53 protein-coding genes, 3 tRNA genes and 3 pseudogenes (1 of these 59 running past the window's edge) are annotated in these 57,476 nt (G+C 54.8%); 25 read left to right on the top strand and 34 right to left on the bottom strand.

Translation table 11 applies throughout. The features are described from left to right. A partial coding sequence (locus tag VE934_RS16135; RefSeq protein ID WP_324888687.1) for an IS3 family transposase occupies positions 1-112 on the top strand: 112 nt, incomplete at its 5' end. A 20-nt stretch (positions 113-132) separates the two neighbouring features. On the opposite strand, the pseudogene VE934_RS16140 reads toward VE934_RS16135, so the two are convergent. The 5 genes and pseudogenes from VE934_RS16140 to VE934_RS16160 form a co-directional block, all read right to left on the bottom strand. Further along, positions 133-636, bottom strand: a pseudogene (locus tag VE934_RS16140) (hypothetical protein). Positions 637-675: 39 nt separating this feature from the next. After that, entirely contained in the window at positions 676-1,221 is a 546-nt protein-coding gene (gene rfbC / locus VE934_RS16145; protein ID WP_324889361.1) for a dTDP-4-dehydrorhamnose 3,5-epimerase, read from the bottom strand. Continuing rightward, positions 1,221-2,108, bottom strand: a complete 888-nt coding sequence (gene rfbA / locus VE934_RS16150; protein WP_324889363.1) for a glucose-1-phosphate thymidylyltransferase RfbA — start codon at positions 2,106-2,108, stop codon at positions 1,221-1,223. The genes rfbC and rfbA overlap by 1 nt, the downstream gene beginning before the upstream one ends. Before the next feature lie 53 nt (positions 2,109-2,161). Continuing rightward, positions 2,162-2,281, bottom strand: a pseudogene (locus VE934_RS16155) (dTDP-glucose 4,6-dehydratase); the annotation flags it as partial. A 612-nt stretch (positions 2,282-2,893) separates the two neighbouring features. Beyond that, on the bottom strand, positions 2,894-3,421 hold the full coding sequence (locus VE934_RS16160; protein ID WP_324889365.1) for a L,D-transpeptidase: 528 nt from the start codon (positions 3,419-3,421) through the stop codon (positions 2,894-2,896). Between VE934_RS16160 and VE934_RS16165 the strand changes: the two genes are divergently transcribed. Beyond that, a complete protein-coding gene (locus tag VE934_RS16165; RefSeq protein WP_324889367.1) occupies positions 3,420-3,800 on the top strand; it encodes a hypothetical protein in 381 nt (126 codons plus the stop codon). The genes VE934_RS16160 and VE934_RS16165 overlap by 2 nt on opposite strands. Before the next feature lie 146 nt (positions 3,801-3,946). On the opposite strand, the gene VE934_RS16170 is transcribed toward VE934_RS16165, so the two are convergent. Continuing rightward, complete coding sequence (locus tag VE934_RS16170) at positions 3,947-4,771, bottom strand: outer membrane beta-barrel protein (RefSeq protein ID WP_324889369.1); 825 nt, start codon at positions 4,769-4,771, stop codon at positions 3,947-3,949. A 452-nt stretch (positions 4,772-5,223) separates the two neighbouring features. On the opposite strand from VE934_RS16170, the gene VE934_RS16175 reads away from it, so the two are divergent. Then, complete coding sequence (locus tag VE934_RS16175) at positions 5,224-7,230, top strand: hypothetical protein (protein ID WP_324889371.1); 2,007 nt, start codon at positions 5,224-5,226, stop codon at positions 7,228-7,230. A gap of 24 nt (positions 7,231-7,254) precedes the next feature. Here the strand turns inward: VE934_RS16175 and hemW are convergent, their stop codons facing one another. From hemW to VE934_RS16200, 5 genes are all read right to left on the bottom strand, one after another. After that, positions 7,255-8,490, bottom strand: a complete 1,236-nt coding sequence (gene hemW / locus VE934_RS16180) for a radical SAM family heme chaperone HemW (protein ID WP_324889373.1) — start codon at positions 8,488-8,490, stop codon at positions 7,255-7,257. Between the two features lie 5 nt (positions 8,491-8,495). Continuing rightward, on the bottom strand, positions 8,496-9,095 hold the full coding sequence (gene rdgB, locus VE934_RS16185; RefSeq protein WP_324889375.1) for an RdgB/HAM1 family non-canonical purine NTP pyrophosphatase: 600 nt from the start codon (positions 9,093-9,095) through the stop codon (positions 8,496-8,498). 42 nt (positions 9,096-9,137) lie between these two features. After that, entirely contained in the window at positions 9,138-9,866 is a 729-nt protein-coding gene (gene rph, locus VE934_RS16190; RefSeq protein ID WP_324889377.1) for a ribonuclease PH, read from the bottom strand. A 99-nt stretch (positions 9,867-9,965) separates the two neighbouring features. Beyond that, positions 9,966-10,868, bottom strand: coding sequence for a PP2C family serine/threonine-protein phosphatase (locus VE934_RS16195; protein ID WP_324889379.1), 903 nt, complete (start codon positions 10,866-10,868; stop codon positions 9,966-9,968). Next, the gene (locus tag VE934_RS16200; protein ID WP_324889380.1) at positions 10,865-11,872 is read right to left on the bottom strand and encodes a serine/threonine-protein kinase; all 1,008 of its coding nucleotides are present in this window, start codon (positions 11,870-11,872) and stop codon (positions 10,865-10,867) included. Before VE934_RS16200 ends, VE934_RS16195 begins: the two co-directional genes overlap by 4 nt. Positions 11,873-11,940: 68 nt before the next feature. Here VE934_RS16200 and VE934_RS16205 point away from each other — a divergent pair, with 68 nt between their 5' ends. The 4 genes from VE934_RS16205 (at position 11,941) to VE934_RS16220 (ending at position 16,120) form a co-directional block, all read left to right on the top strand. After that, entirely contained in the window at positions 11,941-12,858 is a 918-nt protein-coding gene (locus VE934_RS16205) for a YicC/YloC family endoribonuclease (protein ID WP_324889382.1), read from the top strand. 43 nt (positions 12,859-12,901) lie between these two features. Beyond that, entirely contained in the window at positions 12,902-13,522 is a 621-nt protein-coding gene (gene gmk / locus VE934_RS16210) for a guanylate kinase (protein WP_324889384.1), read from the top strand. 44 nt (positions 13,523-13,566) lie between these two features. After that, positions 13,567-13,770, top strand: coding sequence for a DNA-directed RNA polymerase subunit omega (gene rpoZ / locus VE934_RS16215; RefSeq protein ID WP_135262476.1), 204 nt, complete (start codon positions 13,567-13,569; stop codon positions 13,768-13,770). 109 nt (positions 13,771-13,879) lie between these two features. Continuing rightward, positions 13,880-16,120, top strand: coding sequence for a bifunctional (p)ppGpp synthetase/guanosine-3',5'-bis(diphosphate) 3'-pyrophosphohydrolase (locus VE934_RS16220; protein WP_324889388.1), 2,241 nt, complete (start codon positions 13,880-13,882; stop codon positions 16,118-16,120). A 6-nt stretch (positions 16,121-16,126) separates the two neighbouring features. Here VE934_RS16220 and greB read toward each other — a convergent pair whose 3' ends face one another. After that, positions 16,127-16,690 carry a transcription elongation factor GreB gene (gene greB, locus VE934_RS16225; RefSeq protein WP_324889392.1) on the bottom strand — a complete coding sequence of 188 codons (564 nt, stop codon included), beginning with the start codon at positions 16,688-16,690 and terminating at the stop codon, positions 16,127-16,129. Between the two features lie 307 nt (positions 16,691-16,997). Here greB and VE934_RS16230 point away from each other — a divergent pair, with 307 nt between their 5' ends. From VE934_RS16230 to VE934_RS16240, 3 genes are all read left to right on the top strand, one after another. Continuing rightward, entirely contained in the window at positions 16,998-18,377 is a 1,380-nt protein-coding gene (locus tag VE934_RS16230; RefSeq protein WP_324889393.1) for a tyrosine-type recombinase/integrase, read from the top strand. 434 nt (positions 18,378-18,811) lie between these two features. Then, the gene (locus VE934_RS16235; protein WP_324889399.1) at positions 18,812-19,738 is read left to right on the top strand and encodes a hypothetical protein; all 927 of its coding nucleotides are present in this window, start codon (positions 18,812-18,814) and stop codon (positions 19,736-19,738) included. A gap of 431 nt (positions 19,739-20,169) precedes the next feature. Beyond that, complete coding sequence (locus VE934_RS16240) at positions 20,170-21,132, top strand: hypothetical protein (protein ID WP_324889403.1); 963 nt, start codon at positions 20,170-20,172, stop codon at positions 21,130-21,132. Between the two features lie 81 nt (positions 21,133-21,213). Here VE934_RS16240 and VE934_RS16245 read toward each other — a convergent pair whose 3' ends face one another. From VE934_RS16245 to VE934_RS16290, 11 genes and pseudogenes are all read right to left on the bottom strand, one after another. Then, positions 21,214-21,810 (bottom strand): recombinase family protein, encoded by a 597-nt coding sequence (locus VE934_RS16245; RefSeq protein ID WP_324889405.1) that lies wholly within the window; start codon positions 21,808-21,810, stop codon positions 21,214-21,216. 694 nt (positions 21,811-22,504) lie between these two features. After that, positions 22,505-22,684, bottom strand: coding sequence for a hypothetical protein (locus VE934_RS16250; protein WP_324889408.1), 180 nt, complete (start codon positions 22,682-22,684; stop codon positions 22,505-22,507). Between the two features lie 18 nt (positions 22,685-22,702). Next, a pseudogene (locus VE934_RS18195) lies at positions 22,703-22,957 on the bottom strand (DUF6527 family protein); the annotation flags it as partial. Next, complete coding sequence (locus VE934_RS16255) at positions 22,954-24,156, bottom strand: ThiF family adenylyltransferase (RefSeq protein ID WP_324889410.1); 1,203 nt, start codon at positions 24,154-24,156, stop codon at positions 22,954-22,956. The gene VE934_RS16255 and the pseudogene VE934_RS18195, both read right to left, overlap by 4 nt. After that, the gene (locus tag VE934_RS16260; RefSeq protein WP_324889412.1) at positions 24,131-24,424 is read right to left on the bottom strand and encodes a multiubiquitin domain-containing protein; all 294 of its coding nucleotides are present in this window, start codon (positions 24,422-24,424) and stop codon (positions 24,131-24,133) included. The genes VE934_RS16255 and VE934_RS16260 overlap by 26 nt, the downstream gene beginning before the upstream one ends. 122 nt (positions 24,425-24,546) lie before the next feature. After that, a complete protein-coding gene (locus VE934_RS16265; protein ID WP_324889414.1) occupies positions 24,547-25,098 on the bottom strand; it encodes a DNA-binding protein in 552 nt (183 codons plus the stop codon). Between the two features lie 13 nt (positions 25,099-25,111). Continuing rightward, a complete protein-coding gene (locus VE934_RS16270; protein ID WP_324889415.1) occupies positions 25,112-26,224 on the bottom strand; it encodes an ATP-binding protein in 1,113 nt (370 codons plus the stop codon). Continuing rightward, the gene (locus VE934_RS16275) at positions 26,225-27,469 is read right to left on the bottom strand and encodes a restriction endonuclease subunit S (protein ID WP_324889417.1); all 1,245 of its coding nucleotides are present in this window, start codon (positions 27,467-27,469) and stop codon (positions 26,225-26,227) included. Then, the gene (locus tag VE934_RS16280) at positions 27,462-29,099 is read right to left on the bottom strand and encodes a class I SAM-dependent DNA methyltransferase (RefSeq protein ID WP_324889423.1); all 1,638 of its coding nucleotides are present in this window, start codon (positions 29,097-29,099) and stop codon (positions 27,462-27,464) included. The genes VE934_RS16275 and VE934_RS16280 overlap by 8 nt, the downstream gene beginning before the upstream one ends. After that, complete coding sequence (locus VE934_RS16285; RefSeq protein ID WP_324889435.1) at positions 29,093-32,227, bottom strand: type I restriction endonuclease subunit R; 3,135 nt, start codon at positions 32,225-32,227, stop codon at positions 29,093-29,095. Before VE934_RS16285 ends, VE934_RS16280 begins: the two co-directional genes overlap by 7 nt. A 448-nt stretch (positions 32,228-32,675) precedes the next feature. Continuing rightward, positions 32,676-33,287, bottom strand: a complete 612-nt coding sequence (locus VE934_RS16290) for a hypothetical protein (RefSeq protein WP_324889437.1) — start codon at positions 33,285-33,287, stop codon at positions 32,676-32,678. A gap of 430 nt (positions 33,288-33,717) precedes the next feature. On the opposite strand from VE934_RS16290, the gene VE934_RS16295 reads away from it, so the two are divergent. The 4 genes from VE934_RS16295 (at position 33,718) to VE934_RS16310 (ending at position 36,624) form a co-directional block, all read left to right on the top strand. Then, positions 33,718-34,017 carry a hypothetical protein gene (locus VE934_RS16295; RefSeq protein WP_324889440.1) on the top strand — a complete coding sequence of 100 codons (300 nt, stop codon included), beginning with the start codon at positions 33,718-33,720 and terminating at the stop codon, positions 34,015-34,017. Positions 34,018-34,608: 591 nt separating this feature from the next. Continuing rightward, complete coding sequence (locus tag VE934_RS16300; RefSeq protein WP_324889443.1) at positions 34,609-34,983, top strand: hypothetical protein; 375 nt, start codon at positions 34,609-34,611, stop codon at positions 34,981-34,983. 1 nt (position 34,984) lies between these two features. After that, the gene (locus tag VE934_RS16305) at positions 34,985-35,671 is read left to right on the top strand and encodes a hypothetical protein (RefSeq protein WP_324889446.1); all 687 of its coding nucleotides are present in this window, start codon (positions 34,985-34,987) and stop codon (positions 35,669-35,671) included. Between the two features lie 41 nt (positions 35,672-35,712). Beyond that, on the top strand, positions 35,713-36,624 hold the full coding sequence (locus VE934_RS16310; RefSeq protein ID WP_324889448.1) for a hypothetical protein: 912 nt from the start codon (positions 35,713-35,715) through the stop codon (positions 36,622-36,624). A gap of 147 nt (positions 36,625-36,771) precedes the next feature. On the opposite strand, the gene VE934_RS16315 is transcribed toward VE934_RS16310, so the two are convergent. Continuing rightward, positions 36,772-37,149 carry a helix-turn-helix transcriptional regulator gene (locus tag VE934_RS16315; protein ID WP_324889450.1) on the bottom strand — a complete coding sequence of 126 codons (378 nt, stop codon included), beginning with the start codon at positions 37,147-37,149 and terminating at the stop codon, positions 36,772-36,774. A 207-nt stretch (positions 37,150-37,356) separates the two neighbouring features. On the opposite strand from VE934_RS16315, the gene VE934_RS16320 reads away from it, so the two are divergent. Further along, positions 37,357-38,031, top strand: a complete 675-nt coding sequence (locus VE934_RS16320) for a lysozyme inhibitor LprI family protein (protein ID WP_324889452.1) — start codon at positions 37,357-37,359, stop codon at positions 38,029-38,031. 762 nt (positions 38,032-38,793) lie between these two features. Here the strand turns inward: VE934_RS16320 and VE934_RS16325 are convergent. The 6 genes from VE934_RS16325 to hrcA all read right to left on the bottom strand — a co-directional run bounded on the left by VE934_RS16325 (position 38,794) and on the right by hrcA (position 44,118). After that, a complete protein-coding gene (locus tag VE934_RS16325) occupies positions 38,794-41,088 on the bottom strand; it encodes a phage/plasmid primase, P4 family (RefSeq protein ID WP_324889454.1) in 2,295 nt (764 codons plus the stop codon). A 303-nt stretch (positions 41,089-41,391) separates the two neighbouring features. Then, positions 41,392-41,610, bottom strand: coding sequence for a helix-turn-helix transcriptional regulator (locus VE934_RS16330; protein WP_324889456.1), 219 nt, complete (start codon positions 41,608-41,610; stop codon positions 41,392-41,394). Positions 41,611-41,768: 158 nt separating this feature from the next. Next, positions 41,769-42,545 (bottom strand): hypothetical protein, encoded by a 777-nt coding sequence (locus VE934_RS16335; RefSeq protein WP_324889458.1) that lies wholly within the window; start codon positions 42,543-42,545, stop codon positions 41,769-41,771. Between the two features lie 332 nt (positions 42,546-42,877). After that, positions 42,878-42,954, bottom strand: a tRNA-Arg gene (locus VE934_RS16340). Between the two features lie 44 nt (positions 42,955-42,998). Next, a tRNA-Ile gene (locus VE934_RS16345) sits at positions 42,999-43,075 on the bottom strand. Between the two features lie 23 nt (positions 43,076-43,098). Further along, complete coding sequence (gene hrcA / locus VE934_RS16350; RefSeq protein WP_324889460.1) at positions 43,099-44,118, bottom strand: heat-inducible transcriptional repressor HrcA; 1,020 nt, start codon at positions 44,116-44,118, stop codon at positions 43,099-43,101. 48 nt (positions 44,119-44,166) lie between these two features. Here hrcA and VE934_RS16355 point away from each other — a divergent pair, with 48 nt between their 5' ends. From VE934_RS16355 to rapZ, 3 genes are read left to right on the top strand one after another with little or no spacing between them, the layout of a single operon-like run. Then, positions 44,167-45,042: an NAD kinase gene (locus VE934_RS16355; protein WP_324889462.1), complete on the top strand. Its 876-nt coding sequence runs from the start codon at positions 44,167-44,169 to the stop codon at positions 45,040-45,042. 55 nt (positions 45,043-45,097) lie between these two features. Next, a complete protein-coding gene (gene recN / locus VE934_RS16360; protein WP_324889464.1) occupies positions 45,098-46,741 on the top strand; it encodes a DNA repair protein RecN in 1,644 nt (547 codons plus the stop codon). After that, a complete protein-coding gene (rapZ, locus tag VE934_RS16365; RefSeq protein ID WP_324889466.1) occupies positions 46,738-47,628 on the top strand; it encodes an RNase adapter RapZ in 891 nt (296 codons plus the stop codon). The genes recN and rapZ overlap by 4 nt, the downstream gene beginning before the upstream one ends. A gap of 137 nt (positions 47,629-47,765) precedes the next feature. On the opposite strand, the gene mutY is transcribed toward rapZ, so the two are convergent. The 4 genes from mutY to VE934_RS16385 form a co-directional block, all read right to left on the bottom strand. Next, positions 47,766-48,830, bottom strand: a complete 1,065-nt coding sequence (gene mutY / locus VE934_RS16370) for an A/G-specific adenine glycosylase (protein WP_324889468.1) — start codon at positions 48,828-48,830, stop codon at positions 47,766-47,768. Between the two features lie 18 nt (positions 48,831-48,848). After that, positions 48,849-50,831: a dynamin family protein gene (locus VE934_RS16375; protein WP_324889470.1), complete on the bottom strand. Its 1,983-nt coding sequence runs from the start codon at positions 50,829-50,831 to the stop codon at positions 48,849-48,851. Positions 50,832-50,907: 76 nt separating this feature from the next. Further along, complete coding sequence (gene mutM / locus VE934_RS16380; protein ID WP_324889472.1) at positions 50,908-51,723, bottom strand: bifunctional DNA-formamidopyrimidine glycosylase/DNA-(apurinic or apyrimidinic site) lyase; 816 nt, start codon at positions 51,721-51,723, stop codon at positions 50,908-50,910. Between the two features lie 8 nt (positions 51,724-51,731). After that, positions 51,732-51,920, bottom strand: coding sequence for a hypothetical protein (locus tag VE934_RS16385; protein ID WP_324889474.1), 189 nt, complete (start codon positions 51,918-51,920; stop codon positions 51,732-51,734). Between the two features lie 63 nt (positions 51,921-51,983). On the opposite strand from VE934_RS16385, the gene VE934_RS16390 reads away from it, so the two are divergent. From VE934_RS16390 to pth, 7 genes are all read left to right on the top strand, one after another. Next, a complete protein-coding gene (locus tag VE934_RS16390) occupies positions 51,984-53,759 on the top strand; it encodes a tetratricopeptide repeat protein (protein ID WP_324889476.1) in 1,776 nt (591 codons plus the stop codon). 18 nt (positions 53,760-53,777) lie between these two features. Further along, positions 53,778-54,284 carry an outer membrane lipoprotein LolB gene (locus VE934_RS16395; RefSeq protein WP_324889478.1) on the top strand — a complete coding sequence of 169 codons (507 nt, stop codon included), beginning with the start codon at positions 53,778-53,780 and terminating at the stop codon, positions 54,282-54,284. Between the two features lie 29 nt (positions 54,285-54,313). Continuing rightward, positions 54,314-55,168 (top strand): 4-(cytidine 5'-diphospho)-2-C-methyl-D-erythritol kinase, encoded by an 855-nt coding sequence (ispE, locus tag VE934_RS16400; RefSeq protein ID WP_324889665.1) that lies wholly within the window; start codon positions 54,314-54,316, stop codon positions 55,166-55,168. Positions 55,169-55,277: 109 nt separating this feature from the next. Then, a tRNA-Gln gene (locus VE934_RS16405) sits at positions 55,278-55,354 on the top strand. Positions 55,355-55,446: 92 nt separating this feature from the next. Then, positions 55,447-56,421, top strand: a complete 975-nt coding sequence (locus tag VE934_RS16410; protein ID WP_324889480.1) for a ribose-phosphate pyrophosphokinase — start codon at positions 55,447-55,449, stop codon at positions 56,419-56,421. Between the two features lie 126 nt (positions 56,422-56,547). Continuing rightward, entirely contained in the window at positions 56,548-57,246 is a 699-nt protein-coding gene (locus tag VE934_RS16415) for a 50S ribosomal protein L25/general stress protein Ctc (RefSeq protein ID WP_324889482.1), read from the top strand. Positions 57,247-57,390: 144 nt separating this feature from the next. Further along, a protein-coding gene (pth, locus tag VE934_RS16420) for an aminoacyl-tRNA hydrolase (RefSeq protein ID WP_324889484.1) crosses the window boundary here: on the top strand, positions 57,391-57,476 show its 5' end (the start). 529 nt of this gene lie beyond the right edge of the window; only the first 86 of its 615 coding nucleotides appear in the window; it begins with the start codon at positions 57,391-57,393; its stop codon lies off the right edge, out of view.

Genomic DNA, 57,476 nt, shown 5'->3' on the forward strand with positions numbered 1-57,476 from the left:
CAAGTCAGACGTGTTTGATTACATCGAGGGTTTCTACAATCGAGTTCGCAGGCACAGTCATCTTGACCTTCTGAGCCCGCTGGCATTCGAGCAGCTTCGCACTGGAAGCTGAAATGTGTCTACGGAAGCGGGTCAAGTCCAGCTGCTCCCGTAGCAGCGTTGCGCCGCAGGATGTCGCTCTTGATGTCGCCGTCGAAGTCGGATCTGGCAGACTTTAGAAGCACGCTGGTGTCGCTGAACGTAAGCTTCTCGATATTGCTCAGGGTGTCTGTCCACTGGCACGGTGCCTTTGATGACCCCCAGTTTCTCCTCCACCATGGGACGGCCAATGCTGCGGGCAGCTGCGAGCACATACTGCACGTCGGCGCTGCCGCCTTCCTCGGGCGGGGTGCCGACCGCGATGAACTGAATGTGGCCGAAAGCCACGGCCTCTAGCACACTGGTGGTGAAGCGCAGTCGCCCCGCCGCAACGTTGGTGCGCACCAGCTCTTGCAAGCCGGGCTCGAAAATGGGGATACCGTTTGTGTTTAAGGCTTCAACTTTGCCGTGTCCAAGTCAAGGCTTGTTGCCCAGCTCGGCCAGGCAAGAGCCTGTTACAAGGCCGACATACCCGGTACCTATCACTGCTATTTTCATAATCGGTTTGCAGCAAATTCAAAAAAACTACTCAAATCTTCAGAAAGTAACCGCTTCGCGCAAACTACAGCCCTGTTGGTCTTTAGCTGAAAGCAAAGGCTCTACCCCCATTTCAGGCCAAGTAATACCAATCCCGGGGTCGTTCCACGAGATGCAGCGCTCATGCTGAGGCGAGTAATAGTCTGTGGTTTTATACAAAAATTCGGCCGTCTCGCTCAACACCACAAAGCCGTGGGCAAAGCCTGAAGGAACCCAGAACTGCTTTTTGTTTTCAGCCGAAAGATGCAAACCCACCCATCGCCCGAAGGTAGACGAATACCGTCTCAAGTCCACAGCCACATCAAACACCTCGCCTTGCAACACCCGCACTAGCTTGCCCTGCGGCTGCTGAATTTGGTAATGCAGGCCACGCAATACATGCCGAGCCGACTTGGAATGGTTGTCTTGCACAAAATCAACATTTAAACCCGTGGCATCCCTGAACGCTTGCACATTGAAACTCTCAAGAAAGAAACCCCGCTCGTCTTCAAACACCATCGGTTCAAGAACCAAAACGTCTGCGATAGCGGTTTGCGTTACTTTCATCAAAATATCTTTTCCTTCAATAGACCCACCAAATAATGACCGTATCCGTTTTTGGCCATCGGTTGCGCTAGTTTCTCCAGTGCCCCAGCGTCAATCCAGCGATGTCGATAGGCAATCTCTTCAGGGCAAGCAACTTTGAGACCCTGGCGTTTTTCCAGCGTGGCAATAAACTGACTAGCGTCCATCAAGCTGTCATGGGTACCCGTGTCGAGCCAAGCAAAGCCCCTGCCCATAATTTCGACGTTCAATTGCTCTCGATCCAGATACAGGCGGTTGAGGTCAGTAATTTCCAACTCGCCGCGCGCCGATGGCTTGAGGTGGCGGGCCAAATTAACCACTTGGTTGTCATAAAAATACAAGCCTGTCACCGCGTAGTTGGACCGGGGCTGCATTGGCTTTTCTTCCAGTCTGAGCACACGGCCTGCGGCATCAAACTCCGCCACACCATAGCGCTCGGGGTCATGAACGTGGTAGGCAAACACACTGGCTCCCACATTTCGTGCCTCGGCGTTAGCCATAAGCTGCTGAAAGTTGTGTCCATAGAAAATGTTGTCGCCCAGTACCAGGGCAGACGGATCGCTGCCAATAAAGTCAGCACCAATGATGAAAGCCTGTGCCAGCCCGTCGGGACTCGGTTGAACGGCGTATTGCAGGTTAATGCCCCACTGGCCCCCATCGCCCAGCAGTTGCGCAAAGCGCGGTGTGTCTTGTGGCGTACCGATGATCAATATGTTGCGGATACCCGCCAGCATGAGCGTGCTAAGCGGGTAATAAATCATGGGCTTGTCGTACACGGGCAGCAGTTGTTTGCTTATTGCCAAGGTGGCAGGGTGGAGCCGGGTACCTGAGCCCCCCGCCAGGATGATGCCTTTGCGTGTTGAAGTCATCGTGATTACCGCCGTTTTAGTTTTGTTTAGTTGGTGACGTATTGCTTTTTCACTCAGTCTCGGTAGGAACCGCTTTGCACCTCCGCCACCCATTCGGGGTGGTTCAAGTACCACTGCACCGTCTTGCGAATGCCGGAATCAAACGTTTCAGCTGTTTTCCAGCCTAGCTCCCGTCAAGCTTTCGGGCATCATCCGTCAGCTTGGACACATAAAAGTGCGCTAGTGCGACATTGCGACATTACGATAACCCCGCACAGCTCATCAGGCTACTTGCGCTGTCCAACACACGGATGGCCACCTGCGCGGCTGTAACCGATAGCGTTGTTCCATCACGCGAGAAATATTTTCTTATACCTGCTTCTCAAACTGAGACCATCCCAAAGTAATTGCAATTTAAATGTACAGTACCGCACCGGCCAGTACCGTGAGCAAAGGCTGCCAACAATTTCAGAACCAATCTCCAAGGGTTTGACACACAAGAAGATCGCAGCGCAACTTAACAAATCACCGGCGACGGTCCGTAACCATTTCCGGGATCTACGGCAAGCTACAGGTCAATAACATTGCTGAATTGGTCTAGGCCATAAGCGCTACCTGCAATCGCTGCAACACCGAATATCAGGGCTAGTACCGCAAGCAACCGAAGAAGTGCCACCGGCGGCCTAATGCGGCTCTGGTGAAAGCATATGAAACGCCAATCAAGTAGTCTCCGCTCCGCCCACACCCCGGAGCATCAAAAGCGCGAAGGACCCAGCGTACAGTCCATGCGCTCAAGAGCGCCGGAATTATCTTGTTGCGGAAGCGTTTGCCGGCGCAACCCCTGCTGAGGCTTGCCGGCGAGAAGAATCCCGAACATCGTAAGAGCCGAAAACTTCCCGGGCCGAGCGAGTCTCCGGCAATATGTACACGATGCCGTTGGTGCCCGTAAACGCCGGGCTCACCACGTTTTCGTAAAACTTGACCGGCACATTGATGCAGCCATACGAAATACGGTTGTCCTGTGGCGTAGGCGAGGCAAGGCGTTCAGCGCGACGCTCTTTTGGGCTTCCTGTCACCACCCGATGGAGCGAAAGCGCGGAGTCATAGTCCACCCAGAGAATTTCTTTCCCATCAATGTCGCGGTCCAGATTTGCCACAAAACGGCCAGCGGCCGTGGTTCGTTCGTGGGGACGAATGCTGGACAGTTTGCGCTCGCCGATGCCGGGAGCGGAATCATCGCCGATCGCCATGCCCAGCAGCGCTGCGGCGGCGCCACGTAACTGCCCTTGAGCGTCAAAGACAAACACCCGGGCTTGCACTTTGTCGACAATCATGAAAGGCAATCTGGTGTTGTTGGCTGAATCCACCACCCAATCCGCCAGTTTCTGGGCTTCCAATGACGCCGTCTCTTGCCCAAAATTTGCCAACTTGATTGAACCCGGGGCCTGCTGCGACTCGGCAGGAGCGGCGGGCGTGGCAGGCATGGCGACGCGAGCATCCGGCGCACTCGGCGCGGGCAAGTTCTGCGCAGCTGCAACAGATTGCAGCAAAACCCCAGCGGGGATCAGAGTGAGCAACATGCATTGCCTCAGCATTAGGCCAAGCTTGCGGGCGCTGCTTGCCAACATGTCGACCGTATTCTGTTTTCGCGGGCTTCGCATCGTGATGTTCCTGTGTGCAAAAAAGTACGTGCAGGGCAAAGCAAATCGTTGAAAGGCCTAAACCACACCCGTGCCGGTCTAGTTTTTCAGTTTACGCCTATCCCTCGATCCGTGCCGCCCCGGGCTTACCCCAGACGTAAGTATGGCGCGGAAGTTTTCACCTCCGCGCCATTACACGAATCACTAAAACGTTAAGTTTTAGTTACGACCCTGCTTCGCTGGACGGGCAGGTTCGACATACACAGGTGCTGGTGCCACCACTGGAGCTGGAGCAGGTGGTGGGGCTACCACGACTGGAGCTGGCGGGGCTACATAGACGGGCGCAGGAGCGACATAAGCCACAGGCGTCTGGGCTTTGGGGCCAAAACGGTAGACCAGGCCAACGGACGCCATGTCGACATGGCCGCGGTTGCGAATCGGATCATTGATGCGATAGCGCTCAAGTTCGGCACGAAGAGCCAGAGCCTCGGTGATCGCGTATTGGACGCCAATACCCAACTTGAGGTTGGTGTCGTTGGTGCGGGTGCTACCAGTGTACGCAGGGACCAGTCCAGTGCTTGCGAAGTTCGCACGATTTTGGGCGTAGGCGGCACCGATACGACCGAACACGGAGAACTTGTCCGTCAAAGGCGCGGTACCTACCAAATCAAGATTCAGACCGCGGATGCGGTTGTTGACACCAAATGAACCGGCCGGAGTTGTATTGGCTCTGTAGTCAAATTTTCCCAAATCAAAATAACCACCTTCTACGGCAAAGTAAGGCGTAAATTGATAGCCGCCAAACAGCTTGCCGCCGGTGCTGCTGTTGTCTTCCGATGACGAGTTCACGGTGAAGCCACGGTTCAACAAGTAGCGATTAACGTCGCCGTTGTTGAAGTCGGAGCGAGTAGCACCCAGGTTGGCGCCAATATAGGGGCCGACAACTTGCTGTGCGGACACCGTGGTGCTGCCGAGGGTTGCCAAGCCAGCTAGCGCGAGCAGACTGAGCTGACGCTTAGCTGCGGTGAATTTCAAGGCGTTCATCATCTTCTCCTGAGGATTAAAAGTTGCGAAAAAAAACTAAATGGAGTGGACTCTTTGCTGGCGGCTCGGATGATCTGAAAAATCTATGTTGCACACCAGCGCTGACTCAGGTTTCAGTATGTTTCGCTGGTAACCAGCCGCCTGTAGGAAAAAATCCCGTGGTGAAATTTCATAGCCAAAAAACAACAGTGCACATAAGTTAACGCCGTCGGGGAAGACGGACCATGTCGGGACGCATCAATCATCTAGCGTCACCTGGGTCGTTTTGTCAGAGCCCGTCAACAGCGCTCCGGCGAGCTTTTTTGAAAGCAAGTGCGAGAAGACGTTCTGATTGAGCCTGGGCGTAATTTGAATCAAGGCCTCTCACGAAGTCGGGTAATTTACTGACGCAGGCGCATCTTCAACCCGCGGATACTCTCCGCTGTTTGATTTTCACCCGCACCTGTTCTGCTTTGCTTCTCTCCCTCGTCACCGTGAAACCCTCTGCCAAGGCTGGCCGATTCTTGCGCCACTTATGCCTGACAGCGGGCGTAGCTTTGGCACTGGGCGCATGTACCGCACAACAGCAGGAGCCCGATGCCGCCCCCCAGACAAACGCCCAGGACTATCCTCCAGTCATAACTGCGCCTGATCCGGGCGTGCTTTTAATGCTGGTGCCCGACGGGCAGTCCGTGAGCGATCCACGCGTGACAGCCTGGATCGATGCAGCCTCTGAAGAGGGCGTGCGCCTCAGGCCAGTCACCGATCGCAATTTCAAATCACTGGGAACCCAAGCGCTCGGTTTTGCAGGCCTTGTACTTCCGGACGGGATACACCGTGCCGCCAGTGACGATTTGATTCGTGCCATTCGCAGCTACACCCGGGACGGCGGTCAAACCATGTTGGTGTACGACTTTGGCGTGCTAAAGAGGGACAGCTTTGGTCGTCTTGTTTATCCGGATTCACACTCTCGTCTCAGCGATATCGCAGGCGTTGAATACGCCCTCTACGAAGAGCTGCGCGAGAAAACGACTGGCCTGGGGCCCATCGTCGCCAAGCGGGAGTCCTTGCGTGACTTGCTGGTGCCACCTGGAAAATCACTTCCCTACAACGGCGCATCTTCCTCCCCCGTCGCCAAGACGGATCAAGCGCAACCCGCGACAACGCCTGTGCCCACTGCCACCGCGACCAACCCCACAGAAACCTACTGGGACGAGGACGCCTACAGCGGATACATCCACGGAAATCTCACGTATCCCAGCTTCGCGACTCAAGGACAGTTTCCCGGAACTCTTCTCGCGAGGTCTCCCGAATTCGGCGTTGCCGCAGGAGTGCAAAAGTATGGACAAGGCACCGTACTCTTTGTCAACATGCCAGTCACCTACCTGAAGCTGCGTACGGACGGCTTGCCCATGCACGGTTTCCTGCGTTACTTTGTGGAGCACGTTGTCAAGATGGCGCGGCTTTCTCCCATGCCTGACGCCATACCAGGGCTGGTCCTTAATTGGCACTTTGATTCCATGGCAGCCCAGGTGCCAACCCTGGCACTGGAGAAGCTCGGGGTCTTTGATGGCGGCCCGTTCTCGATTGACATCACGGCCGGACCCGACACCATCGAATTTGGGGACCGCCTGGGCTGGAATCTGGATAACAACCCGGTAGCCCAAGGCATCCTTCAAAGACTCCACAGTCGCGGCCACTCGATTGGCAGTCACGGCGGCTGGATACATGACCATTACGGCGACGGGGCCGATGAAAACAACAAGGCTGAGTTTTTGCCTTTCCTTGAATTGAACAAGGCTTCCGTTGACCGTGTGATCGGCCAGCCCATGCGAAGTTATTCCGCGCCCCAGGGCAACAACGCGACCTGGGCGATGGACTGGCTGGAAGCTCAAGGGGTGGTCAGCGCCTATTTCACCGGACACACGGGGCTGGGGCCCACGCGACACTACCGCGATGGAAAGCTTCGCAATCCGAACATGTGGATCTTTCCGGTAACGCCGCAGGGCCGCTATGCGGTGTTTGACGAGTTTGAGTATTACAAAGTACCCAAGAAACAGATCGTTGACTGGTACCACAACATGGTCGACTTTGTCATCGAAAAAAATACAAGTCGCCTGATTTACATGCACCCACCTTGGGCCTACGAGTGGAAAGACGTGCTGCTTGATCTACTCGCGTACGCCAAAGCCAAGGGTCCCGACCACTTTCGCTGGTACACCCCAGAGCGTCTGGCCGATTTCATGAGTACCCGCATAAAAGTGAGTTGGATCGAAGTTCGTACCGAATCAGGTGCAACGCGTTTCCGGGCCAGCCATCCCGAAAACCTGAAAGAAATGGTGTGGCTCATCCCTAAATCACGCAGTCCGCTTCAACCCATCATCGAATCAGGAGCGGGCGCCGTTGTCGAAGACCGCGCGCATTGGCTCGTGAAGGCGGGTAGCGGTACTTCGCTCGCCTTTGTCGTTCAACCCCGATAAAGCGACTCGGCAGCCGCAGCGCGATCACTCGGGCAAAAAAAGCTGCTGTAAATCGTTCAGAAAATCGAACCCCCTGGCCGTTGGCCGGACGTGCGCGAAGTCCCTCTCGATCAACTCTTTTTGCTCAGCCTCTTTCAGGCCGGCCTCGATGGCAGTCAGGGGTAAACCGGTTCTTTCGGCGAAGTCGTGCAGCTTGAAACCCGCACGCAAACGCAAGGCGTTGAGCATGAACTCAAACGGAAGGTCAGCGCGGCTGACTTCGCTTTCCCGCGCGAGCGGTGTGCCAGCCAGCGCTTTTTCCATGTAGAGCCGGGGATCCCGAAAACGCACCTGGCGCACCACGCGGTGCGCAAAACTAAGTTTGCTGTGCGCGCCTGCGCCTATGCCCAGATAGTCACCAAACTTCCAGTAGTTCTGGTTGTGCAAACAAGCGTGACCGGGTTTGGCGTAGGCAGATACTTCATATCTGTCCATGCCAGCTGCGCCCGTCATCTCCGTGATGCGGTCCAGCATGGCGTACGCATCATCCTCTTCCGGAAGTGTCGGCGGATATTTGGCGAAGTAGGTGTTGGGCTCAACGGTCAGGTGATAGATGGAAATATGCGGCGGCTGCAGCGCCAGCGCCTGGCGCATGTCCTGCTCCAGGTTTTCAAGTGTCTGGCCCGGCAGCGCGTACATCATGTCGAGATTGAAGGTGTCAAACGATTGCGCCGCCTCCTCAACTGCGGCGATGGCCTGGGCCCGGTCGTGCACTCGGCCCAGCGCTTTGAGATGCTGGTCATCAAAGCTTTGCACGCCAATCGACAGCCGGGTCACCCCTGCATGGCGAAAGGCCTTGAACCGATCTCTCTCAAAAGTGCCGGGGTTGGCTTCGAGCGTGATTTCGCAATCCGCTTCGAGTCGAATCCGCGCGCGGATATCCCCCAACAGCCTGTCTATGGCCTGCGGTGAAAACAGGCTGGGCGTGCCTCCACCAATAAAAATGCTGTGCACCGTGCGCCCCCAGATCAGTGGCAGCGAAGCCTCGAGGTCGGCCATCAACGCATCAAGATAATGCCGCTCAGGAAGTTCCCCTTTTGCTTCATGCGAGTTGAAGTCGCAATAAGGGCATTTCTTGAGGCACCACGGCAGGTGTACATACAAGGACAGCGGAGGCAATGCGCTCAGCCTGAGAGTCCCTTCCCGCATGTAGTGCTGGATATCCTGCATCGCGCCGGAGGCCTCAGCAGGGGCGCTGACGACTGGTATCGGAAAACCCATGAGACTCAGAGCCAACGCTCACGCATCAGGTTCATCATCTGGCTGACGGCTTTTCCCCGGTGGCTGTTGGCGTTTTTTACTTCCACCGGAAGCTCTGCAAAGGTTTTGCCAAATTCCGGAATGAACATCACCGGATCGAATCCGAAACCGTTGGTGCCAGCGGGAACGCGGGCAATCTCGCCACTCACGCGGCCGACGGCGATCAGCGGCTCAGGGTCGTCAGCCGAACGCACAGCCACGAGGGTGCTGACCATCGCAGCGCGGCGCTGCTCAATATCCGCCATCTGCTCCAGCAAGGCACGCACATTGTTGTCATCGCCCTTTTCATAGCCAAACCGCGTGGCGTAAAAAGCAGTGTCCACGCCAGGCAGCCCGCCAAAGGCATCCACGCACAAGCCGGCATCATCGGCCAATGCGGGCAGGCCACTGGCCTGCGCGGCATGGCGTGCTTTAGCAAGTGCGTTTTCAACAAAAGTGCGAAAAGGTTCTTCAGCCTCGGTTACACCCAGATCAGACTGCCGGATCAAGGTGACACCCAGGGGAACCAGCATGGCCTGCAACTCGGCCAGCTTGCCCGGATTGTTTGACGCGAGGATGATCTTCATGAAAACGGCACTTTGCCCTTTATCGGTGGCAATAGTTTGCTATCAATTAAGTAGCGATTGTTTCTGCATCTGCACCAACTCACTGATTCCTTTTTCCGCCAGTAGCAGCAAGGCGTCCATCTCCTTGCGCGAAAAGGCCGCCCCTTCCGCTGTACCCTGCACCTCTACATAGTGCCCGGCACCCGTCATCACGACATTCATGTCGGTATCGCAGCCCGCATCTTCGATGTACTCCAGATCGAGCAAGGGCGCGCCCTGCACAATGCCGACCGATATCGCGGCCACGTGGCCAAGGATGGCGGTTTCCTTGAGCTTTCCTTCGGCGATCAACTTGTTAACTGCGTCTTGCGCTGCCACAAACGCGCCGGTGATGCTGGCGGTGCGTGTGCCCCCGTCGGCCTGAATCACGTCGCAGTCGAGGTGAATGGTTCTTTCGCCCAGCTTTTTCAGATCAAACACTGCGCGCATCGACCGGCCGATAAGGCGCTGAATCTCCTGCGTGCGGCCGCTTTGTTTGCCACGCGCGGCTTCGCGGTCGCTACGCGTATGCGTCGCGCGCGGAAGCATCCCGTACTCGGCAGTGACCCAACCTTCGCCGCTGCCCTTTTTGTGGCCAGGCACTTTTTCTTCAACCGAGGCCGTGCACAGCACCTTGGTGTTGCCAAACTCGATGAGCACCGAACCTTCGGCATAGGAGGTGTAAGCACGGGTGATACGCACAGGGCGCAACTGGTCTGCAGCACGTGCGCTGCTTCGTTGAAATGAACTCATATGCTGGGGCTTTCTGGCGTCATTACGCCGGACGGTAAAATCGGGGGAGGCTCTGGCCTGCAAACCGCCACTGCAGCAGCGGCAGCGGCAGCTGAAATGTTAGGCTTTTCTTTCGGCGGAGCGGCGAATCGCTTCGTTGATTTCGGCAATTGATCGCTCAATCGCCGCGTCGTCCAGGTCTTCGATGCTGCCATCAAGCACACCCGCCTGTATGGTGGATGCAAACACGCCGTCCATGATGCTGTCAGTCGATACACCGCGTGTGGACTCAAAAGCGTCTGGCGTTTCCCACTCCATCGCCAGCACGGTGACGTTGTCGCTGTGCTCGCCGCCATTGCGCAGGGCATGCTCGACCATATCCGGGACGGAATCCGAAACACTGTTGGATGACATGTGGCGCACAATTTCGGCGTCGGTGAGGCTACCCCAGAGGCCATCCGAACACAGCATTAATTTATCGCCCTGCTGCAAAACCACCGGGCCGGCGATGTCCAGCACTGGCTTGGACGGCGACCCCAGGCAGGTGAACAAAATGTTCCGGTTCACGCGGTCCAGTTTGATGATGCCGGCGTTTTGCTGCTCCAGGTATGAGTGGTCACGCGTACGGGTCAGCATCTCGCCATTGCGAATCACATACAGCCGCGAATCCCCGCAGTGAACCCAGGTCGCCCCGGTATCCTGAAGGATCGCCGCAACCAGCGTGGTGCGCGGGGTGTCGAGCATTCCTTTTTCACTCGCGTATCGAATGATCTGGTGGTGCGCCGCCATCAGGGCGGAAGACAAAAACTCGGTCGGGTCCTTGACCACCGGTTTCGCTTCCTTTTGGTAAAGCGCAGAAATGGTTTGCAGCGCCAACTGGGCAGCCACCTCCCCTTCCGGATGCCCACCCATGCCATCTGCCAGCACAAAAAGACCGGACTCCCGCGTGTAGCAGTAGCCCATGCGGTCTTCGTTTTTTTCGCGCCCGCCTTTTCGACTAACCTGAAAAACTGAGAATTTCATTTGAATTTGGTGGCGAAGCCGGTTGCCTTGCGCGCGGTTTTCTTGGTGTCTGACACCATGTTGTCAAACTGCAGACGCATTTTTTCGCCCACCGTGAGTTTGGTGTATCGCCGCTCGCCCTCGCGACTGAGCTCTTTTTGCAACGCAAATACTGATTGAGGCCGGGACAGCGGGTCCAGCGACATGCACCACTCCACAACCTCGATCAGGTTGTCAGAGTACACACCGCGAAGCCGTGACAGCGCCAGGGACAAACGGTCTTTTTCCAGGCGCTGAGGCGCGTCGTTGGGTGGATAGCCTTGCATGGTCGCGTAAATACAGGCGCCGATGGCGTAGATGTCGGTCCAGGGGCCCATGGACGAGTCACGGCGGTACATTTCTGGCGCGGCAAAACCGGGCGTGTACATGGGCCGGATGAAGTTGCCCTCTTTGCTCAAGACCTCGCGCGCCGCGCCAAAGTCGATCATCACGGCCTTGTTGTCGTCGGTGATGAAAATGTTGGCTGGTTTGATGTCCAGGTGCAGCATCTTGTGCTGATGCACGATGCGCAATCCTCGCAGGATTTCATCAAATAGTGAACGGATCGTGGACTCCCGAAACACCTTCTGCTTTTTCAGTTCGCGCGCAGTGATGATGAAATCCTGCAGGGTCCCGCCCTCCAGATAATTCATCACCATGTAAACGGTCTCGTTTTCGCGGAAGAAATTCAGCACGCTGACCACAGATGCGTGCGAGATTTGCGCCAGTGAGCGCCCTTCCTCGAAAAAACTCTTCAAACCCAAGCGGTACAGCGACAGCTTTTCGGGCTGCACCTGCGGCAACAAATCTCCGGCCGAGCGGCTGGCCAGCGATGAAGGAAGGTATTCCTTGATGGCAACCTGCTGGCCTTCGTTGTCAACAGCCAAGTAAACTACCCCGAAACCGCCCGCCGACAACTTGCGCACCACGCGATAGCCGCCGATGACGGTATCCGGTGGAAGTGGCGCGGGCTTGACCTTTGACATAATTCGGGATTGACGCCAGGTGATGAGATCACCCGGTCCTGTTTTTCTTAAGAAGAGCGTACTACTAAATGTCAGTTTACAGCATGACGGGCTATGCAACCGTCCAGTCCAGCCCCGCGCGGACGGCTACAGAAACCGACGCCAGCCCGGATGCCAATGCCCGCCTGGGAGTAGAAATACGCTCCGTCAACAGCCGGTTCCTGGACCTAGCCTTCAGGCTCCCGGACGAGTTGCGGCATACGGAGCCCGCCTTGCGTGAGGCGCTGATCGGCAAGCTCAAACGCGGCAAAGTCGAACTGCGCGTTTCACTCGAAAGCAATCAGGGCAATGGCCTTCGCGCCCCCGCAAGCGCAACCTTGCAGCGCTTGGGCTCGATGGAAGACACCGTCAGATCATGGCTTCCGGGTGCAGCGGCGCTGAGTGTGGCCGACATCCTGCGAATGGCGGCAGGTGAAGACAAAAGCGCACACGACTACAGCGACGAGCTGCTCAAGCTGGCCAAAAAGGCGCTAAAAGAGCTTCTGGCCGCTCGAGAGCGCGAGGGCGCACGGCTTGCGGAAATGTTGCGGGATCGGACTGCACAATTGCGGGCACTCGCCGCACAGGCCGTTCCCATGGTGCCCAAGCTGGTAGAGCAGCAGAAGGCCCGATTCATGGAGCGCTGGAAGGAGGCCATGGCCTTGACCGACGGCAGTACCTTGCCAGAAGCCGCCCAAGACCGCGCCCTGCTGGAGGCGACCTCCTTTGCGATACGCATTGATGTGGCTGAAGAGATCACCCGTCTTTCATCCCATCTTGACGAAATTGACCGACTGCTGGCCAATGGCGGGGAAGTGGGCAAACGGCTGGATTTCCTGATCCAGGAGCTGCACCGGGAAGCCAACACACTGGGCTCAAAATCAACCTCCCTGGAGCTCACCCATGTCTCGGTGGATATGAAAGTGCTCATCGAGCAGATTCGCGAGCAGGTTCAGAACATTGAGTAGCCCCGCCGCGCACTGAGCCCATAACCATTAAAAAAACCAGCCTATGGATTACCCAGGAAACCTGTTTGTCGTCGCCGCGCCCAGTGGTGCTGGGAAATCCAGTCTGGTCAAAGCCCTGATGGAGCTGGACTCGCGCGTGCAACCGGCGGTGTCACACACCACGCGGCCACCCCGAGGCCAGGAAAAGCATGGCCGCGAGTACTTTTTTATCTCGCCGGAAGAGTTTGACGGCATGGTTCTTCGGGATTCGTTTTTGGAATGGGCCCATGTGCACGGACAGCGCTACGGCACATCCCGCCAAACCATTGAGGAGCGCGTGGCCCACGGCGCTGATGTCATCTTGGAAATCGACTTTCAGGGGGCGGTCAACATCAAGCGCATCTTCGCCAATGCTGTGCTGATCTTCATATTGCCGCCCAGCTGGGAGGAGTTGCGCTCGCGCCTGCAGCGACGTGGCGAAGACGCACCCGATGTGATTGAACTGAGGCTGAAAAACGCCGCCACTGAGATGGAACAAGCCCACGAATTCGACTTCGTTATAATCAACGAGTTATTTGAACGAGCGGTTTTCGACCTGAAAACCATTGTTCATGCACAGCGACTCAAGTTTGCGGCACAACGCCGTGCCCGTGCCGAGACCTTCAAGGCCCTGAACATTGCCTGAGCTGCTACACATTCCCGATATTGCAATTTAAACCGGAGACTCTCATGGCCCGCATCACTGTTGAAGACTGCCTGGAAAAAATCCCCAACCGCTTTCAGCTGGTTTTGGCCGCTACCTACCGCGCCCGCATGCTGAGCCAAGGACATGCGCCAAAGATTGAGAGCAAAAACAAGCCCGGCGTAACTGCCTTGCGCGAAATCGCCGATGGCAAAATCGGCCTGGAAATGCTGAAAAAAGTACCCGGCTGAGTCAGTCCCTACTTTCAAAAAGCACCGCAACAGCGGTGCTTTTTTCATTTCAGCACGCCTTAAAGACCGCTCTTTGCATGTTTTATAGCTGTCGCGATACATTTAAGGCATGAGCGCTTTGGTTTCACCCGTCGTCAGCACCAAGTCGACCCCGGCCGCGGCCAACGCCGCGGCGGCGAGTTTTGCCGCGCTGACCGCCAAGCTGGACTACATGAGCGCCGCCGATGTTGACAATGTCAGGCGCGCCTATCGCTTCGCGGACGAAGCGCATCTGGGACAAATCCGCAACGGCGGCCTGCCGTATATCACCCACCCCATCGCCGTCGCCCAGCAGTGTGCCGAGTGGAAACTGGACGCCCAGGCCCTGATGGCTGCGCTGCTGCACGATGCCATTGAAGATTGCGGCGTCACCAAACCTGAACTGATTGAACGTTTTGGGGCGCCCGTTGCCGAACTGGTGGATGGCCTTACCAAGCTGGAAAAGCTGGAGTTCAACACCCGCGAAGAAAACCAGGCGGAGTCTTTCCGCAAAATGCTGCTGGCCATGGCCCGGGACGTGCGCGTCATTCTCATCAAGCTTGCTGATCGCAGCCACAACATGCGGACGCTGGGCGATGTGCCGCGAAATAAGTGGGCCCGGATTTCCCGCGAAACTCTGGACATCTACGCCCCCATTGCCCACCGCCTGGGTTTGAACTCAACCTACCGAGAGTTACAGGATCTGGCCTTTCAGCACTTGTACCCCTGGCGCTACGCCACGCTAACCAAAGCCCTGGCGCGGGCGCGCGGGCGCCGGCGGGATGTCATCAAGCGGGTTCAGTCGGAGGTGGATGCAGCTTTTAGCCATGCGGCCATGCAGGTGCACATTTATGGGCGCGAAAAGGCCCTGTATTCCATCTACCGCAAGATGGATGAGAAACACCTGTCCTTTGCCCAGGTCACAGACATCTACGGTTTTCGCATCATCGTAGGCGGTGTCACAGGCTGCTACACCGCACTGGGCGTGTTGCATCAGCTGTACAAACCGCTGCCGGGCAAATTCAAGGACTACATCGCCATCCCCAAGGTCAATGGCTATCAGTCACTGCACACCACGCTGGTCGGCCCATTCGGCACCAGCATCGAGTTCCAGATGCGCACCGAAGCCATGCACATCGTGGCCGAGTCGGGCGTCGCGGCGCACTGGCTCTACAAGGCTACTGATCCTGATAGTGATGCCTCCCAGCGGCTGGGAACACAGTGGCTCCAATCCTTGCTGGACATTCAGCACGAAACGCGCGATGCCGCCGAATTCTGGGACCACGTCAAGATTGACCTGTTTCCCGACGCCGTCTACGTGTTCACACCCAAAAGCCAGATCATGGCCATGCCACGCGGCGCGACGATCGTCGATTTTGCCTATGCCATTCACAGCGATGTTGGCCACCGGGCGGTGTCAGCCAAGGTCAACGGTGAGCAGGTACCCTTACGCTCCGAATTGCGCAATGGCGACGTGATCGAAATCATCACGGCCTCAGTCTCCAGCCCCAACCCGGCCTGGTTGGGTTTTGTACGCACTGGCAAAGCCCGTTCAAAAATTCGGCATCATCTCAAGACCATGGCGCTCAGCGAGTCGCAGGAGCTTGGTGAAAAAATGCTGGCCCAGGCGTTGCGGGCAGAAGGCATTGAGCGGCTCCCCGACGACGACGAAAAGAACCACACGACCTGGGAAAAAATACTGCGCTTTTCGGGAAACCGGTCCAGAGCTGATTTGCTCACCGATGTCGGACTGGGCAAACGCATTGCCAGCATGGTTGCCAAACGCATCGTCACCCTGCTGGCTGAAACCGGCGAAAAACCGGATCCTCTCCTGATGAGCCGCGAGCGATACACGGCCCATGAATCCATTTCGCAAGGCGCACTGGTATTGGATGGAAGCGAAGGCGCGTCAGTGAAATTTGCTACCTGCTGCCGCCCGATTCCGGGTGACAGCATTGTGGGATATCTGGGCCGTGGTGAAGGCCTGACGGTTCACACCGACGACTGCACAGTCGCCAAAAAACTGCAGCACCGCGATAGCGAGCGCTTTATCGCCGTGGATTGGTCAGACGAGCCCTCGCGCACTTTTGAAACCGGCTTGTTGGTGACCGTGACCAACGGAAAAGGCGTGCTGGCGCGGGTGGCCGTTGCATTAACCAGCGCGGAGGCCGACATCACACATGTGGACATGGCCCAAGAATCAGCGCAAGACGCGACTGATCTGCGTTTTGGCATAGGGGTGCGTGACCGTGTGCACCTGGCCTCAGTCATGCGAACCGTCAAACGAACACCCTCGGTTCTGCGCGTGCAACGCGCCAAACCCGGCGTCTGAAAATCTTCAGTGCTGGACTGCGGGCTGCGGATACAGCACCTTAAGAACCTCGATGTCTCTCGCTCCCGCTGGCGTGAGCAGTTTCACTTCGTCCCCGACCCGGGCCTTGAGCAAGGCACGCGCCACAGGGGAAATCCAGCTGACTTGGTTCAGCGCACTTTCCGCTTCATCGATCCCAAGAATAGTCACCGTCTGCTCCGCACCCTGCTCGTCTGCATAGGTAACCGTCGCGCCAAAAAACACCTGATCACTGCCCCGATGAACCGAAGGGTCTGAAATCTCGGCTATTTCCATTCGTTTGGTTAAAAACCGGATCCGTCGATCAATCTCGCGCAGGCGCTTCTTGCCATAGTGATAATCGCCATTTTCGGAACGGTCGCCATTGCTGGCAGCCCAATGGACAACCTCCACCATTTTGGGTCGTTCGTTATCAATCAGGTCCAGCAACTCGGCCTTGATCCGCGCGTAGCCTTGCGGCGTGATGTAGTTTTTTCCGCCAGCGGGCAAAGGCGGCAATGACAAGTCGTCATCGTCGTCTGAGTCGGTTTCTTTGTTGAAAGCTTTGCTCATGGAAGCCCGAGGCAGGCAAATGGGACATCGTAACGAAAAAGCCTCTAGAACATCACTGTTCTAGAGGCATCCGTTTGGTGCGGCTGGCAGGAATTGAACCCACTACCCCTTGGTTCGTAGTCAATAAAGGTTAGTAATTTTCCCTGCAAAGAAAAAAGCGAATTTCACTAATATTCAATTAAATCAATCACTTATAAGAATAATTAGTCCAGCGCGGTCCAGCGACATCCACGTAAGCAAGCGTACAACGGTGACGGAACGGTGACCAGGACTTAAAATGGTGGCTATTGATTTCATCCGAGTACACATGACCACCATCACCGACAGAGCAATGCAAGCCTCACCGAAGGAGGCGGATCAGTGGATTACGCAACCCTTTAAACGCGGCACCGGGGTCTTCTTGGGCCGAATCACGTCAACTGGTGAGCGACTTTTCTACTTCCGTTACACAGACTCAAAGGGCAAGCGTCCATTTCTGCCTATTGGCAATTACCACCCAAAAGGAAAGGCCGGCGGACTGACATTGGCCCTCGCGTATAAGCGAGCAGCCGAGCTTTCCACTCTGTACCAAACCGGCGTGCACGACCTACGAGAACACTTCATCGAAATCGAGGCGCAGAAGGCTTTTGCCGTTGAAACAACGAAGCAAGAACTAGCTGCCGCCAAGGTTGCAGAAGAACTCGCAATCAGGCAAAGAATCACCGTGAAGGCACTATTTAATCAGTGGGCAGAAGTCGAACTACAACCTCACACGACAAAAGAAGGTAAACGTGTTGGCCGTAAAGATGGTGGCCAGTACACAAAGGAGCAATTCGAGCGTCGCGTCTTTGGTCCGATAGGTGACAAGGAAGCGAAACTGGTCACGAAAGCAGACATTTTTAAAATCCTGGATGACACCAAAAAAGCGGGCAAGCTACGCACCGGAAATGTGCTGTTGGCAGATTTAAAGCAGATGTTCCAGTTTGCACTGGCCCGCGAAATTATTAACAGGAACCCGCTGGACACCATAACGAAACGTCAAGTCGGAGGTGCAAATGTCGTTCGCAAGCGGAATCTGGAAGAGCCTGAAATACGCGCACTGGCAACCGGACTAAAAAAAGCGGGTATGACTCGCCGAGGCGAAATTGCAGTAAAACTGATTTTGGCTACATGTTGCAGGATCAGCGAATTGATGGGCGCTACGTGGGAGCATATCGACCTAGAGGCGTCGACTTGGCACCTACCAGAAACTAAGAATCAAAGACCACACACCATCCATTTGTCACCCTACGCAAAGCAATTGTTCCAACAGCTTTTAGAACTCCGAAACAGCGATTCAAGGCAGAGTGGCAAGCTCCTCCCATGGGTTTTTCCAAACAAAAGTAGAAATGGTGCCGTCTGCATAAAAAGTTTCGGCAAGCAACTGAGTGACCGGCAACGCCCTGCTGAGCAGCAGATGACCAACCGTACACACAGCACGACAGCACTATTGTTGCCAGGTGGGCATTGGACTGCACATGACCTAAGGCGGTCAGGATCAACAGTTATGGCAAAGCACGGAGTAAGCACAGATGTGATTGACGAATGCCTGAATCACATGATTGCGAGCCAGATGGGAAGGGTCTACATCCAAGATCGCAGACTTGATCAGCAAGCCGCAGCATTTAATCTTCTTGGGGAGAAACTAGCCGAATGGATTCCAGTCTAGCCCGCCGACTTTCTCACTAAGACAATCGCCGAAAAGTGGCTATCGACGGATTGAAGAGCGTTGAAGCTGAGTCAGTTAATGCCGCAGCCATGGCATTCCGGAAGGCGCTGGTTGAGCCCTCCTTGGGCACTGCACGCACCCATCCGCAACCTATCTGGCGCTAAAAAATACGCCGACAGTTAAATATGACAGTTCAAAAGCCGACATCAATAACTCGCACGGACTTGCATGCCTTGGTATGGCGCGAACCACGGTCGAAGCTCGCGCGTATCTGGGGAATTTCCGATGTCGCTATCGGGAAATTATGCGCCAGAGAGTGCATCCCAGCACCGCCGCCTGGCTATTGGGCAAGGAAGGCAGCTAGTGGCAAAGCGTCAATAGTCCCCCTGCCACTCCGGCTACCTGGCCAAAGAGAGTTGATTCAGATTCGTACGATGAATCATCACGAGCTGTGGAATAGCCCAGTCGATCTAGACGCAGAAATATCGCCTCCGACCTATGAGCACACCGTCGACTGGATAGTGCAAACCGCATTTGCACGCCTTGGTCCCTTTCGCGCCAAGAGAGATTTATCAGAACCACATCGTGGTTTACGCCGTGTGCTTCGTTCTGAGGCGAACAGAGCGGAAAAATTTAAAGATAGAGATTGGTCTTTTTACAAGCCGCACTTTTTGGAGCCCAGGTTTCAGCGCCAGCTACGCATTTTTAGCAGTATCTTTACCATCTTGGATTCCATTCAGGCGGTCTGCGATGTCGTTGAAAGGGAAACATGGATTCAAGGAGTGGGTCACATTCATCATCTCGTCGCGCGTATCTCCATCGGTGCATCAAGTGTTCAGCTTCAAATTCTTGAACCTGAGAACCCCAAGGGGAATAGTGACCTGCCACGGGGTAGTGTTACAACACTTCGCGTGGGCAGCAACGACAAAAGTGCAGACTTTTTGGACGAGCCTGTCGCGAAAATTGAACGGCGCCTTGACGACGTCATCAAGGCAATACTCACTCTTGCCGAAACCCAGATGCGGACTACCGATTTTTTAATCTACGAAAGAAGAGTTGAACGCAAAAGCCAGATGTTGGCTCAAATTGCCGAAAGCAAGCGCAAAGAACAAGAGCGGCGCCTGGCCGCAACCAAAGCCAGGAAGGAAGCGATCAAAAAAGAAATTGTCGATGCCGCAACCAACTTGCGCCATGCTCAGGACATTCGTAACCTTGTCGAGGCAATGGCGGGACACCCAGACTGGGTAGGTGATGAGCGCCAAGCTTACTTAGCTTGGTCAGAAGCTGCATTGGCAGAGGCAGATTTAATTGACCCAATGCGTCAGCCAATCCACAGGTGCTTTAGCGCTTGGAAGGGTTAGTGCATTCAGTGAATTGCTAGCAAGTCGAGCCAACTTTGACCACGACGCCAAGGTACTACTTTTACTGTTGACCCAATGCACTCTCATGCAAAAGTCAGCTTTCAGTTAGCTCGCGCGATATGGCTTACGCTGTCTGCAAATTTCATTTGTGTGACGCCCTCAGACTGAACACAGTCCTTTTCTGTTTTGCAGAGAGGGCATACGGCCATCACGATGTCTGTTTCCAGACACAAATCAATTGAAATGCATTTGTCAACCATTCTGGGATTCTTTTAGTGCAAAGAGAATTCGTCGGGTGAGCTAAATTGGATTAAAGTCGCGTTCGGTTCGTCGTTTAAAGGTCAAGATTCGCGCTTTTCATCGAGCTGTAGCTCGCACATTACATCGCGAGACGGTAGGTTCGATTCCTGCCCGTACCAAATTTTATTAGCATGCCTCAACTCGATAGGAAACAACAACTTGCCTTCTCGCGCAGCTCATCCTTTAGGCGCTTGCAAGGAAAAATGGGCAGTGCTACATACAGACTCAACACTATTTTTGTTGGCCTTGAGCACATCGCGGCCGGAAAAGGACAACTACCTGGCGGGTTTGCAGTAACTTGGAAGGCCCCAGAGAGCAGTGAAGTAGCCAAACAAGTGGCCGATCAGGCGAGGCTCTTCGCATGCTTGGCCGCAACTGCGTTGGCATACGATGTCGTCGACCAGTACATTGAAGATATCTCAAGTGAGCCGTGGATAACTCTTTCTGAGAGCACCAAGCAGATCGCAACCAAAGCAGTTACCAGGCCTTCAAACCAAGGGGGCGCATATGGTTTGCATGAGCGCGCGCTTGCCATCGCAAAAGAGCTAGAAGTTGATGAACCCCTGCATATTGCACTTCTCGAATTTTTGGCGAAGTGGCGCAACAGTACTGTTCATGGATCAATTCGAGATGCCAAGCTATCTGATGCATCGCAGAAACTTCTTCAAAATGAAGTCGCAATTTCCGAAGCATATTCTCACCTAAACATCAAACTGGCACTCGACAACTTCAAGTCGAAAAAGACACCAGTACCCAAAGAAATCACGTCATTAATTGCCTCGGCTCAGAATTTACTTCGCAAGTTGGATGAAGCCGCAATTAAAGAAGCGTTCCCAACGACGGATGCCGTAGAGAGGTACTGCCTTTGCATTTTTCGAGGATTATTTGTTACCGAGAGCGGTGTACTTACCGGCAGGCTTAACGAGTACTTCACGCGGCCTTCGGATTGGCGAAGAAAATTTCTCTTGAAGACAATTGCGCCAAATGGGGTTACCGCAACGGGGACCCCAACATCACCGGCTGTCGGAGACGACTTCTTCGATCGCTTGGCGGCAGAAGACCCCAAGCAACTACTGAAAACGCTGACAGAGTAGCTTTCCGAATCAACCTCAGTTTCAAAAGTCGGCTTTCGCTGCGTGCTTGACTCTCGAAAGATTAGTGGCTTCAGAATGTGTTCAAGCATTCAAATACACGTATACGCTAGCTCGCGAAATTCCCAGCGTTTCGGATATCTCCACTTTAGACATGCCTTCGGCGACCATTTGCTGCAGTTTCGCGACCGCCGCTTTGTCCAGGGCCGGTTTTCTTCCCTTGTATAGCTTCTTGCTTTTCGCAATCGCTATCCCCTCTCGTTGCCGCTCCTTAATCAGTGCGCGCTCAAATTGACTGACCGCACCCAGCAATTGCAGCATTAAAGTGGAATACGCTGTTTTGTGGGCATCTGCTCCAGTCGCAGGGGGCTCGAAAGTCAAGTTTTCCTTGGTGAAGGTAACGCTTATCCCCTTGCCAGTCATCGACTCCACCACCTCTTGCAAGTCACGCAGTGAGCGCGAAAGCCTGTCCATGCTGTGCACATAGATATGGTCGCCCTCGCGCACAAACTCGAACATTGCTTGAAGTTGGGGCCGATTGGTGTCTTTACCGCTGGCCTTATCGGTAAAGGTTTTATCCAGGACCACGCCGTCTAGTTGGCGTGCATCGTTTTGATCCGCACTACTGACGCGAACATAGCCAATACGCTTGCCGCCGCTGGCGGTCTTCGCTGCACTCATGTGGAACTCCATATTCAAATAGTTAGCGTCTATTTGAATTCTAAGAGTCATTCTGGAATATGTCAATAAACTGAAATTTGGAGTCTATTTAGACACTACTGGTGCGGCTCGAAACCGTCTATTTAGCGTGTACTTCAAATAGATACGTCAATTCCGGACAGCGGCGGCAATTGCTGGTCAGGAAAGCCGCTCCAGAGCCGTTAAAACACCGGTAGCAGCGTCAAGACTGGCTACTGAATGGGACTTGGCGCTGTTAAGTCGGCACGTCTTGTACGCTTCTTGCGCATTTATTCAGCGAAACAAGCGGAATCGGTTGGCAAGCCGCTTCAAAGTGGCGATGGCAGCTACACACTCCCCCTGCCACTCCTACTTGGATGATGTCCTTCTATAAATGAACGAGCGGAATTTCGAAAAAACTGATACCGAAAGGTCGCCCTGAGCAGCCAGTTAGACCATCAGTCAGACCACCAAAAATCAGGCCAATGTGCGAGGGCTTACCGAATTTTGTATGTGGCAAGACAGCCCAGTGGTTGCAGACCCTCATTACGGCGGGTCACAGGGGTTTGACCATATGCTCGATCTGATCAAGGACATATGCGGAGGCCTGATTAAACATGTCAGATTAAGAGTCAGGCTGCATGATGCTCGTTGCCATCAGCTTTAACGCTGCAATATTTATGCAGCTTGGCGGCTGTCACATACCCAACCAGCGGCGCACACGAATAAACAGGCCTTCACCCGCTAAGGACGTTAATCCTGAGGCTACGAGGGACTCTATTTTTGCCGACGTCTTGGTCGCATTGCTGCGATCAATTAACACCTTCTTAGCGTGCGCATCTTTGGCTTTGACCATCGCAATCTGTTGAGCAGTCATGGGCTTAGCCCAAACCACTTCATTCTTGATAATGAGGTAGTGCGAGCGGCAGGGAAAAGACCAATTTCCGATGGACGGTTTTAAGGTGACCGTCCCAGCATCTCGCTTGTATGCCCACCCTGCTGGATTCAATGGGGTCACCACTTCCCTACCGCAACCACAACAGCACAAATGCAGGGCTGTCCGGAAGCGGTCGGAAATGTACAGAACCCCTTCGCTGAGTGGCCGAGGGGCCGACTCAACGAACTCGACTTTCACTCTTTGCGTTCTCACTCAATTTCCTTTGAAGCTACAACCCGCAGGTGCAATTTCTGGTCGAACACTGTGAATACACGGTGATGAGAGCGCCTATGTTCTAGATAAAAAGAGCGGTACTGTTTCCAGCAGATCACCGCATGCGCCGCGTTGCACATATTCATGTCAGCAACCTGGATGTTGGAGCGATAGAGGTCATCGCCTTCATCATTAAATGTCGGCACACTTTCAAAGAAGTGCTTGTGCTGTTCTGGAGTGCTCAGCGTAACCCGGAACATTCCATGAAGCCCAATCGATTCCTGGTTCATTTGCAAGTCCATGCCGACATCGATAAAGGGGATACCTACTGCCTGCAGGTATTCACAAATTAAGCGCCGTGATGGGCCAGAGTCCACCGCAACAAAGACGAAATCCAACTCGCTAAGCAACTGTAGGTTGTCCGCAGTGATGCGGCAGTTGTGACTTACGATCCCATTGCGCATTGGGGCGTAGCGCTCGGCAAAGTATTCAACCTTGGAAAGCTTACGTGCCAAGTCTTCTGCGCTTGCAGCACCCGGTGCTCGGAACGCATTGTGGGTTTCAAACTGATCTCCGTCGTACATGTGAATCTCCCCAACAGGGGTCTTGGAAACCAAGTCCAAGATGTACGAACCTGTGCCGCCAAGTCCAATCAGACCAATTTTTTCCGTGCGCAGCTTGTCGGTAACAGCAATGATTGCGGCGCGCACTGATGCCATGTCCTCGTACTTAAACACCTCTGCCTCCTTGGAGTAAGAGTAGTTTTTGCGCGTTTTTGCACTGACTCCATGTTCAATGACCCCGGCTTGCGCCTCAATCAAGCCGATGTAATGCTGCATCTTTTGCGCATAGGTCGCGAATTGACTGACACCAATAGGCTTGTTAGAGAAATACACGCTGGCTACCATTCCCTCCCACAAGTGAATAGGGCCGCGCTGGGAAATTAGCCCCTCCATCGGCATACCAGACGCATAACAGGGTACATCTCCAACGAACCACGCCTGATGATGCGGCGGTGGACCCATCGGACAGATCGTTGTCCCGAGATTGCAAACCAACGTACCCCGACGGACCAGTTTGTTGCTGTCAACGTAAGGCACGTTGAGCACCATCAAGTGGCCCTTGGTGATGGCTACTTCGTACCCCAGCTCAATCAGAGGGCTGATCGACGGATCAAGAACGATTTGTGATGCCGACATTGAACACCATCCCTTCTTTCAGTTTGACTTCGCCGCCAACGCCAACTGAGCCATCGGGGCCGTGTTCGCTGCTGTACGTGATCTCATAGACCTTGTCGGGGCCGGGAACGTCTCCTGGATAGGCCATCTCCACAAGTTCCTGGTAAGTAAGTCTCGTCTTCGGAACCATGAACTCACGTGTGTTTACGAAGATGCGAACCTCCTTTTTGGAAGCAGAAGATGCGCCGTGACTGCCATCGTCAGAATGGACTTTAATTGCGTGACTCATATGGGTATTACCTCGTTAAGTCTGGTTAAATGAACCTGTTTATCCTAAGTTGTGAGCTTGGATCAGCAGGGCAGCCTAAGTGTAGCAGAATAATTCTGCTTAAAGCAAGCTGTTTAACGAGATTATTTGATAGCCGAGTATTTAAACTCGATGCCGCCTGTCTGGGCGGCATCTTCAGATCGAAGAAGGTAGCCTTGCGTCACGAGATTTTTGAGTCTGGTACTGGCATTGGGGACAGACAGGCCCAGGTCGGCGGCAACTTGCGATGTGAGTACCGAACCTCTTTGAAGCACGTATTCAACAAGATCACGGGTCGACTTGTTGAGCTCGGGGCCAATGATCTCGAAGTTACTGTCATTCCAGATGACCAATGGCTGATCTTTTGCCAACGCAGCGTAGCTCCAGTTGTCAATGAGATCACGGTTCACCAATTTCGTAAGGTAGAAGCCCTTCTCTCCACGGAGTTGTTTCGCAAGTGCGACGACACTCTCACGAGGGAATGATGCATCTGTCGCAGTGATGCCGTCCAATGAGATTCCAAAGATGTTGCATGAAGCGTTTTGCTCAACGAATTCGGAGAGCTTGCGCAAAACCTCTTTGCCTTCATTGTTGCCATACGGGTGATCCGAACTCGTAAAGGTAAGCAGCGATGTAAGCATTGACTTCTGGTTCATTTAGCCTATTTAATCAGATGGGCCGCTTTGGGTCAAGCTGAAAATCGAAACAGATGTGCGTGCCGGCAAGCTTGACTAGATTTTGCGAATGGTTAAAGGTTGTACCGTCTGGGCTGTGAACAACAACAAACTCAAAGTCTTCCAGTCTCACTGTAATCTTTGCTTTGTATTTCTTTGCTACCTCGCTGGATTGCTTAAGTCCCAATCCGCACCCGTCCGTTACTTTCTGGCTAATTCTTCCCTCAGAAAATACTGCCTGCAATAGTGCAACTTTCGGTGGCAGCGGAGAGGTGGCAATCTTCGTTGCGAGTTCAGGATATCGTTGAGACAGAACTGGCATCAGCGTTCCGACTATCCCGAGTCCGCTATCCGAAATCACAGTCTGAATATGGTTTGCCTTCTTGTAAAACTGCAATCCTGCGAATCCCGGCGTTTCCGCTCCCGAGTGCTCTTCAACGTTTTGAAGCAGCTCAGATAAAACAGTAAAGGCGGGAACCGAATAGCTATTTCCGGCACAGGCAACAAAACTATTCTTTAAAAGTTTCGGGATGTTCTCTGCAGGTGCAACCGGATCAATTTTCTTTAGTTCAACCAAACCCTCATTGTTCCCCTTAAATTCGATTGCCTTCGATCCTACAGGACGCTTTGGAAGCACCGCAATTGATGGAAGAAGATGCTCAAAAAAGCCGGCGCGGTCAAGATAGGTGAGAGTTGGCCTACACCTACTGAAATCCAAGGTAACTCGTTTATGGATAGCCGCAAGTTGATTTGAAAATGCTAACAACCGGGCTAGCGCATCCATCATGATCTTGCAGCCATCCCCAAAGATAAAGGAGACAGCGGGCATCGAGCACTCAAGAGGAGAACCAGTCTTACGGACAGCTTGCTCAAATCCCTCAGACGTAAGCCACCCGTTGCCTGGAAATCTAACTTCAAATACACGATCAGAAACTACGTACCACCGGTATGTTTCATCCACAGTAAACACAATTGGATTTCCATAAAGAACTGTGTTGACGTGCGGACGTTCGACATCCAACTGGGCGGCGATTTCTCGGGCTTTTAGTCCTGGGCTAGATTGAAGGATTACCTTTAGCTTCTCAAGCATCGTTGGGTTTGCGATCATTCAATGTGCAGTAACCTGACCGTTCATCAGCAGGGGTAGGAGCCAATCGCGAAGTTGGGACAATTGCTGGTTAGCCCTAGTATTGATGGCAATTTTTTCGAACGCAGGCTCAACGGCGGCGGCAAACTTTTCAATGACCTCGCCTGTAGGAATAGCGAGATTGGTCAGTTCAATGTCAGTCGAGACAATGGAGTCGAAGACGGAGCCTGAAGACTTGACCTGCAGGTGATGGATCAACTCCTTGGCGAGAAAAAACAGAAACACATGGCTGATGCCCGGCTTGGGGCGCAACGCATAACATGATTGGTTCATTGCCATGTCGACACCTGCTAGTACGAGTCTACCCACTGAACCACGCGCAGTGATGAAAACGGTATGCTTACCAAAACGCTTGGTACTACTTCCTTTCAATCCTTCTTCGGTGATGTAGTCTGCCGTCGAAAACTTGAAAATGGCTCCACCAGCATCTGTAGGGGTAAAAAAGGGAATATCACCGCCCCAAAATTCTGGATTTTTCTTGGTGGGCGTTCCACCTCCCAGTAAATCTGCAACGGCGAGAACGCTTGAATCACACCACCCCTTTGGAATCTCCCGTTTCAACGTGGGGTTGAAAACCATTTGGCCGCCGGAGGATTTGAAGGGTTTGCCGTTGGCGTCGGGGAAATCGAACTGCACGAACCAGTAGTCGTACAGCGTCTTGGTCATCGCCTCCAGCTCGGCGTTGATGCGGTTGTTGCAGTCGATTTTGGCGTCAATATCTTTCAACAAGCCGGCGACTTTCTTTTGCTTCTCAATTCCCGGTATTCGAATTGGGAATTTCGGCATCTCATTCAGCGCGATTCGGTCCACAGTTGCACCGGTGATTGTGTTGGCAACAATTCTTTGCTGAAAAGCTGGAGATAGATAAGCGTAAAGAAGGTACTCGGGGATCACCTTGCCTGAACGCGGCCGAAGTAATCCCATGCGACGCCCTAAACATGCTCTAACACCATCAGGCATCAGAGCAGCTTCCCCCAATCGAGTTTCATACGAAAAAAGTAGATCACCTTTTCGCGGTGTAACTCGCTTTGTCCACTTTTTAAAATCTTCCTCGCTGACGCGAGCAGACTTGGATAGATCGAGACGCCCTTTCTCAAGGCTAGAAATGCTTAAGAAAAAAGGCCCAGCATCTGTCTTTACGGGTGTTGCGTGCGGGCCATCAAAAATCTCGGCAACTTGCCCCACAGTGGTCATCAAATCAACCATTCAAAGTCACCCCAGCCAACTGCTTCTTAATCTTCCGTTCCAAACCGGCGGACTCTTTGAATAAGTCGTCCAGTTTTTCTGTGAATTTGTTCATCCTGGCATTGAATTGCCTTTTCGTCAGCGCAACATATTCGATCTTCACATCGAAGTATTGTCCTGCGCTCAAGCTGTAGTTCTTTACTGCGATCTGCTCGTAACTGACGGACACCGAGAAATTTCCCTCCTCCTTCTTAGAATTAAAGTTGGCAATGATGCGGTCTTCCTCTGCATCGGATAACAGGGTTTTCTGGTTCTTGCCGTCTTTGACCTTGGTACCCAGACCAGAGGCATCGATCAGTACCACATCGGCCTTATTAGCCGCGTCAATAAACAGAATGGAGACGTTTGTCCCAGTGGTAGCGAAGATATTGCTGGGCATTGAGACCACACCCGCCAACATCTTGTTGTCTACCAAGTGTTGGCGAATGCTTTTGTCAATGCCGCTTTGTGCAGTGATAAATCCAGTAGGTACCACCACGGCAGCTTTACCGCTGGGCTTCAACGAATAAATGATGTGCTGCAAGAAAAGCTGGTAGATAGCCATCTTGTCCACGGCCTGCTTGGGGGTGTTCGGCACCCCGGCAAAGAAGCGCACTTGGTGCTCTTTGCTGTCCAGCTCATTTCTGAAGTCGGAAAAATCCATCTTGAAAGGTGGATTGCTGACGATGTAGTCAAACTTCTTGAGTGCTTTGCCATCCCGGTGGTAGGGGTGGAGCACGGTATTGCCCTGGATGATATTGGGAATGGAATGAACCAGGTTGTTCAAGATCAAGTTGAGGCGCAGAAGGCTAGAGGATTTTTGCGAGATGTCTTGCGAGTAGATGCTGCAGCGTTGCTCGCCAATAGCGTGGGCAATGTTCATGAGAAGCGTGCCGGACCCTGCGGAGGGGTCATAACAGCTCACGTTTTTGACCTTGCCGCGCACCTTTTCTGGCACGAGGATAGCAGCCATGATCTTCGCTACGGCATGCGGGGTGTAGTACTCGGCATACTTGCCGCCGCTGTCTTTGTTGTAGTCCTTGATGAGGTACTCAAACAGCGCTGCGTAGAAATCGTATTTCTCACTAAAGATGCGCTCAAAGCTGAAATCGCCCAGCTTGTTGATGACGGCGCGGCAAAACGCGTCGCGCTTAGACGTGTCGGTGATAAATTCGCTGACGCGGTCAAAGAGGGTGATCTTGGTACCGCCCTCGGTTTTGACGGCAAAAATGTCGTTGTTGGTGATGGCAATGTCGCGCAGAGTGTCGTCAAACAGCTTGGCAAATTCGGGGGCATTCTGGCGGCCAAACAAGTGGGCGATGAAATGCTCCGGCTTCAATCGGGCAGTGTCTGGACCCATCTGCATCTGCAGCATGTCCAAATCATTCGCGCTCAAGGCGGAAATGGCAGCTTCCCAGCTTTCGGCCTTGGCAAGGGCTGGCCGGATTTTCTTGGCCTCAAACGCAAATTTGTCGTTCAGGAACTTGTAGAGAAAGACCTGGGTGATGATTTTGAATTCATTACCGTCGTTGCCCAGGCCGTAATTAGCACAGATGGACTTCAGACTGTCGATGAGTTCGCGGGTTCGTTGTTCAAATTGTTGGGTTACCAAGCTTGTGCTCCAGGGTGGCCACCGCCCGTGCGGGTGCCTGCGAAAAATTCATTCATGTATTCCGACACCACCAAGTGGTTGATGCTGCGGGTGGCGTCGGGGGTCAATGGGATGTGTTGATGGGTGTAGAACTCGTCAATCACAATGGGCTGCATCATCCGCTCGAAATATTTTTCGTTGTTCAGAAGCTGGGTGTTTTGCAGCACTTGTTCGTCCGCCTGCGCTTTTACGCCGACCAACGCTTCAAACAATTTGCGCTCGGTTGGAATCAGGTCGCCTCGCTCTCGCAAGCGCTTGTGAATGCGGGTGTATTTGGCATCACCGCGGTATTTGGCTCGCAATTGGTTGTTTTGGCGGTTTAGCTCTTTCACCTTGTCGTGAATAGCGTTGAGTGCGCCGATATTGGCGTTCATGTCTTCTTGGCTCACTTCGCTGAGCTTTTTGTTCTTGAACAGCCGCTCCAGCTCTTCACGCAGGGTAACGAACTTGGGGTCTTGCTGGTCGAAATTGTCCGCCAGGGCTTCACGCGTCTGACGCAGAGTGTTTTTCAGCTTATCGGCCAAGACCAGTTCTTCTTCTCTGATCTTGGCGAATTTGAAAATTACGTCTTCGAGCGCGATGTTGAGCAAGTTGCTGGTGTCAGTTTCAGATTCGATAGCCTCTTTGAGGTTGAGGAGGTCCAGGTGGTTGCAGGTTTCGCGATAGAGCTGGCCGAGCTTATGAAAATCGAGTTCCTGCAATAGCCCGTACTCGTCTTGCATGCGAATCAGGTTGTAGAGGTTTCGGGCGTCAGCCAGCGCTTTTTTCAGCGCCAGCACGGCAGTTCGGTCTTGGATTTGGTTCAGCTGTTTTGAAAATTCTTCGGCGTTCTTAATGTCGAAGCTGAAGAGGAGGTCTTTGATGGCCTCGATTTCATGCCTGATCTCCTCGGCCGACTTGAACAGGTTGGAGTAGTTTTCGATCTCATCGCCCAGCTCGGACTGCAACTCGTCGAAGTAGTCCTTGTTGGTTTTGTCGAATTCCTTGCGGATGTCGGCAAAGTCCACTACATAGCCATATCGGAAATCTTTGTAAGTGCGATTAACCCTCGTGAGCGCCTGCAGCAAGTTGTGCGCCTTGATGACGCGCCCAAGGTAGAGCTTTTTCAGGCGTTTGGCGTCAAATCCGGTGAGCAGCATGTTATAGACAAACAGGAGGTCGATCTTGCCGGCCTTGAAGGCTTCCACCCAATCCTTGCGCTCGTCTTTGCTTCCTACATCGTGCAGGATCAGCGCGGCGCTCCTAACGCGGTTTGCAAGCTGCGCACGTTCTACATAGTTGCCCGTTGGGGCATTTGCAAATATGGCTTGCCCTGAGTCTCGGCCAACTACTGTTGACGATGAGGGATCGGCGTACATCGCTGTGAAAATGCGGAACATTTCACCGGCTTGATCAGCGCTGTCACAGATCACCAAACCACCAATGCTGGCGTCGCCATAGGCGCCGCGGCTTTTTTCAAAGTCACGCACGATGTACTCGAGCATAGGCTCGACGAACGTTGGATGGGAGTAGATCAGTTTGCGATCTACATCCCCCTGCTTTAGGCGAACCGTAGCGAGTGCCTCTTGTAAAGACAGCTTGTAATTTGTGGAGATTTCTTCGCGTATCAGCCTAAGGGTGTAGCCGTCGGCAATGGAGGCGTTGTAGTAATATTTGTGGATGTAGTCGCCGAACAGGGCACGCGAGTTGTAGTCGTCACCGAGCAAGGGCGTGCCAGTGAGCCCAATTTTGATGGCGTTGCGGTCTGACTGGCTGAGATTGGCCAGAAAGCTGCCCTGCGGGTTGTAGCTGCGGTGCACCTCATCCAGAAAGTAGACGCGCTGGATGCTGAAGTCGTAGTCCTCGGCCCGCACCACATCTGGGTCATCCAGAAATTTCTGAATATTGACCACGGTGATTTCGGGCTTTCCACTGTGGTTGTGCAGCACCTGTGTGGTTTTGATGTCGCGCGCAAAGTCAGCGCGGCTGTCGACAGTATGGACCACCAGCCCCCGGCATGCAAATTCGCGTTGCGCCTGCGTAGCCAGATCAAGGCGGTCAACGATAAAGTAGAACTTCGGGATGACGCCTTTGCGCTGGAAGTAATCAGTAAGAAAACGAGTGTTGTAGTAGGCCAGTGCGGTTTTGCCGCTGCCTTGGGTGTGCCAGATGATGCCCTTCTTGACGCCTTCATCAAGCTTCTTCTCGATGGCTTTGGTAGCAAAAAGCTGGGGATAGCGCATGACGTGCTTTTGCAAGCCGTCTGACTCCTTGACATAGACTAACGCAAAACGCAGCAAGAAAGCCAAGCGCCCACGGCTAAAAAGTGACGTGCAGATGCGGTTGGTCGGCGTGTCTGGCGATTTGTTGCTCAGAAACTCGGGGCTGTGCTTGATGACGTTCAGGTTGTTGTCGCGCAGCACGTCGTTTTCGAGGGCGTCGTCCTCTGCCGCCAATAGCTGAGAAAGGTCCAGCGTCTCGACTTCTCGGTCTTCTCGGAAGTAGTTGAAGACGGGCGAGTCATAGGAAGGGCTGGCGTAGAACGCCCCTTCAATTGGTTGGGGCGAACCGTCTTCGTACTCCATGTTGTTGGAGAAGACCATCAACTGGGTGATGTTGATAAAGCGCCTGAACTTGGAGTTTCGGCTGCGCGTGATTACGCGATTGCGCTCGGCTAGCACGCCTTCACGGTTATTGGGTTTTTTAACCTCGATAAAAGCCAAGGGCATGCCGTTGATGAGCAATGTGATGTCGGGCCGGAATTCGTCGTCACCATTCTTGCAAGTAAGCTCGGTGACTACATGGAAGCTGTTGTTGTCAAAGTTTTCGAAGTCAATGAGTCGGATTCCAGAACGGTCCGTGAGCTTTTCATAAAAGGCCTTGCCGAGGTCTTCGTTGTCCAGTGATAGCTTGACGTCGGCCAAAAGGCGATCAATATCTCCTTCGTCTATACCGGAGTTGAAGCGTGCGATGGCTTCTTGGAAAAGCACAGGAAAGATGTTCGTCTCTCCATCCCAAGCGGAATTTTTTAGTGAGAGATAGCGATAACCGAGCCGCACTAGATGCAATATCGCGGGAATTTTTACCCTTGAATCTTCACTGAACACCATGCGACTGACTCCCGAATTTAAATATTATGTCTGCACTCTTCAATGCCAAATTTTTCTTGCCCACGTGCAGAGATCGCTCTGGATTGCGGTAAAAGCGTGATTTTCTTTTAGAGCAACGGAAGGGTACTCGTTTTGGCAACTACGACCTTCGGCAATGCGACCAACCGATCAGCGGGGTATGCCGCATTAAGTCCCTGCCCTAGGGCCCCCAGACAGCGGGTCAACGTGATCTACCCGATACCCAGGGCAAGCACCACGGCGAAATCCTGTTGCCGGGCATGGATTCTGCCGCTTGAAGGCGAGAACTTCAGCCGCTGACCTGGGTAGCCTCTCCGCAAATGCCGGTAGGGTCAGACACAGAGCCAGGATGACCGGCAGTTAAATCACCCGCCGGTACAGCCACGTGGAAACGCTACCTGTGTGTACCCCAGACGATCAAGCAGGCTGACTACGCGGGAACTTTCGGCATCGCCTGAACCTTGTTCAGGACCTTTTGACCGTCCGGCACCCCGGACATAGTCTTCAAAAAAATTTGATTACGACCAAGAATTTCCTTGATTTCGGCCGCACGTAGCGGCTTTTGCAGAATGGTGAAGTTTTTCAGTTTTTGGAACCTGCACACGTCTTTGTTTCCGTGATGCTCTCTATCCGACCATTCACCCGTTCCTTTTCCAAACGCAACGATCCCCTGCCGATTCTCATATAAGAATACCCAATCATCTTTTCTGATTCTATTTATATTCTCTTTCCATGGATCGTAGAAGGCCGCAGCGATTCCTTCCTGCAGCATCATCTCCTGATCTTCATCGCCATGTGATTTATTAGTATTCAGAATGTGAAAGCCACTTGGCTTATCTACGCCTTTGTTTTCGAGTGACTTGGTCGCCTGTTCAACACCGGTCTCGAGGAGGAGCAATGCACCATCCTGGCGAGTCAAACCAAAATTGTCCGAGAACTCGTCCACAAATGACAGGACATTTTCGGGCATTCTCAGAGTGATGGTTTTGAGGGACTTATCACGGCCCCGTGATTGCGCGATCAGTGCGTCTAGCTTGCTCATTTCAATTCCTTGCTGTGAAAACTGAATAGTACCCGAATTTTTCTAGAATGTTAGAAAATTCTTTTCAAGTAAGAATAAATATTCTCATGGCGATAGGTAGCCTCAAGTGCGGCATCCATGTCGGTCGCCGACAACATGCCGAGATTGCAAACGCGTGCGTATTCAATGGGGTAGCTTCCCGGCTTGCGCTAGCAAATCACATTGCTAAAAGCGCCGACCGATGCCGTCCGTTTCACTCAAGGTCAAGCCTTGCTCGTCGCTTGGGTGGTTTGGGACGAGTTGCCAGTTGCGAAAGCATAAAAAAAGCCCAGCAAGCCGGGCGTAAAGTCATTTTCATGACGTGCAGCCAGGGAGGCCAGCCGCAAGATGATGTTAACGGAGTAGCGAATCATTCGCGTAATATTTGGCTTTGAAACAGTCGGAGAATGTCATGCCAGTAGTAGCAATTCCAGAAAGGGACGAGAAGGAATTTCAAGCATTGCTTTCAGAACTACAGCTTGATCGCTCGCAGTTCACATTGAAACTCACTGAGCATCGTGCCGCGACATTTGGTCCACGAGTGAAGACCATCAAAATCTCCTGGACGGATATTTTGGAAGCTGAGTACAGCGCATCAGAGCCCACCAGCTGGGTCGAACAATTATTTGCCGATTTCGAAAATGGACTCATACCAAGCATCCTCGCCGAATCCAGGGCCGCGCACAATGCCGCCACAAACTCCATTGCTTGATCAATTCCGTATCGTTTTCGAACAGTTTGAGTGCTGAAGTTGTTCCTCACGGAAATACGCGATCGGCCAGGCCGCAAGAATTTCCGTTACTTCGGTGATTTTGTCTGGTGAGTTGGTTCAGCCATCTACGCTGCATGCGCTGTGTGAGCATTCAAGTTCTAGAAAGCATGCCGTTTCAGCGATCCAAAATCATGTTTCCGTGACCACCGCTGTTTTCACTAGCAAATTCGAGTGTTTTTCCGTGACTGTTACTGTCCAAAAACGGCGGATTTTGGTAAAATTAAGCCACTCCCGACAGCTATTGCGAGACCGTTTCTTGGACCGATGCCGTTGACTCCCAACGCTCCATTTGTGCAAATGCGCCACTCACTTGCTGCCTGACGTCCGGCATCTTTCGTTCTGAATGATGTGCGGTAGATGATGGTTCTCATCGTCTAGAAAACTCTCACCCCTTTCGATCACATCCAGTCCTGACAAATTCAGGCGCTGAATGGCTGCGCTCACGATTCGCTGGTTTTGCTTGATGGCAATTGCGCGAGGCGCAGCTATGCCTGAACGAAAGGGGGAATCTGAAACCACCAGGAGTTCCCCATGAAAGAAAAGTCACGGCTTAAGGCCAGCGCAAGCGTTCCCGTTCCACCACTTACTCCCAAGGAAAGATCAGCGCCAAAGTTGCCGTTTTTCTCACTTGGTCAGATTGTTGCCACACCTGACGCGCTAGCAGCCATGGAGAAGTTTGGCGTCCAGCCATTGACACTGCTGCAGCGACACATCAGTGGCGATTGGGGGGAATTGAATTCCCTCGACAGCCACCAAAACAGCCTTGCACTGGTCAACAACGAACGCCTGCTTTCCAGTTATTCGATCGACGGAGGAAAGCTCGACGATCCGCAGGGTGTACGTGTGTGGATCATTACCGAGTGGGACCGCTCTGTCACAACATTGCTCTTGCCCTCGGATTATTAGCATGCAGAAGCTCACACATCAGTTCGTCACCGGCGTCCGCGCGGACACCGAGGTTGAATATGGCTTTCAAGGAAGTAAGCGCGTGCGCTGGGACGATCTCCACATACAACAGAGCGAATTGGATGGCGCCTGCGGAGTTGTCTGCTCACTCCAGTGCGCGATGATTCTGGAAGGTCTAAAGCGCGAAGACGTGGAGGAAATCTCCAATGCAAAGACTGGGCCACTTCAAGCATTGTGGAAGCTAGCCAGCACCACATACTTCGAAGGGACAGACGAAAAGCAGATAGATGCGCTCATTGGCGTCTTTAAGCCTCGACTACGCAGCAAGTCGTTTAGTGGTGGGAGGACCAAAGAACTGGCGCACGAGATTGCAGAGGCTATCGACGCGGGACACGTTCCTATTCTTTGCCTAGAGCACCGTAGCTGGCGGCACTGGACGTTGGTAGTTGGCCTTGAAATTTCGGACAAGAAAGCGCCCCGTGCACTTCTTTGCCTAGACGCTAGTAACAGCCGTCCGCCATGGGGTGTCTTCTACAACGCCAGATGCTCACTGCAACACAGTAGCTACGGCAAGAACCGTAAACCCAAAAAGTACAGCCTGCAGTACGCCACCGTCGACGGTGGACTGTGCAATGTTCGGCTGAGCGGTTTGGTCATTGTCAAGCGCGGTCTGACTGCAGTGCAGTAACGGCCGTACCGCTCTCCATTAATTCAACATGAGGTATCCCCATGAACAATGTTGCTTTTTGCCAAAGCAGCCGTGGCCGCGCCATTCAACGCCACTCTACGGTCGACGCATATGCGAAGGACGTTCGCCAATTTACCCAGACATATGGCGGGACAATCCCCTGTACCGCCGATGAACTTATCTCTTACATACAACTGCTGGCGAGGCGTGTCGCGCCATCCACCATCGTCCGTCGAGTCATGGCATTGCAGGATGCTCACGTGAAGCAAGGTCATGCGCCGCCGACAACTGACGAACGCATTAAGACGGCCATGCGAAGTTTGGCCAAAGGAAAGCCACCTGAAAATCTCTTGATCGGCAAAAGAGTCAGTTATGAAGTTGGCGCAGTCTTGCAAAAGTCGTCCAGAGTCGCGGCCCCCATTACCCGAGCATTATTGATGCGGATGCTTGACTCCATGGGAACCGGCAAGCGCAGTCTCGACAGACGAGACAAGGCGATCTTCCTCCTTGGGTATGTGGGCGGTCTGAAACGCGGCGCGATCTGTGCGCTTAATCTGGAAGATTTGTCATTCACAGCGGATGCGCTGCTGCTGCGCTTACGCTCAGCAGCGGGGGCGGACTCACTGGGCTTCGGCGCTCCTCCATCGCTGGATCAGGAAGCAGCTACTGTGCGCATGCTGGCCGTACCGTTTACGAGGGGGCCGCTCTGCGCAGCAACGGCTTGTCAAGAGTGGATTGCCCACAATGGACTGGAAGGACGGCAAGGGCCACTCTTTCCCCGCTTTGCGCGGTCAGGAGAGCCGGTATTGGACGAAAGACTGGACTCAGCATACGTATCGACGCTTTGCAAGCGACGCCTTATGGATGCCGGAATTGCGGACGTCTCTTCATACAGTGGAGAGAGCTTGCGGCGAGGTTACGAGCTTGAAAGCAAGTCCTTGCGCCGCCGCTGATGCTCGATTGCTGGGGGCGCTCGGGAAGCTGCAGTTTCCGTGACTCAGATCGACAAGCCAGGACAAATCCCGTTTCCGTGACTTGAAGTCGATCTGGCGGTCCCGGTCAGTCAGCTATCGAATGCTCCAAACTCGGCCGTTAACGGTCTAGGACTGGCTTTTGCGTGGCGCTGGCGGCGCTTCTGCGAACGGTTTGTACTTGGGAACGCTGGACAGCAAGGGATTGAGCAAATCGCGTGGATCAACGTCTAGAGCGACGGCAATCCGCTGAACATTCCTGATGGAAACGTTCCTTAACGCGCGCTCAATTCCGCTGATGTATGTGCGGTCCAAATCGCTCACGTCGGCTAAAGCCTCTTGTGAGAGGCCCAGCGAGTGCCGAACTATACGGACATTGCTGGCAAAGACGCAAAGCAACTGGTCAGGATCATCATGCTTCACAACCGATCCACGCCCGGACGGACTGAGTGGTCGCCTGTCCAGGATCGGTGGTAACGAGACTTTCTTTTTACTGGTGGCATTCACGCCGTCGATGTTCCGCAAACGACGACGATGAGGCTACGGACTATGAGTCACAGTGACTTATAGTCAACATATTCTTTTGAAGTCAACAGCGCATAAACAAAGGAATAGATGGTTAGGGGCGCCGGGACTAAATGTCTGGGGCCGCCCCGAGCCGGCATTCGGATCAATCTCAGTCAATCTAGCAATAAAAAATCAAGGGTGCTAAAAATGAACGTCACAGATGAACTGCTGAAGCTCAATGAACTAAAGGACAAGGGGGCACTTACTCAAGACGAATTCGACATTCAAAAGGGTAAGTTGCTGTCTGGCGGTGAACCAGTCAAGCCAAAGAAAAAGAGTTCAGGACTAATTTGGAAAATACCGCTCGCGGTCATAGGTGTTTCGATCGGTCTGATTGGCATGAATAGCGGTACGGACAAAATCAAACAGAGTAAAAGTGAGACAGACCAGTCGGAAACGCTCGCCAAATCTTCCGTCTCAAAGAGTCCTCTAAACACAGTCGCCGAAACTGTCCGACTGCCTGACGGCAGCACGGTAACAAAGTCACAAGCTGTGCCTTTATGGACACCTCAACCAGAGTCAAAGCAAGAGGACGACTTATGCTCAAACTCCAAAGAGCCGATGGAGTGCTTAAACAAAGAGTTTGCAGAGGCAGATAGCTTGCTCAATGCGACCTACAAGCAAGTTATGGCGAGGATGGACGCATCGCAACAGGGCACACTTAAAAAGCAGCAGCAAGCTTGGATAAGTGAAAAGGAAGACAAGTGCGAAAAGGCCGGTGCAGAGAACGCAGGTAGTCAGTTGGAGCGCCTGAAAATTGCGAAGTGCATGGTGCGGACGACAGAGCAGCGAACCTCCTATCTGGCGGGCTTACGCCTATAGGCAGGCAGAAGTAAGGGAGACGCAGAATCATCCGATCACTGCCCGCATCTACCTCGAAGAGGTCACAGTTCTTGCGCTCCCACCCTCGCCTCCGATGCGGCCAAGCATTTGAGACGTCCTTGGACACTAATTCGGGCCACCGACTTATCGTCAACGGCTGCCGTATCGGTGTCTGGTTCCCATGGTTAAAAGCAGGGGACACACGCATTGGCTCTTTCTCGCTTTTTGGCAAAAGCCAGCTCAAAACGAGGAAAACACGTCCAAGTGCCGCGTTCGGTCAACTTCAGTCACCAGGAGCCGTTTTACGGTCAATTTCGGTAGACCGGCATACTGCGCTGAACCAGTCCATAAAACGGCTCTCTGCGGCCGTTCTGGTGCGTTTTGATGACGGCTTTAGACCAGAACGATCCCCGTGGCCGATCAGCGAGCTAGTTCTGACCGGTTTTGGCAGTTTTCCGGTCAGAAAGCACCAAAAATCACCAAAACAGGAATTTGGCTCAGTTTCCCAGTCGCGACCGGCTGGACCGACTAGTTGCAGTAGCCGCTAGAGTTCAAATGCCGTTCGCTTATGACCACTGTGACAGTTGTAGCGAAACCGCTAACTACAGCGCTTTAGCGCGACGGCAGTGTGACCGACGGGCAACTTCAATTTCAAGCGAATCCGACCGTCTTGTAGCCCGGAAAAAAATCACAATGACGGATCATAACAACCCGAGTTGGTGAAAAAAAGGGGGACCGAAGCCCCCTTCCTGCTGATCCGCATCACAAAACATTTAAGCGGACGCCGCGGAACTCGTTGTGTGTGCTTTTGCGACCGTGTTTAACACCTTCTACCCTACTCAAGTACTTCACAAAAGTTTGAATGTCTAACGGCATGATAGTTTGCGACTTGCAGAACTTTTTATATGCGACAAAGGCGACGCTGCTGGGCAATGAACTTTTCTTATCGCGCACACATCCCTCTTCTATCCAGTAGCGGATGGAATCAAACTTGCGGCGAGCGGCCTCGGTAGCCCGAGTCACCTTGCCCGCTTTAGGCATACCTGTTAATTTGTTAGCCTCGATGGCACCTTGTATTAGCCAGTTCAGAATGCCGGGAGCCTCAGCGTACAGCGCAAGCTCCTCCTCGTGGTTCTGATTTTTGAACTTGCGGCTGAACGGCAGGATGACCAATCTGCGCCACATAGCCTCGTCCTGACTATCCACATATGGAACTTTGTTTGCAGATATCCATGGCACGCCGTCAACCTTGAAGTTCTTTTGGCTCCCCAAAAGAGCGCGCGCGCTCAAATCGTCACCGCCAGAAATTTGTTTGAGGAAGGCTTCATCAAATCGCTGCTTTTTTGCTTCAGTGCATTGGAGCATTCGGCCGCCAGCTAACGCCATGATTGCTGGACTAGCGTTGTTTGCATCACGAGCGTATGCGTTGTGCATCAGGCTCGGGGCGACATTGATTGCCAACGGCCCCAACACCTTGGCCATGGTGTGAAAAAGAGTACCTTTGCCGTTGCCACCCTCACCGTAAGCGACGAAAACTTTCTGCTTCTTTGTGTGCCCGCAAATCGTATAGCCGAGCGCGTGCTGGAGATAAAGGCCGTAGGCTCTGTCCCCGCGCGTCACGAAGTCGATGAACTTCTTGAACTTTGGGCAGTCTGCGGCTGAATCTAACGCCACCGGACATTGAAGTGTGAAGTAGTCGTCGGGCCTTCCTAAGCGGAACGCGCCAGACACCAGGTCCACGACACCATTCTCAACTGCCAATAAATTTGGCTTCGCGTCGAACTGAGTCGACTCTGCTTTCAGCCTGGGGTTAGTACTTGCATCATTTAGAAGTCCTTTGACGCGCGCGGTAGTCAAGCGTTTTCCTATGAGTGCGGCGGCAGCGTTGTCGCGAGCCTCTTTCGCCCGCGCGTACATTGCCTCAATGGCCTTGCGCGCGACCTCTGTGACCTTAGACTCATCTTTTTTCCAGATTTGACCCACAAATGCAAGCCAGTGCTTGGCGTCTTGGACATAGCAGAGCTGACCCGAGACCGCGGCACAAAAGTGATCCTCTAATTCAAAAGATGTATGCGGCAGCGTGGTCGAATGATTCGATTTCCAGCCCTGCTTCATGGCCAGCTTAAAAATAAATTTGGCGGTGCACCTTCTGCCTTTCTCGCCGGAAAAACTTGCCCACTTCTTCTTTTGTTTGGCCTCATCGTATTTACTCGATTTCTTACTCCATGCGTTCCAGATGACAAATGCTCGTTGGGTAGGGCTGGTGTTATGCAGGGCCATGCCAACTTGCAGCCATTCCTGGTAATCGTCGGCGCTGCTGATCGCGCCCAGCGCATCGCTAATTTCATCCAGCTTGACGTCGGTGTCCACGTCACCAGCAGCCGGTTGGAAATTCACCGCCGGCTCAACCTTACCGGGTATATCAATACTTAACTGCGCAAACAGTTTCTGTACGCGCCGGGGCTGAAGGTTTTTGCGCTGGTAAACAACTCGAACAACAAATGGAACGCGGTGTTTCCGGTTGATAGTTCCGGGTAAACGCATAACACGCGCCAGATCAATCACGTTGGGATCAGTGCTGTGGGCCTCTGCCAGCGCTTTCTGCAGCGCCGAAAAATTTCCCAACTTCACACCGCGCACGAGCCAGTAGGCGTGGTAGTGTGACGGAGACGTTTCGACGATCAAATGCGGTTTCAGCTCCTTGATCTGTTTCAGCGTCAGGTTGCCGTCGACGTCGATAAACAGCGCGGTTACGCGCTTGACGTTTTCGGTTCTGCGCTTGCCAACAATATGATTGACCGCCATGGTGATCCCGCTACCGCCGCGGTTTGCTTGGGTGAGCTGTTTTTTCAGCTCGCCAAACGTACCGGTCAATGACTGTGTAGTCACGTTGCCGTTCTTGCGGTCGTCGATAGTTTGAAATGCCGCAGCATCATCGCCGTGAAAGAGTGCCACGAATTCAGCAGCCGCACGCATATTCAGTGCGGGCGCAGAGGCTTCGTCTTCGCTGTTGAGCAGAGACGCTTTCGCTTCTGTATCTTTAAAAATATCAGTCATATAAAAACCTTAGAAAAAGAGTTGCCTAGCTCAGTGCCAGAACGGCAGTTGAGCGAGAAGAGTTGCGTGTGTATTGAGTACGGTCTCACTGTGCGTACCGTTGTGAAACCCGGAGCAGAATGCTCCTGAGAGCTATGCTATTTACAGCCCCTCCCCGAGGGTGGAACAGGTGGAGGATGATTAGAGTTACAACAGCCGTTTTCTCTTTTTTTATCTCTTTTTTATAAAAATAAGAAAACCACTACCGGCAACTAGAAAACATGTTCCACCTCTTCCACATCTGTGGCTGGGAGGGGCGCATTTTTAACCGCTGCCAGCGACTTCCAGTAGCTTGCGGATATCCTCAACCCGCCATGCTGTGGTGCGAGGTCCAAGCTGGACCCCTTTGGGCCACTTACCGTCCTGTACTCCTTTCCACCAGCTACTTGAGCTAACGGGGAAAACTGCTAGGACTGTCGGAAGACGCACAAAGCCGCACTCTGGAAGTACAACGCCCTTAGGAAGTTCGATTCGTTTAGGCATAGCTAAACGTGGATGAAATTGAGGATGCTTGACACTGGGAACCTTTCACTTGTTGTGGAAGATTCGATGATTCCCGAATACCGGATTGATGTAAAAAGGTGAAAAGACGTCGCTCTTCACCTGTTTACCCATTAACGCCAATCGTCTAGGAATCCGGGCTATGTGGGCAAACTAATTGGTGTTGTCGCGCCCGATTTTTTCTTAGGTCGCACCTCCACCATAACTGCGATTTGCCGGTAGCGAAAACGACTGCATTCCAGCGCCTCGCTAAGCTGCTGCTCTTTCTCTGTCCTGAGGTCCTTCAAGGACTTGTCAAACTCATTGTTGGCCAGGCGCAGTGCAGTTTCATCGTCAAAGCCGTGTGCAAATAAATCAACAAGTCGCAAATAGGTGAGAAATTTGCTCCTTTTGGGCTTGAAACTGACAAGAGTATTCCCTGCAGATCGCTTCAGAATTTTGCCCTGGCGCTTTTCGAGTGCGCTCTTCGCCACTTGTGTCATCTTGGCTATCGACCGCTTATTGCTAAGCGTGCGAAGCAGGTCGAACACAATGGCCACTTGACCGTAGCTCAACCTCAAATGCACTTTGCGTGAGCCAATTAGCTTCGCGCCCATATTGGATTTCACTGAAATGGCAGCTTCCGCGAACGTTGGTCGCTTTAGTCCACCGTCCTTGCGACGGGAGTAATACTCTTCAGAGTAATGTTTAAAAGACTTGAGACCATAGGCCAGAGCAATCTCAGCGCAGCTATCGACCAAGCTCAGATCGACTTCATCGCAGTCATTGATGAAGCCAGGGTTACGGCGAAGAAATTCCCACGCCCAGCGCCGAGGAGACCAGGACTGGTGGCCTATGTATTCGGCAGCGTCTATGCCTGTCGGCCGTAAAACAACGTCCAATGGTTCGCCATCTTTTTGGTCATTCGCTGCGCTCACGTTGGCTCCAGTTGTTTTGCAAAGATGTTAGCTTGCAAGTGCGGAGCTTGAAAAGGTAGCAAACATATGGAGCAATTAGCGCAGAACCCGTACTCACAAGGCAATGGGGTGAAATGCTCGTCGGGAGACCAGAATACGAGTTGCTGTCTTCGCACTGAGAGCCAAGCGGGAAGAGCATTGACGGAAGTCCAGTACTGTCCCAAGCCAGCCAGCGGCTAACGGTGACTGAACGGTGACCAGACGCAGCTCCGCAAGTAAAACTGCAGCGCACAAAGAAAAACAGCCTAGAGACATTTAATCTCTAAGCTGTTGTTCTATAACGAGTTTTGTTATGGTGCGGCTGGCAGGAATTGAACCCACGACCCCTTGGTTCGTAGCCAAGTACTCTATCCAACTGAGCTACAGCCGCTAAGCCTCGAATTATAGCCCATTTGGCTAGAGGCTCCGATTGAATGGTAGGGCGTCACAGACTTGAACTGTGGACCAAAGGATTATGAGTCCTCTGCTCTAACCAACTGAGCTAACGCCCCACGCAAGCACAGATTGTAAAGGGCTACTTGCTGTGGCTCAGGGCCGTGCTGACCATCTTGGCCGTGATGTCGACAATCTGGATCATTTTTTCGTAAGGCATGCGCATGGGCCCGATCACGCCCAGAGTGCCGACCACTTGCCCATCCACTTCATAAGGCGCGGTCACCACTGACAACTCCTGGTAGGGCACAACCTGGCTCTCGCCACCGATGTAAATGCGCACGCCTTCAGCGCGACTGGAAACATCCAGCAACCGCATAAGCTGGGCTTTTTGTTCAAACAGATCGAACAGCTTGCGCAGGTTTCCCATGTCGCCTGAAAAATCGCTGACGGTGAGCAGATTGCGTTCGCCCGAAATCACCACTTCGTCGCGCGCCTCAATCGCTTCCGAGCTCACCTGAACCGCTGCCTGCATCAAGGTGGCGATCTCTCCGCGCAGGGCTTCGACTTCGCGTTGCAAGCGCTCGCGCACTTCCTCGATGGCCATGCCTGCGTAATGCGAGTTCAGGAAGTTACTGGCCTCGATCAGTTGTGTCTGGGTGTAATCGGCTTCGGTAAAGATCACGCGGTTTTGCACGTCGCCGTCGGGCGAGACGATGATGACCAGGAACCGCTTCTCGGACAAACGCAAAAACTCGATGTGGCGAAACACCGACGTGCGACGTGGAGCCATCACCACCCCAACAAACTGGGACAGGCTGGACAGGATATTGGCGGCGTTGCTGAAGACTTTTTGGGGCTGGTCAGGCGCCAGCTTGGGGTGCGCAAGCGCATTGCTGGCCGAAAACTGGTCACCCTGCATGGTCAGCATGGTGTCGACGAAGAGGCGGTAGCCGCGTGCCGTAGGAATGCGGCCCGCAGATGTATGGGGGCTGACGATCAGGCCCAGCTCTTCCAGGTCGCTCATGACGTTGCGTATGGTGGCCGGCGACAGATCCATGCCGGAAGCCTTGGACAACGTGCGCGAACCGACCGGTTGGCCGTCAGCAATATAGCGCTCTACCAACGCTTTAAGTAACAGGCGGGCACGTTCGTCAAGCATGAAGGCATTCTACGAAGCTTGTCATGGATGTTGTGATGTAATTTGACGATGAAGTCGCAATTTCGTCACGTCGCCCTGATCGGGAAGTACCAGGCACAGGGCTCACGCTCTGCCGTGGAAGAAATTGCGAGATTCCTTCACACCCAGGGCTGCGAGGTCACGCTGGAGCAGGACACGGCCAGCAATACGGGCCTGACTCAGTACCCGGTGCTCGATGTCGCTGGCGTCGGCAAACATTGCGACTTGGCCCTGGTGGTGGGCGGTGACGGCACCATGCTGGGCATAGGCCGACAGCTGGCCCAGTTTGGCGTGCCTCTGGTAGGGATCAACCAAGGGCGTTTGGGCTTTATCACCGACATCGCATTTGACGAATTTCAGACCGCACTGGAGCCCATGTTGCGTGGTGAGTTTGAGGAAGACCGGCGCTGGATGATGCAGGCCAGCGTCGTGCGCGATGGCCGCTGTGTCTTCAACGCTAACGCCATGAACGACGTGGTGGTCAACCGCGGCGCCACCGCCGGCATGGTTGAGCTTCGGGTCGAGGTCGATGGCCGTTTCCTGTCCAACCAGCGCGCCGACGGACTCATCATTGCGTCGCCTACAGGCTCAACGGCCTACGCCTTGTCTGCAGGTGGGCCGCTTCTGCATCCGTCCATTCCAGGCTGGGTGCTGGTGCCGATTGCGCCGCACACCCTCTCCAACCGTCCGATCGTGTTGTCTGATGGCGGAGAGATCACGGTGGAGATCGTGGCGGGCCGCGATGCCAGCGCCAACTTTGACATGCAGTCACTTGCCAGCCTTCTCCACGGCGACCGCATCAGCGTGCGCCGGTCTGAGCACCAGATGTGCTTTTTACATCCGAAAGGCTGGAGCTATTTCGATACCTTGCGCAAGAAGCTTCACTGGAATGAAGGGGTGGCATGAGCTGCCGGGCCGTTCCCAAAGCGAATACCGCAGCTCATAGAGCGAAGGTCATCCTATGAGTCTCAAGAGCATCTCGCTGCGTGACTTTGTCATCGTCCGTGAACTTTCACTGGAGCTGGAAAACGGTTTCACCGTGCTGACCGGCGAAACCGGCGCTGGCAAATCCATCCTGATAGACGCGCTGCAACTGGCGCTAGGCTCACGCGCGGATGCCGGGGTGGTGCGTGAAGGTTCGGCGCGTTGTGAAATCAGCGTCACGTTTGATACGCCTGCCCAGCTCTCGGGCTGGCTCGATGAGGCTGGATTTTCTGCAGAAGACGAGCTGCTGTTGCGGCGGACCATTGACGCACAGGGTAAGAGCCGGGCCTGGATCAATGGCAGCCCCGCCACCGCCACGCAGCTTCGCGAGATTGCCGACTTGCTGGTGGACATCCACGGGCAACATGCCTGGCAAAGTCTGACTCGTCCTGATGCCGTACGCGGGTTGCTTGACGCCTATGCGGGCCTTGGCACAACGGCATTGACACAAGCCTGGCATACCTGGCGAGGCACGCACAAGGCCCTGACCGAGGCTGCCGCCGCACAAGACAGCCTGCAACGTGAGCGTGAGCGCCTGGCCTGGCAGATTGGCGAGGTTGACAAGCTGGCGCCGGGGGCTGATGAGTGGGACGAACTCAATACCCAACACAGCCGCCTGTCCAATGTACAAGCGCTGCGTGATGCTGTGCAAACCGCTGTTGATGCGCTGCAGGAGTCAGACGACAACGCTGCTGCCTTGCTTGGTCGCGCCTTAACATCGCTACAAAATCAGGAGCACATTGAGCCGGAATTCAAAGGGCTCGTTGAGGTTTTGAGCAGTGCACTGGCGCAAGTGGAAGATACAGTGCACTCGCTGCATGGCTATGCTCGTCACGCCGAGCTGGAGCCGCAGCGCCTGGCCGAATTGGACGAGCGTCTGGCACTTTGGGTCAGTCTGGCGCGACGGTACAAGCGACCCCCAGCCGAGCTGGCCAGTCTGCTGGCATCCTGGCGTGTTGATTTGCAAAAGCTGGATGCAGCGGCGGATCTGGCCGCTCTGGAAAAAGCCGAGGAGCTTGCCAAAGCGGCTTACATGGAAGAAGCGCGCAGCGTTTCCAAAGCTCGTGCAAAAGCAGCCCCCTTGCTGGCCAAAGCCATCACCCAGGCCATGCAGGGCTTGGGCATGCAGGGCGGCAAGTTTGAAGTGGCATTGACCAGGCTGGAGCAGGCCGCGCAGCACGGCCTGGAGCAGGCCGAATTCCTGGTAGCCGGCCACAGCGGCAGCACCCCCCGGCCCGTGGGCAAGGTCGCTTCGGGCGGCGAGTTGTCGCGCATTGCCCTGGCTATTGCGGTCACCACCAGCCAGCTCGGCCAGGCACAAACCCTGATTTTTGACGAGGTGGATTCTGGCGTGGGCGGGGCGGTAGCAGAGACGGTGGGCCGGCTGATGAAGCAATTAGGCAAGGACCGCCAGGTCATGGCCGTGACCCACCTGCCCCAAGTAGCTGCCTGCGCCGACCAGCACCTGATGGTGGCCAAGCGCACCGACAAGGGCGAAACAACCAGCACGGTTGAAGCCATCCACAGCGAAGCACGCGTTGCGGAAGTGGCGCGCATGCTGGGGGGCGAAAAACTCTCCAGCACCACGCTTGCCCATGCCAAGGAGATGTTGGGTCAATGAACGAAATCACCTCTTCCCCAGCCGTGCTCGACATGGTGCTGATAACCGGTATGTCCGGCTCTGGAAAATCGGTTGCCCTGCATGCGCTGGAAGACGCTGGCTACTACTGTGTCGACAACCTCCCGCCCGAGTTGCTGCTGCCTTTCGTTGCACTTGAAAAACAAAACGGCGCCAGAAAGGTCGCAGTCGCTATGGACGTGCGCAGCGCCACGTCGCTGCCCCTGGTGCCCGAACAACTGAGGCAAATGGGCGAACAAGGTGTAGCAGTTCAGTCCATATTTCTGGATGCCAGCACCGACACGCTCCTGCGGCGTTTTTCCGAAACAAGGCGGGCCCACCCGTTGTCGCGGCGCCATGCTGTCGATCAGCAACGTGCACTGGTCGACGCCATCGATGAAGAGCGCGAGCTGCTGGCCGAGATGCGTGAGCATGCCCACGTGATTGATACCAGCATGATTCGCTCATCCCAGTTGCAGGGATACGTGAAGGCGCTGATTGCTTCGCCTGCCGCTCAACTGACGCTGGTGTTTGAGTCTTTTGCCTTCAAGCGCGGCGTCCCGGTGGACGCAGATTATGTGTTTGACGTACGCATGTTGCCCAACCCGCACTACGAAACCCCCTTGCGCCATCTGACGGGCAAGGATCAACCGGTCATCGATTACCTCCAGGGCCACGCTGAGGTGGGCGAGATGGCCAGCCATATCGAGCAATTCATCGGCCACTGGTTGCAGGCCTTGGTGCGCGACCATCGGAGTTATGTCACGGTGGCCATCGGCTGCACCGGCGGCCAGCACCGCTCGGTCTATCTGGTGGAGCAGCTATCCAGGGCCTTCAGTGCAAAATGGATCACCCTCAAGCGCCACCGGGAGCTTGACGCCGGTGCGTAGAAACTGCAAAACGCTACTTATTTGATAGCAAACTATTGCCGCAAATAAAGGGCAAAGTCGCGTTTTCTTTAAACAAAGTCCAGCTTAACCAGACATTTGGCCTGAGCTACGATGGTCTACGTCTGCGCTGTGTGCAATTATTGAGTCCTCGCGCGCTGCACCAGCATCTTTCTGATTGGCGCCGGTAGTCCCAACACCTCCCAATCCGCGCGTCCAAACCAGGCACCCTCATCCGAAAAACCTGCAGCTTTTGACTCGCTCGCAGTCAGCGCCAGAAGCATGGGGGACAGGCGCAAATCCTTATGGGTGAGTACGTGCACAAAGGGCGGGAATGCGTGCAACCGGCTTTGCTGCCGCTTGGGCAAGTTACTCAACAATTCTTCTTCTGTGCCAAACACCGGCAGGCAATACAGGCCACCCCAAATGCCGGAGTCCGCGCGCCGCTCCAGCCACACCGCGCCGTCGGCCCGCTCAGCCCACAACAGGCTCAGCGCCATGGCGCTGCGCCTGAGCTTGCGGGTTTTGACGGGAAAGCGTTCGGGCGCGCCGAGGGCAAAACCTTCGCAAATACTTTGCACCGGACACTGCTGGCACGCGGGCTGGCGCGTCGTACAGATAGTCGCACCAAGGTCCATGACGCCTTGCGTGTAACGCGGCATGGTGTCGAGCAAATTGCGGCGCGGGAGCATGGCCGTGGCTATATCCCACAGCGCCCGCACCTGCTTGCCTTCGGAGAGATCGCCAGGAAAAGCAGTGATGCGGCTGAGCACCCGTTTGACGTTGCCGTCCAGAATCGCCACCCGCTCGGAATAACAGAAGGATGCAATGGCAGCTGCGGTAGACGGCCCAACGCCGGGAAGCGTCTGCAGCAGCTCGGCTGTTGGGGGGAATTGACCGCCGTGCAAGTTGGCAACATCCTGCGCGCAGCGGTGCAGGTTTCTGGCGCGGCTGTAGTAGCCTAGACCACTCCACAAACCCAGCACCTCGTCCAGAGGCGCTGCAGCCAAATCGACTACCGTCGGGAAACGCGCCAGAAAGCGGGTGTAGTAATCCAGAACCGTAGCAACCTGCGTCTGCTGCAGCATGATTTCGGACAGCCACACACGGTAGGGATCACGTGTGTTCTGCCAGGGCAGGCTGTGGCGGCCATGGCTTTTCTGCCAGCGCACGATGCGTGCGGAAAACCCCGAAGCAGATGACACAGCAGCGGCCAGCAGCGCTTATGCGGCCTCGCTCAGTGGTGCGGGCCTGGTGGCGGCGTCGGCTGGTTCCTCGGCCCCTCCCCTGCGCGCGGGCATGCTAACCAGCCGCGCAGTCAGCTCGTTGAGCTTGCTGTCAAGCTCATCAATTCCGCGCTCGTTTTTATCGATCTCGTCGATGCGCTCATCCAGGCCAGTGGCGGCCTGCTGGATGCGCTCAATCGCTTCAATACGGCGGCCGAAATTGCGCCTGCGCTCTTTGAGTTGCGCATCAAGCTGCGAAGCCGCAGATTTGTTCCACAGCTCAACTTCACCCAGCGCTGTCTCATACACCACACGCAAACGCGTGGCGAGGGCACGCACCAGCCGCTCCGCAAACTCCGGCTGGGCGAGCTTGAGAATGTTGCCCACACCCAAGTACTGCAGGTGACTGCGTTCAATCAAATCCAGGTCCTGCAGGAAGCGGGACATCTCGGGTTCTTTGGGCGCCTGCAGCGAAAAACCAAATTCGGAGTTGAGCTGAGTGAACGATCCAGCCAGCATGCTCTGAATTTCTGCGCTGGTGCTCTGCGCCTTTTGCAGGCCTTCACGCAAACGGGAAAAGGTCTGGCCATAGGCTTTTTTGATGCCCAGCTTGATCCCGGGCTCCTTCAACGCCGCGGTCAGTTGTGCCAGCTCGGATTTCAGCGTAGGGGTCCCCAGCAAGTTGAAAACATCCCTGAGCAACTTCAAATGAATGGAGCGCACGGCATGGATCTTCGCGCCGCTGGTGTTGAAATCGACCTGCTCCTGCTCAATGCGCGAGCGCATGTGCTTGATCACCGAGGTGTTTTTACCGCGCAGGCCGCGCAGCTCGATCATCTGCTCGGCCAGGTCCCGACGGCGGATGTGAATGGTGCGGCCAGCCTCAGCCCGGAGCTCCACAATACCGCCAGCTACCGCCGATCGAAGGATTTTCTGCCGCTGCCCCATCACACCCTGGGCAAGTGCCAACTCCAGGCCCGGCAAACGGCTGGCCTTGAGCAACTCGTCATTGCCGGTGACTTTGGCGACCAATCCTTTTTGTGCAGAAACGGGAATAACCTGCGCCAGTGGCAGACCCAGAATGTCGGCCGACGTGGCCCGTTGACGCTCGATTTGCGCCTCCATCTGCGCGGGTGTGCTCAGCGCATCCCACAGCGTGTCGATCTTGTTGAGCACTACCAGGCGGGCCTCGTTGTCATCACCTTCGGTGATCAGGTGCTCGCGCCAGATCGCCAGATCGGATTTGGTGACGCCAGTGTCAGCCGCCAGAATGAAAACCACCGCATGCGCCTGGGGAATCAGGCTCACCGTCAATTCGGGCTCGGCGCCAATGGCATTGAGACCCGGGGTGTCCAGAATAACCAGACCCTGCTTGAGCAGCGGATGGGCGATATTGATCAGCGCATGACGCCACTTGGGCACCTCGACCAGGCCGTCGGCATTGACTCTAGGGTTGTCTTCCGGAACGTCGTCGTGCCAGAAGCCCAAAGCACGGGCTTCGTCATGGGTCACGTAGCGGACTTCGGCGACCTTTTCGAGTGCCTGCGCCAGCTGAACCGGATCGTTCACATCCAGGTCAACACGCGTCCACTTTTCAGGGACCATGCGCCACTCCATCAGCGCCTGAGTTTGCAGCCGGGTCTCGATAGGGAGCAAACGCAGGCACGGCGGCACGTCAGCGTCATAGCCCAGTTCGGTCGGGCACATGGTAGTGCGGCCTGCACTGGCCGGCATGATGCGCCGCCCGTAACCAGCAAAAAAGATGGCGTTGATCAGCTCAGACTTGCCGCGCGAAAACTCGGCAACAAAAGCGACCATGACCTTGTCAGAACGAACCTGTGACTCAAGCCGATGGAGGCGCTCCTCCACAGCGGCATTGAGCAAGTCGTGGTCTTTCAACCATTCAGACAGCAGTTTCAGACGTAAGGCAAACTCGCGCCGCCAGGCGCCGTGCTGGTCAAATTGTTCGTTAAAAGACATGGTGGACCATAGGGAAAGGTCAATCAATATAGCATCGCCCACCTAAAACAGCTACCGGCCGCCGGGTCTGTGGTTTTCAGGGTTTTTGGCAGTTGACACAGAAAAAGGTGGACCGCTGCCCTTGTCGAATGGTTTTGATGGGCGCTGCGCAGACTCTGCACGGCAGACCCGCCCGGTCGTACACCATCGCGTCAAGCTGAAAATAGCCGCTTTCGCCCTGGGCATTGGAAAAATCCTTCAGGGTGCTACCGCCCTTGGCAAGTGCCTGGGACAGCACTGTGCGAATCGCCGCGTGCAACCTGACGGCGCGTGGTTTGCTCAATCGGGCAGCCCGCACGGTCGGACGAATCCCGGCCAGGAACAAGGCTTCCGATGCATAGATGTTTCCCACCCCGACAACGATTTCTCCGCCCAGCAAAACCTGCTTGATCGCAGATTGTTTTTTCTGCAAAGCGTGATGAAAACCCTCCGGCAAGAAATCATCGGTTAAGGGCTCTACACCCAGACGCCCGAGCAGCTTGCGCGCCGTTGGGTGATCCTCGGCTGGCGCATACACAACAGCACCAAAACGCCGGGGATCGTGCAGGCGCAAATGACCTGCCGTGGTTTGCATCTCGAAATGATCGTGCTTGCCCGCCGGCGACAGGTCAGCTCCGAAGCTGAGGCTGCCGGACATGCCCAGATGAATCAGAAGCAGGCCGCCGCTGGTATCCAGCAACAGGTATTTGCCGCGCCGGCGAACCTGATGCACGGTATGCCCTTCCAGGTGCGACACATCGCAGCCCAGGGGCCAGCGCAAGGGTTTGCCCATCTGTACGCCCATGATTTGCGCGCCAGAAATGCGGTCCGCAAAGCTCAGACGTGTAACTTCAACTTCGGGCAATTCGGGCATGGTTGAACCTAGAAACCGGAGTTGGACGCGCCCGAGTGGGTTGTCATGGGGTGGGCGGGCAAGGCGGGACGACGACGCGGGCTCATGCCCGCAAGGAGGAGCAACGCCGCCAGCACGCGCCAGGGCGACTCAATCGGGTGCGTAGCGCTGCCTCCTGGATGAAGAACGCGTGCGAGAGCGAGTAAATGAGTGTTCATGCGGTTTTGCCAACGGACGATGAGCGGTCAACTGCGGTTTCTAGGTTCAATTATCATGGCTCGATGAAAAAATTTATCTGCGCTTTTGCTGCTTTTTGGCTTGCCGTGCCCGCAGTGCTGGCCCAAACCGCGCAGCCCGCGCCGGCGTTGCCGCCAGCCGCACAGCCCGAGGCCCCCGCGGCGGCACTGGCTGCTCCCCGCCCTTCCGGCCTGGACAGTGAACTGTTCTACCAATTGCTGATCGGCGAAATCAAGGCCCGCGAAGGAGATGCACCTACCGGGTTTGCGGTCATTCTGGACGCCGCCCGAAAAAGCAACGACGCGCGGCTCTATCAACGCGCTGCCGACATCGCCTTGCTGTCCCGCTCGGGCGAGGCTGCGCTTCAGGCGGCGCGCGCGTGGCGCCAGGCACAACCTACCTCGCGTGAAGCCAACCGCTACGTGTTGCAGATCCTCGTTGCATTGAACCGCATCAGCGAAACAGCCGAGCCGCTCAGGACCGAGTTGCAACTGGCCCCGCCTGCCGAACGGACAGCGGCTATTGTGAATTTGCCACGCTTTTATGCCCGGGCCAGTGACAAAAAGATGGCGGCGGGCGTGCTGGAGCAAGTGCTGGCTGAACAACTGAACACCCCGGCGACAGGAGCAGCAGCCTGGACTGCCTTGGGTCGCATGCGGCTGGCCGCCGGCGACGTGGAGGGCGCACTCGGCGCCGGTGACAGGGCGCAAGCTCTGGACCCGCTTTCTGAAGGACCTGCGCTGTTGGCCCTGGATTTGATGGATCCCAAGTTTCCACGCGCGGAAGGCCAGATACAAAAATACCTCAACAGCAACCCGACGGCCCTGCCCGAGACTCGCATGGGTTATGCGCGTGCGCTGATCGACGCGCAACGTTACCCCGAAGCCAGCGTGCAACTTCAACAGGTCACGCGGGCCAAGCCCTCGTACCCGGATGGCTGGCTGGTACTGGGAACCCTGCAACTTCAGGACAACCAGTTGGCGCAGGCGCAGGCCTCCTTGTCCCGCTACGTGGAGCTGGCCCAGCAAGCCCCGGATCAGGATCAAGCCAGCCGCGGGTTGTCGCAGGCGTATTTGGCTCTTGCGCAGCTCGCTGAAAAGCGCAAGGACTTCGCAACGGCAGAAGTCTGGCTTGGAAAAATTTCCAACTCCCAGGAATTGATACAGGCCCAGACTCGACGCGCTTCCATACTGGCCAAACAGGGCAAGATGGCTGAAGCGCGCCAGTTGATCCGGCAGCTTCCCGAGCGGACGCCAGAAGAAGCACGCGGCAAATTAATGGCAGAGATAGGATTGTTGCGCGAGCAAAAGGACTACCGCGGTGCACACGATCTGCTGGCTCAGGCAGTTGCAAAATTCCCCGACGAACCCGAGCTGCTTTATGACCAGGCCATGATGGCCGAAAAAATCGGCGCGCTGGCAGACATGGAGCGGCTGCTCCGCCTTCTTGTTCAACGCAAACCCGACTACCACCACGCCTATAACGCGCTGGGGTATTCATTGGCTGAGCGCAACCTGCGCCTGCCCGAAGCCAAGCAGCTGATTCAAAAAGCACTGGAGTACGCACCCGAAGACCCTTTCATCAAGGACAGCCTGGGCTGGGTTGAATACCGTCTGGGCAACAAAGCGGAAGCCATCAGGATTTTTGAGGCCGCCTACAAAGCCAAACCAGACGCAGAAATAGCAGCACACTTCGGCGAAGTCATGTGGAGCGTGGGGCAACGCGACAAAGCCATCGCCGTCTGGAAAGAGGGGATGCTGCTGAATCCCGAGAATGAGACCCTGCTTGAAACGCTGAAACGCTTTGGCGTCAGGTTGTAATCGATGCACGAGTTTCTGATGACATTGCCACGCTGGTCCCGCCGTTGGCTGTACTGCGTCCTGGCTGCTACTTTTTTTATAGCAGGTTGCGCCCACCCTGTTTCGGCGCCCCCTCCCATTGAGCAAGGCCAATCGTTCTGGGCGGGCCGCATCAGCCTGCACGTACAGAGTGACCCGGCCCAAGCATTTTTTGCGGGGTTTGAACTCAAAGGCAAGCCTGAGCAAGGCGAGCTCACGCTCACCAGCCCTCTCGGAAGCAATCTGGCTGTGTTGCGCTGGTCACCAGAGGAAGCTGTCCTCGATTCAGGTAACCGTGTGCAGCGATTCGCATCGGTCGATGAACTGCTTGAAAAGGCTACCGGCGCGTCCGTACCGTTGTCAGCGTTGTTTGACTGGCTGGACGGAAAAAACGCAGCAGCAGGCGGGTGGAGTGCGGACCTTTCGCAGCAAGGTCAGGGGAAAATATCGGCCGTGCGCGACATCCCGCAGCCGCGGGCGGAAATGCGCATTGTTCTCGCTCAATAAGACGGATGAACACCGTGTCAGCCGCGCCGCTGAAAGCCATCTACGACGTCCCCGCACCGGCCAAACTAAACCTGTTTTTGCACATTACTGGTCGACGCGCTGACGGCTACCACCTCCTGCAATCGGTGTTCATGCTGATCGACTGGTGCGACACCCTGCACTTTGAGTTGCGCACGGACGGCAAAATTTCCCGCAGGGACCTGGGAAATGAAGCCGCCGAAGCTCTCCCAGCCGAAGATTTGATCGTTCGCGCCGCGCGCGCCCTGCAAATGGCTAGTGGGACAAAGCTGGGAGTGGATATCGGGCTGGAAAAGCGCATTCCTGCCCAGGCCGGTATGGGCGGCGGCTCGTCGGATGCCGCCAGTTGCCTGCTCGCCCTGCAGCGCCTGTGGGGCGTGCGCCTGCCCGCAGCGCAATTAAAAGCCGTTGCTCTGGGTTTGGGCGCAGATGTACCCTTCTTTCTCAGCGGCGGCCACGCCTGGGTTGAAGGGGTGGGCGAAAAAATCACGCCGATCACCCTCCCCGCCGCCCGATTTGTGGTGGTCAAACCTGCTGCGGGCTTGCCCACGGAGGCGATTTTCCGGTCGCAGGATCTGAAGCGTGACAGTAAAACTGCTACAATCCAAGGCTTTGCTGCAAACGCAAATGGCCTTGTTTACGGATTTGGCCATAACGACTTGCAGCCAGTCGCCCAGGCCTTGTGTCCGCAGGTCAGCCAGTCGCTTGACTGGCTCGCCGCACAAGAATTGCAAGGCCGTATGACTGGCTCGGGAAGTGCTGTATTTGCGCAATTGCCGCACGACAAGGATTTGGCGGTCGCTCCCGGCGACTGGAAGATTCGCAAGTGCAGCAACCTGGAGGCTCATCCTCTGGCGGGTTGGTAAACCATCTGCCATTGAGTTTGTTTTCAGGAATAACGAATACTAGGTTGATTGCCAGCTTTGCAGATTGTCATTTTTTGACAGCGTGTTATTGCTGACAGTGGACCTGTGTAGGGGTGTCGCCAAGTTGGTTAAGGCACCGGATTTTGATTCCGGCATTCGCAGGTTCGACTCCTTCCACCCCTGCCAAAATTTCAGATCCTCGATGAGGATCCGTGTTTCCGGCCCCTCTGGGGCCCATGTTTTTGGACCCTCGGGTCTGCGCTCAACCGGGTCACACGATGCAACCGCAACACGCCGACTTCATGCTTTTCACTGGCAATGCCAATCCGAGCATGGCCTCCGAGATTGCCCAGCACTTGGGCATTTCTCTGGGCGCAGCGCACGTCGGCAGGTTTTCGGACGGCGAAGTCACGGTTGAGATTCAGCAGAACGTGCGCGCCCGTGACGTGTTTGTGGTTCAGTCCACCTGCGCCCCGACCAACGAAAACATCATGGAACTGCTCATCATGGTCGACGCGCTCAAGCGCGCATCGGCTGAGCGTATTTCCGCAGTGATCCCCTATTTCGGCTACGCCCGCCAGGACCGCCGTCCGCGTTCGGCCCGCGTGCCTATCAGCGCTAAAGTGGTAGCCAACATGTTGCAGGCCGTGGGCGTCTCGCGCGTGTTGACCATGGACCTGCATGCCGACCAGATCCAGGGCTTTTTTGATATCCCGGTGGACAACATCTATGCATCGCCGGTATTGCTGGGCGATTTGCGCCTGAAAAATTACAACGACCTGATGGTTGTTTCGCCAGACGTCGGCGGCGTGGTTCGCGCCCGTGCGCTGGCCAAGCAGCTGGGCTGCGACATGGCCATCATCGACAAGCGCCGGCCCAAGGCCAACGTGTCAGAAGTGATGCACGTGATCGGCGACATTGACGGCCGCAACTGCGTGATCATGGACGACATGATTGACACGGCCGGTACGCTGGTCAAAGCGGCTGAAGTTCTGAAAGAGCGCGGTGCGAAAAAGGTGTATGCGTATTGCACCCACCCGATTTTTTCAGGCCCAGCCATCGAACGTATTGCCAAAGGCGATGCGCTTGATGAAGTGGTGATTACCAACACCATCCCGCTTAGCCATAGCGCGCAGGAATGCAAAAAAATTCGCCAACTTTCCGTGGCGCCGCTGATTGCCGAAACAATCCAGCGCATCGCCAGGGGTGAGTCGGTCATGAGCTTGTTTTCGGACCAGGACAATCTGTTCTGATCTGAGGCAAAAGGTAGCTGCCCTCGTATCGTGACCTGTTCACGACACAAAATGCAGCAATTCAAGGCACCAGCCTTTTAAACCAGAACGAGACTGGTCGCGGTCCGTTCTTTATTGGAGTTAATTATGAAATTCGTCGCTTTTGAGCGCGCAATGCAGGGCACGGGTGCGAGCCGCCGTCTCCGCATCACCGGTCGCACGCCCGGTATTGTTTATGGTGGTACAGGTGAGCCAGCGCTGATCGAACTCGATCACAACGCACTGTGGCACGCCATCAAGAAAGAAGCATTCCACGCTTCCGTCCTCGAGATGGAACTGGGCGGCAAGACCGACAAGGTTCTGCTGCGCGATCTGCAAATGCACCCTTTCAAACAACTGATTCTTCACATCGATTTCCAGCGCGTTGACGCCAAGACCCGCCTGACCATGAAAGTGCCTTTGCACTACAGCGGTGAAGAAGAGTCGCCAGCTGTCAAGGCCGAAAACTGCTTGGTCAACCACGTGCTGACCGAGCTGAGCATTTCCTGCCTGCCAAAAGATCTGCCTGAATTCATCGCCGTCGATCTGACAGGCCTGAAAAAGGGCACCTCGCTGCACGTCAAGGACATCACATTGCCCAAGGGCGTGAAGTTTGTGGGCAAAGGCGGCCAGGACAACCCGGTTCTGGTTTCCGTGTCTGCGATCTCGGCCGAAGCTGAAGCCGATGCCGCAGCAGCCGCTGCTGCAGCAGCGCCAGTCGATCCGAAAGCCGCCAAAGCTGCTGCTGCCAAAGACGCCAAAGCTGGCGCCAAGGCCGACGCTGCCAAACCTGCCGCCAAGAAGTAACTCTCTGCCCACGGCGCGGGTCTGAAACGACCCAAGGCCCTTGCCCTCTCTGGAGGTCAAGGGCTTTTTTTTGGCATCCTGCTTGTGTGCTGCCCCGATAATCCGGATTGCGGGCCATACCGGAGCCGCACATTTTTCCAAAACATGATCAAACTTTTTGTTGGCCTGGGCAACCCGGGCCCGGAATACGAAGCCACTCGCCACAACGCCGGTTTCTGGTGGACCGACGC

The sequence above is a fragment of the Polaromonas sp. genome (assembly GCF_035638815.1).
In the GTDB taxonomy this organism is placed as follows: Bacteria; Pseudomonadota; Gammaproteobacteria; order Burkholderiales; family Burkholderiaceae_C; genus Polaromonas.

Coding starts and splice junctions, on each gene's coding strand:
- rfbA (WP_324889363.1), bottom strand. CDS start 2,108: ATGACTTCAACACGCAAAGGCATCATCCTGGCGGGGGGCTCAGGTACC.
- hrcA (WP_324889460.1), bottom strand. CDS start 44,118: ATGCTTGACGAACGTGCCCGCCTGTTACTTAAAGCGTTGGTAGAGCGC.
- VE934_RS16385 (WP_324889474.1), bottom strand. CDS start 51,920: ATGAACACTCATTTACTCGCTCTCGCACGCGTTCTTCATCCAGGAGGC.
- recN (WP_324889464.1), top strand. CDS start 45,098: ATGAGTCTCAAGAGCATCTCGCTGCGTGACTTTGTCATCGTCCGTGAA.
- VE934_RS16265 (WP_324889414.1), bottom strand. CDS start 25,098: ATGAACCAGAAGTCAATGCTTACATCGCTGCTTACCTTTACGAGTTCG.
- rph (WP_324889377.1), bottom strand. CDS start 9,866: ATGAGTTCATTTCAACGAAGCAGCGCACGTGCTGCAGACCAGTTGCGC.
- VE934_RS16375 (WP_324889470.1), bottom strand. CDS start 50,831: ATGTCTTTTAACGAACAATTTGACCAGCACGGCGCCTGGCGGCGCGAG.
- hemW (WP_324889373.1), bottom strand. CDS start 8,490: ATGGGTTTTCCGATACCAGTCGTCAGCGCCCCTGCTGAGGCCTCCGGC.
- VE934_RS16220 (WP_324889388.1), top strand. CDS start 13,880: ATGAGCGCTTTGGTTTCACCCGTCGTCAGCACCAAGTCGACCCCGGCC.
- VE934_RS16240 (WP_324889403.1), top strand. CDS start 20,170: ATGCCTCAACTCGATAGGAAACAACAACTTGCCTTCTCGCGCAGCTCA.
- VE934_RS16200 (WP_324889380.1), bottom strand. CDS start 11,872: ATGTCAAAGGTCAAGCCCGCGCCACTTCCACCGGATACCGTCATCGGC.
- rfbC (WP_324889361.1), bottom strand. CDS start 1,221: ATGAAAGTAACGCAAACCGCTATCGCAGACGTTTTGGTTCTTGAACCG.
- gmk (WP_324889384.1), top strand. CDS start 12,902: ATGGATTACCCAGGAAACCTGTTTGTCGTCGCCGCGCCCAGTGGTGCT.
- greB (WP_324889392.1), bottom strand. CDS start 16,690: ATGAGCAAAGCTTTCAACAAAGAAACCGACTCAGACGACGATGACGAC.
- VE934_RS16195 (WP_324889379.1), bottom strand. CDS start 10,868: ATGAAATTCTCAGTTTTTCAGGTTAGTCGAAAAGGCGGGCGCGAAAAA.
- VE934_RS16270 (WP_324889415.1), bottom strand. CDS start 26,224: ATGATCGCAAACCCAACGATGCTTGAGAAGCTAAAGGTAATCCTTCAA.
- VE934_RS16410 (WP_324889480.1), top strand. CDS start 55,447: ATGCAACCGCAACACGCCGACTTCATGCTTTTCACTGGCAATGCCAAT.
- VE934_RS16170 (WP_324889369.1), bottom strand. CDS start 4,771: ATGAACGCCTTGAAATTCACCGCAGCTAAGCGTCAGCTCAGTCTGCTC.
- VE934_RS16300 (WP_324889443.1), top strand. CDS start 34,609: ATGAAAGAAAAGTCACGGCTTAAGGCCAGCGCAAGCGTTCCCGTTCCA.
- VE934_RS16355 (WP_324889462.1), top strand. CDS start 44,167: ATGAAGTCGCAATTTCGTCACGTCGCCCTGATCGGGAAGTACCAGGCA.
- VE934_RS16415 (WP_324889482.1), top strand. CDS start 56,548: ATGAAATTCGTCGCTTTTGAGCGCGCAATGCAGGGCACGGGTGCGAGC.
- VE934_RS16395 (WP_324889478.1), top strand. CDS start 53,778: ATGACATTGCCACGCTGGTCCCGCCGTTGGCTGTACTGCGTCCTGGCT.
- rapZ (WP_324889466.1), top strand. CDS start 46,738: ATGAACGAAATCACCTCTTCCCCAGCCGTGCTCGACATGGTGCTGATA.
- VE934_RS16260 (WP_324889412.1), bottom strand. CDS start 24,424: ATGAGTCACGCAATTAAAGTCCATTCTGACGATGGCAGTCACGGCGCA.
- VE934_RS16235 (WP_324889399.1), top strand. CDS start 18,812: ATGAATCATCACGAGCTGTGGAATAGCCCAGTCGATCTAGACGCAGAA.
- VE934_RS16250 (WP_324889408.1), bottom strand. CDS start 22,684: ATGACTGCTCAACAGATTGCGATGGTCAAAGCCAAAGATGCGCACGCT.
- VE934_RS16320 (WP_324889452.1), top strand. CDS start 37,357: ATGAACGTCACAGATGAACTGCTGAAGCTCAATGAACTAAAGGACAAG.
- VE934_RS16255 (WP_324889410.1), bottom strand. CDS start 24,156: ATGTCGGCATCACAAATCGTTCTTGATCCGTCGATCAGCCCTCTGATT.
- VE934_RS16165 (WP_324889367.1), top strand. CDS start 3,420: ATGAAAGGCAATCTGGTGTTGTTGGCTGAATCCACCACCCAATCCGCC.
- rpoZ (WP_135262476.1), top strand. CDS start 13,567: ATGGCCCGCATCACTGTTGAAGACTGCCTGGAAAAAATCCCCAACCGC.
- VE934_RS16290 (WP_324889437.1), bottom strand. CDS start 33,287: ATGAGCAAGCTAGACGCACTGATCGCGCAATCACGGGGCCGTGATAAG.
- VE934_RS16330 (WP_324889456.1), bottom strand. CDS start 41,610: ATGCCTAAACGAATCGAACTTCCTAAGGGCGTTGTACTTCCAGAGTGC.
- VE934_RS16325 (WP_324889454.1), bottom strand. CDS start 41,088: ATGACTGATATTTTTAAAGATACAGAAGCGAAAGCGTCTCTGCTCAAC.
- VE934_RS16205 (WP_324889382.1), top strand. CDS start 11,941: ATGTCAGTTTACAGCATGACGGGCTATGCAACCGTCCAGTCCAGCCCC.
- VE934_RS16230 (WP_324889393.1), top strand. CDS start 16,998: ATGACCACCATCACCGACAGAGCAATGCAAGCCTCACCGAAGGAGGCG.
- VE934_RS16245 (WP_324889405.1), bottom strand. CDS start 21,810: ATGAGTGCAGCGAAGACCGCCAGCGGCGGCAAGCGTATTGGCTATGTT.
- VE934_RS16305 (WP_324889446.1), top strand. CDS start 34,985: ATGCAGAAGCTCACACATCAGTTCGTCACCGGCGTCCGCGCGGACACC.
- VE934_RS16160 (WP_324889365.1), bottom strand. CDS start 3,421: ATGATTGTCGACAAAGTGCAAGCCCGGGTGTTTGTCTTTGACGCTCAA.
- VE934_RS16390 (WP_324889476.1), top strand. CDS start 51,984: ATGAAAAAATTTATCTGCGCTTTTGCTGCTTTTTGGCTTGCCGTGCCC.
- mutM (WP_324889472.1), bottom strand. CDS start 51,723: ATGCCCGAATTGCCCGAAGTTGAAGTTACACGTCTGAGCTTTGCGGAC.
- VE934_RS16310 (WP_324889448.1), top strand. CDS start 35,713: ATGAACAATGTTGCTTTTTGCCAAAGCAGCCGTGGCCGCGCCATTCAA.
- VE934_RS16295 (WP_324889440.1), top strand. CDS start 33,718: ATGCCAGTAGTAGCAATTCCAGAAAGGGACGAGAAGGAATTTCAAGCA.
- VE934_RS16275 (WP_324889417.1), bottom strand. CDS start 27,469: ATGGTTGATTTGATGACCACTGTGGGGCAAGTTGCCGAGATTTTTGAT.
- rdgB (WP_324889375.1), bottom strand. CDS start 9,095: ATGAAGATCATCCTCGCGTCAAACAATCCGGGCAAGCTGGCCGAGTTG.
- VE934_RS16285 (WP_324889435.1), bottom strand. CDS start 32,227: ATGGTGTTCAGTGAAGATTCAAGGGTAAAAATTCCCGCGATATTGCAT.